Origin of the sequence: Duganella callida (assembly GCF_004614165.1) — a bacterium.
In the GTDB taxonomy this organism is placed as follows: domain Bacteria; phylum Pseudomonadota; class Gammaproteobacteria; order Burkholderiales; family Burkholderiaceae_D; genus Rugamonas; species Rugamonas callida.
Genome location: NZ_SPVG01000034.1, coordinates 1 through 50,308, shown reverse-complemented (window position 1 = coordinate 50,308; position 50,308 = coordinate 1). Strand labels below are relative to the sequence as shown.

Below are 50,308 nucleotides of genomic sequence, written 5' to 3'. Positions count from 1 at the left end.
AAACCCGGCCGCCCCGGGTCCGGTCCTTGTGGCCCCCACCCGGCACCTGCCGCGCGCGGTGGCCCCCCTTTTGGTGGCGTTTGGGGGGGCGCTGGGGCGCGCCGGCGCTGCCGCCGCAACTGCCGGCCGCCATCGCCCAACTGCTGAACGACAGCCTGACGGCAACTTATGACTTGCGCGTCACCGCGCCGCTGCCGGATCTGCAGACCGGCTACGCGCGCCTGCTGCGCCACCTGGAGCTGCTGGCCGCGTTCACCATGCCGCCGTTGCCGGCGCCGCTGGCGCTGACGCTGGCAGCGCGCAAGGCGGCCAATCCCGCCGCCTATCCGCCGCTGGACAGCGGCGTCAAACCGGCCGGCAGTGGCGCCGCGCCGCCCGGCGGCGCGCCTTCCAAGGCGGCCGACAGCGAGGAAACCAAGAGCAAAACCTGCTGGACGTTTTGCGTCATGGCGCTGGTCTTCGTGCTGGTGGTGCTGGCCTGCATCTTCAGCTTCGGCGCGATGTGCGGTGCGGACAAGCCGAAAAAGGACCCCAGCTTCCCCGATCCGCAGCCCGGCACCAACGGCCAGGCACTGGCCGCGTTCGCCGCCACCGGCGACGCGGTGCGCATCTGCGACGCGCTGGAGCAGTTGCAGCTATGTTTGTGGCAGGGCTTTTCCAATGCGGCCGATTACCTGGCCGTGTTCGGCATCATCTACCCGAACGCGCTGCAGCTGCTGCAACCGGTGCACGCGCAGTTCACCAGCGCGCCGCCGTTATCGGCGTTTCCGCACCGCGCCGCCGCGCAGCCCAACGCCGGCTACGAAACGGCGCCCGCCACCGCCATCGAACACAAGGCCGGCGGCCCGCCGCCCTATGCGGCGTTGACCACGCCCGCCGATTACGTCGCCCGCGCCGCGCGTCGTGCGCTGGGCCTGTGGGAGCAGATCGCCCGCGGCGAGACCGACAGCGCCAACCTGGATATGGACGCCGACCGCGATGCCGGCCACCATTGCTGGGACATCGCCGCCGGCTCGATCGACGACGATCCGGTGCCCGAAGTCGCGCTGGCCTATCCGCAAACCGCGTTGTGAGGGGCCGCCATGGACCAGGATGACGACATCGACACCGCCCATCCGTGGCTGGTGATCCCGTACTTCAAGGGCGACGAGGGGCGGACCGCACAGCGGCCGCTGACCAAGGTCACGCCGCCGGTGATCAGCTGGCTGTGTCCGGCGATCCAGGTGCAGGGCGTGAATTACAGCGCGACGCCCGGCACCTATCTGCCGGACCAGCCGCTGCAGATCACCGTCGACGTCGACAATCGCGGCGTGCCGAACGCGCTGGTGAAGCTGCAGGTGTACTGGTCCGACCCCGCCACCGGCTTTGCCAGCCAGCAGCTGATCCTGAGCGCCACGCAGCCCGTGGCGGGCCGGTCGGTCGCCGGACCGACGCGTTTTCCGCCCATGGTGTGGACGCCGCAGCAGGCCAGCATCCCGCCGCATTTCTGCCTGCTGGCGCGCGCCAGCTGCACGCCGCCGGAACCCGATCCGGGACCGGCCGCGCCGTCGCCGGTCGACAACCGCCACTGGGCGCAATACAACCTGCAATCGGCGTTGGTGAGCGCGGCCGGCGACAAGTCGCTGGTGTTCTGGGCCGGCAATCCGCTGCCGGCAGCGGGCGCCTTTCTGGTGACGGTCAGGCCGATGGCGGAGGACGGCCTGCGCCGGCTGGCGCGCCTGATACGCGCGGAGCCGGTGATGGCACGGCCGCATCAGTTGGCGCTGTACCGTGCCGCGGATGCCGATGCGGCGCGCCGCCGGCAGACCGAAACCAGCGTGGTGCTGGAATTGCAGCCCGGCGAGCGCCAGGCATTGGTGCTGACCGCGCAGCAGCTGCAACTGGCGCCGCAGCAGTTCACCGCGGTCGAGATGGTACAGACCCGCGTCGGCCGCGAACACGGTGACGGCGCCACCGGCAGCCTGGGGGTGGTGCTGTTCGGCCACGTGGCGCGATAAATTTTCTTGGCGGGAGGCAAGCTGTGCCAGAATGATTCCTCATTCAATCACTGACGCCGCTCCATGAAACTGTCACGCCCGCTTGCCTTGCTGTTGCTGTCCGCCGGCCTGCTGTCCACCGCCACCGCCGCCGCCGATGCTTACTACCGCTTCCCCGCTGTCCGTGGCGACAATGTGGTGTTCACCGCCGAAGGCGATCTGTGGCGTACCGGCCTGCACGGCGGCCAGGCCCAGCGCCTGACCACCCATCCGGCGGCCGAAACCAATGCGGCCATCTCGCGTGACGGCCAGTGGCTGGCGTTCTCCGCCTCGTACGAGGGCGCGCAGGAAGCGTATGTGATGCCGCTGGCCGGCGGTCTGCCCAAGCGCATCACGTTTGAAAACGGCGCCGTGTCGGTGCTGGGCTGGACCGCGCAGGGCGAGGTGCTGGTCAGCATGGCCGACAGCAAGGGGCCGGGCCGCAGCCTGGTGATCGCCGCCGTCAAACCGGATGATTTACAGCGCCGCATCTTCCCGGTGGCCGACGCCAACGACGCCGTGCTTGATGATGCCGGCAAGACGCTGTACTTCACACGCAACGGTCTGGCCATGACCAACGATAACGTCAAACATTACCGCGGCGGCGCGTACGCGCAGCTGTGGCGCTACGAGCTGGGCGGCGCGGCCGAAGCGGTGCAATTGCTGGCCGACGACAGCGGCAACAACAAGCGGCCGATGTGGTGGCAGAACCGTCTGTACTTCATCAGCGACCGCGGCGGCTCGGATAACCTGTGGAGCATGACGGCCGACGGCAGCGATGCGCGCCAGCTGACCAGTTACAGCGACTGGGATGTGCGCGGCGCCAGCATGGGCGACGGTCGCATCGCCTTCCAGCTCGGCGCCGACCTGCATGTGTTCGACCTGGCCGCCAACCGGGACGAACGGCTGGCGATCAGCCTGGTGTCCGACTTCGACCAGCAACGCACGCGCCAGATCCGCTCGCCGCTGGAAAACCTGACCAGCGTGCAAATTGCCGGCAAGAGCGAGCGCGTCGTGCTGACCGCGCGTGGCCGGGTCAGCGTGGCCGGCACCGGTGCCCAGCGCCGCGTCGAAATCGCGATCCCGGAAGGCGCGCGCGCCCGTGCCGCCGTGTTCAGCGCCGACGACCGCTCGGTCTACGCCATCGTCGATACCACCGGCGAAAACGAAATCTGGAAGTTCGCCGCCGACGGTTCCGGCAAGGGCGAGCAGTTGACCAGGGATGGCAGCAGCCACCGCTGGGCGTTGTACCCGTCGCCCGATGGCCGCTGGCTGGGCCACACCGACAAGAAGGGGCGCTTCTGGCTGCTGGACCTGGTCAGCAAAGCCAACACCGTGATCGACGACGCCGGCAAGTCCGGCCTCGGCGATTACGACGAAATCCTGTGGTCGCCGGACAGCCGCAACCTGGCGCTGGTACGTCCCGGCAGCACCGAGCAGCGCGAGCAGATCGGCCTGTACAACCTCGACAGCAAGCAGCTGAGCTTTGTCACCAGCGACCGTTACACCTCGCGATCGCCGGTGTTCTCGCCGGACGGCAAGTGGCTGTACTTCCTGTCGGCCCGCAACTTCCAGCTGGCCAACGGTTCGCCATGGGGCGATCGCAACATGGGGCCGGTGTTCGACAAGCGCACCGGCGTGTATGCGTTGGCGCTGCAGCCCGACAACCGCTTCCCGTTCAAGCCGGACGATGAGCTGAGCAAGCCGGGCGACAAGCCGGCCGAAGGCGCGACCGAGCAGGCGGCCGAGAAAGCCGCTGAAAAAGCCGTGGCCAAGGCCGCGCCGAAGAAGGTCGAGAAGTCGCTGCCGGCGATCGCCTTTGCCGGCCTGGCCGAGCGTCTGTACGAAGTGCCGCTGGCGCCCGGCAATTACCGCAGTCTGAGCATGGATGACAAGCGCCTGTACTTCCTGGAAGCCGACGGCAACGGCGGCAAGGCCAATCTGAAAACCCTGGCCATCGCCAGCAACGGCCCGCAGCCGGAGACTTTCGCCAGCGGCGTGCGCGAATACGATCTGTCGGCCGACAAGAAGCATGTCTACTACCGCACCTTCAGCGCCAGCGGTCCGGGCGAAATGCTGGTGTTGGAAGCGGGCGCCAAGGCACCCGCCGATGTCGGCAAGGCCAAGGTCAAGGTCGACGACTGGACCTTCACCGCCAATCCGCGCCTGGAATGGAAGCAGATGTTCAACGACGCCTGGCGCATGCACCGCGACTTCCTGTACGACGTCAAGATGCGCGGCGCCGACTGGCCGGCGGTGCGCGCCAAGTATGCGCCGCTGGTCGATCGCGTTACCGACCGCGCGGAGCTGGACGACGTGCTGGGCATGATGATCAGCGAGGTTGGCGCGCTGCACTCGCAGATCCGTCCCGGCGAGATCCGCAAGCCGGCGCCGGAAGGCACGCCGGCCGGGCTGGGCGCGCTGCTGTCGCGCACCGCCGACGGCTACCGCGTCGATCACATCTACGCCAGCGAGCCGGAACTGCCGGCCGAACGCGGCCCGCTGGCGCAGGCCGGCGTCGATGTGAAGGAAGGCGACATCATCACCGCCGTCAACGGCCGGCCGGTGACGGAAGCGCGCGACATCGCCGACCTGCTGCTGAACCAGGCCGACAAGCAGGTGCTGCTGCAGGTGAAGCGCAAGACCGAATCGCGCCAGGTGATCGTGCTGCCGGTGACCATGGCCAAACAGGCGACACTGCGCTACAGCGACTGGGAGCAGCGCCGCGCGCGCCAGGTGGAGGCGGCGTCCAAGGGCCGCATAGGCTACCTGCACCTGCGCGCCATGGGGCCGAACGATATCGCCTCGTTCGCGCGCGACTTCTACGCCAACGTCAACCGCGAGGGGCTGATCATCGACGTCCGCCGCAACAACGGCGGCAATATCGACAGCTGGATCATCGAGAAGCTGCTGCGCAAGGCATGGGCGTTCTGGGCGCCGCCGGGCGTGCAGCCGTCGCCGAACATGCAGCACACCTTCCGCGGCCAGCTGGTGGTGCTGGTCGACGAGTACACCTACTCGGATGGCGAGACCTTTGCCGCCGGCATCAAGGCGCTGGGGCTGGCGCCGCTGGTCGGCAAGCGCACCGCCGGCGCCGGGGTCTGGCTCAGCGATAACAACCGCCTGAGCGACAACGGCATGGCGCGCGTGGCGGAGATGGGCCAGTTCAACGCGCAGGACGGCCAGTGGCTGATCGAAGGCGTGGGCGTGACGCCGGACGTGGTGGTCGACAATCCGCCGCACGCCACCTATCAGGGCCAGGACCGCCAGCTGGAAGTGGCGCTGGAGCTGCTGGAAAAGAAGATGAAGGAACAGCCGCTCAAGCCCTACAATCCGCAGGCGATCCCCGGCCTGAATGTCCGGAACTGAACAGCAGCGGCGTTCATTTCCGCACAGCGCGCCCGCTGCGGCGCGCGCCGTGGGCATGGCATGGAGTTTGCAGTTTTGAGACCATCATCTCACTACGGACTTTGAGCATATGGACTTACGCATCGGCTGGCGCACCCTGATTCAGGAGCCGGCATACACGCTGGCGTCGATACTGAGCCTGAGCATCGGTTTGGCGGCGAGCCTGCTGCTGTTCGGTTTCGTGCGCTACTCGTTCAGCTATGACGCCCATCTGCCGCAGGTGGATCAGCTGTATGTCGTCACCCAGCACTACAACGTCGATCCCAGGCGGCCCAAGTACGAAGTGGGGCCGCTGTTCCTGCGCACGGTGGCGATAAACACCTCCGGCGTGACCGGCGCCACCAGCTATCTGCCGCTGCGTCCCGAGCTGCGGCCGCTGATCGCGCGGGTCGATGGCCGGCTGCTGACGCTGAGCGGGCTTGCGGTGCTGCCGGGCTTCGACACCATGCTGGGCCTGCAGGCATTGCAGGGCAACGTGCGTGCGGCGCTGGAGCATCCCGACAGCCTGGTGGTCACCGAGTCCGGCGCCCGGCGCCTGTTCGGCAGCGCCGATGTGCTGGGCCGCGCGTTGCAGGCGGATGGCAAGACGGTGCGCGTGGGCGCGGTGGTGCGCACGCCGCCCGGCAATTCGACCATCTCGTTCGAGATGTTGGCGGGCGTGAACTCGGCCTTGGTCGAGCCGATGATACGCAGCGAGATGCTGACCGGCGAGCAGGGGTGGATGGGCAAGCTGTTGATCCGCGTGGCGCCTGGCGCATCGCTGCCGACGATACGGCAAGCCTTGCAGCAGGCGGTGGACCGCACGCCCAGCCTGCAGCACTATCCGCCCGAGACGCGCGCGCTGCTGGGTGAGCGCAGGGCCATCGACATCGGCTTGTCGCCGCTGCGCGACGCCTACTTCGACGACGCGGTGGAAAACAGCCGCGTGGCGCTGGCCGGCCCGCGCGCCAGCCGCACGGTGGTGGTGGCGCTGGGCACGGTGGCACTGGCGATCCTGGCGCTGGCGGCCATCAATTACATCAACCTGGCCACAGTGCGCGTGCTGCGCCGCCAGCGCGAGATCGCCATGCGCAAGGTGCTGGGCGCCGATGCCGGCCGCGTCGCCGGCCAGTTTCTGGCCGAGTCGCTGCTGGTGGCGCTGGCGGCGACGGCGCTGGGCCTGATGCTGGCCTGGCTGGCGCTGCCGGTGTTCGCGCAGCTGGTGAACCGCGAGCTGGAAGGCTTGCTGACGCCATCCAACATCGCCGCCGCGCTGGCGCTGGGCGCCTCGCTCGGCGCGGTGACGGCGTTGTCGCCGATCTGGATCGCGCTGCACGTGCATCCAGGCCAGGTGCTGGCGGGACGCCCCGATACCGAATCGCTGCTCGCCATGCGCTGGCGCCGCGCGTTGACCGCGCTGCAGGCCGCCGTGGCAATGTGCCTGACCGGCTTCACCATCGCCATCGCCTGGCAGACCGAGTACGCGATGCGGGCCTCGCCGGGCTTCGATCCGGCGCCGCTGCTGGTGGTCGGCCTGCCGGAGCCGGTCAAGTTCAGCGACCGGGCGCGCGGCCTGATGACGGCGCTGGCGGCGCGGCCCGGCGTGGCGGGCGTGGCGATTTCGGAAGACCCGGTCGGCAAGCTCGATATGGCCTGGTCGCGCGAACTGAAACGACCCGGCGGCGCGGCGGCCGCGATGGACATGAAATCGGTGAGCGCCGCCTTCTTCGCGCTGTATCGCATCAAACCGCTGGCTGGCCGCCTGTTCGATCCGCGCATCGACAGGGAGGATGACGCCGAGCCGGTGATCCTGAACGCCATCGCCGCGCGCGCACTGGGCTTCGCCACGCCGCAGGCGGCGCTGGGCGAAACCGTGCTGTTCACCGGTTACGACGACAAGGTGATACGCAAGCGGGTGATCGGCATCGCGCCCGACCTGCGCTTCCGCACGTTGCGCGCGGCGCCGGTGGCGACGGCCTATGAACTGTGGACGGCGGGCGTCACGCTGAGCATACGCGTCAACGGTGATCCGGCACCGGTGGCAGACGCGGTACGCAAGCTATGGCCGCGCTACTTCCCCGACCATATTTTGAAGCTGGAGCGGGCCGACGCCATCCTCGCCGCCAACTATGCGGATGACGCGCGCATGGTGCGCCTGCTGGCCGCCGCCAGCCTGGTCGCAATGCTGATCGCGGCCTTCGGCACTTACAGCCTGTCCGCCAACACCGTGCAGCGCCGCGCCAGGGAAATCATCCTGCGCAAACTGCACGGCGCGCGCCGCACCGATATCGGCTTGTTGATACTGCGCGAAACCGGCATCCTGACATTGACGGCAGCGGCGATCGGACTGCCGATCGCCGCGCTGCTGATCGATCGCTACTTCGCCTCATTCGTCGAACATGCGCCTGTCGGATATTGGACGCTGCTGCTTGCGCTCGGGCTTAGCCTGTTCAGCGGTCTGGTCGCCGCCACACGGCATGCCCTGATCGCAATGCGTCTGATGCCGGAGGCGGTGCTGCGGGTCTGACGGCGCCGGCGCGAGAGCGCGCCGATGCGCGTCAGGCTACAGGCTCGCGATCGCCTTGAACTGGGCCGCGCGGCGGCGCGAGACTTCGACCTGCAGCCGGTCGCGCAGGGTGAGATCGAGGCCGCCGGCGTCGTTGGGCTCGACCTGTTCGACGTAATCGAGGTTGACGATGTGACGGCGGTTGGCGCGGAAAAACTGCTGCGGATCGAGCTTTTCTTCCAGCTGGTTCAGGGAGCGCAGCATCAGCGGTTGCTGGCGGTCGAAATACACGCGCGTGTAGTTGCCGTCCGATTCGAACAGGCGGATGTCCTGCAGGGCGACGAACCAGCAACGCTCGCCATCCTTGATGAACAGCTTGCGCGCGCCGGCCGCCGGTGCCGCCGCGCCGCGTTGATGCCGCGCCGTGCAGCGCTGCAGGGCCGCCGCCATGCGCGTGGCCTGGATCGGCTTCTGCAGATAGTCGAGCGCATTGACCTCGAACGCCTGCAGCGCATACTGGTCGAAGGCGGTGGTGAAGATCACTTCCGGCGCCTCCTCCAGCGCCGCCAGCATGTCGAAGCCGCTCCCGCCGGGCATCTGCACATCGAGGAACACCAGGTCCGGCTTGAGCGCCAGGATCTGCTGCACGCCGTCGGCCGCATTGGCCGCTTCGCCCACGATCTCCACATCGGGATGCGCCGCCAGCAGGCGCCGCAACTCGGCGCGCGCCAGGCGTTCGTCGTCTATCAGTAATGCCCGCATCAGGCGGCCTCCGGCAAGGTGAGTGTGGCGCGTACCCAACCACTGTTTTCCGACAAATCCAGTTGCGCGTTGGCGCCCAGGGCGAGCGCCAGCCGCTTGCGCGTGTTGACCAGGCCGACCTTGGTGGAATTCGCAAACGGCACGATCGCGCCCAGGTTGGCGATTTCGATATGCACAGTCCGGTCATCCAGGCGCTGCGCGCGGATATGGATTTCGCTGCCGCCGGCACTCGCTTCCACGCCGTATTTGACGGCGTTCTCCACCAGCGTCTGCAGCGCCATGGGCGGAATGCGCACCCGTTCCAGGCCGATGCCGATCTCCACGCTGACGCGCATGCGTTCTTCGAAGCGGATCTTTTCGATCGCCAGATAGGACTGCACGGCTTCCATCTCCGCCGCCAGCGGCACAGTGTCGTGGTGGCCCGACTGCAGGGCATAACGCATCACGCTGGCCAGTTGGTCGACCATCTGCGCGGCGGCGTCGGCATCTTCATAAATCAACGCGCGCACGCTGTTCATGCTGTTGAAGAAGAAGTGCGGATTGACCTGCGCCTGCAGCGCGCGCAATTCGGCTTCCTTGGCGGTGACCTCCAGCCGCAGCGCCTCGGCCTCCGCGCGGGTGGCGCGGCGCAGCGACAGCACCGCCATGTAGAACACATTCCACACGATGTACACTCCCCACCAGAACATCAGCGCGCCGGGCAGCCAGGAGATGTTGGTGAGTGAGGTGCCGAACGGCCGCACCACGACATAGCCCAGCGTCTGCACGGCGGTGTTGAGCGCGCCCAGCACCAGCACCGCGCTCAGCATGGTTTGCCAGCCGACCCGCACGCCCGCCTGGATGCGGCGCTTGAGCAAACGATGCCAGACATCGGAAATCAGCACGCCGCTGACCCCGGCCCAGATGGCGACCGAGGCCTGGGTGCCGCTGCGCAGCGGCGCCGGCAGCATGGCCCACATCAGTAGCGGCAGAAAGCCCCAGCCGGCCAGCTGGAATATCCAGTACCAGTTCAGCCGGGCGAGCAGGGGACGGTCGTTATGCATGGTCTCAGTCGAGGAAGTGATCGATGCGATCATACAGCCAGGCGGGATCGTCGTACATGATGAAGTGACGGGCGTTGTCGGCCAGTTCCACTTTTACCCCGGGCAACTGCCGATACTGGGCCTGGTACATCTGTTCGAACATCGGCTTGGCGCCGAACTGCCTGTAGGCGATCCAGCTGCCCAGCACCAGCGTCGGCGCCTTGATGCGGGAGACCTCGCCGCGCAGGTCTTCCGCGCTCATCTCGGTCATGGCATTGATGACGGTGGCGCGGTCCGACTGCTTCGACCAGTCCATGGCGCGGTCGATGTCTTCCTGCTTCGTTATCATGGTGCGCAGCGTGGCGAGCGTGTTGGCGCGCATCGTTTCCTCATCCTGGCTTTGCATGCGCTCCCGCATGCCGGCGGCGATTTCCTTCATCTGCGCCTGGGTCATGCTGGGCATCTGCACCGCCATCAGCGCGGGCAGGGTGTCGACGATGATCAGGCGTCCGACCTGGTCCGGATGGTCAATTGCCAGCTTCATGCCGAGGAAGCCGCCCAGGCTGTGACCGATCACGATCGGGTGATCGAATTTGTTGGCCGTGATGTAGTCGCTGATCTGCTGTTCGACAGCGGGCAGGAACGGCCCCTGGACCGCTGCCGGCACACCGGCGAAGCCGGCCAGCGTCAGCACGTGGCACTGGTATTTTTCGCCGCCGCAATAGCGGGCCACGGTGCCGTCCCATACCGCCCCGGACGAGCTGAGACCCGGAATCAGGACCACCGGCGTGCCTTTGCCGGTCACCTCCACCTTGAAGGCGGAATGCGCCGTGGCGGCGGATGCGGTGTGGGTCAGGGGGGAGGCCAAAACAAGACCGGTAGCGAAAGCAGCAAGGGTGTTGAGCAGCGAGCGTTTCATCATTTCCTCCGTTAGCGTTGTCAGTGAGATCATGCTAACGGCGGCCCCGCGGCGCCGCGACGGCAATGGGATGAGCGGTTTTTCCGGCTGGATGAACGGTAGTCAGCGCATACGCCGGCGCGTGCGCAGCGGCAGGGCGAACCAGAACCACAGCAGCAGGGCCAGCGTGAGCAGGGCGGCGGTGGCGCCGGCTGGCGTGGACACGCTGACCATGTGGATGCGGCGAATGTAGCCAGCGGCCGGGGCCAACGGCGCACGGATGCGCCGCCGCCAGCCTTAGCCGCGGTACAGCGGATTAGTGGCGATGTAGACCCGGACGCTGCCCGCCGTGACGCCGGCCGGCGCGATCCGCGCCAGGTCGAAGCTGCTGATTTGAGGGTAGGTGCTGAAGTGCCAGGTGAAGCTTTGGCCATTCACATCGAAGCGCACGGTTTCGCCGTCGGTGACGTTGACCCATTTGGTGTCGGCGTTGATGGTGATGGCCCGTTGCGCCGCCGCGGCCGGCACGGCCACGCCGTAGTCGGCCGCGGTGCCCGACGGCGGGGCGGCGTGGGCGGCGCCGGTCAGGGCAAGAGCCGACAAGGCGGCGATGGCGATGGTGTGTTTGATGTTCATGGAACTCTCCTTTGTGTGATGTTAAAACGCCTGGCGTATGCCCAGGTTGAACGCGGCGCCGCCGCGCTGAATGCGCACACGCTCTGTGCGGCGGCGGTAAGCGTCCTTGCCGTGGTTGAAAACGACTTTTAATTCTTCCGGCGGCGCAGGGTTATGGCGTCGAACACGCCGTCGCGCAGCAGCAACGCGTGCATCAGGCCCGCCATGATGTGGACGCAAACCAGCAGATAAAACAGTTCACCCAACCGCATATGCAGTGCGCGCAGCAGCGCGTAGTGGCTCACGTCCGGCGCCAGCAGCGGCGGCAGCGCGATGCCGGCGAACGACGGCAGCGGGAAGCCGCCGGCCGACAGCATGGCCCAGCCGATCAGCGGCATGGCCAGCATGCAGCCGTACAGCAGCCAGTGCGAACCATGTGCCGCCAGGCGCATCGGCGCCGGCACGGAGGCCGGCAGTGGCGGCGTGCGGCCACGCAGGCGCAGCAGCAGGCGCAGGACGGCGAGCACCAGCAGCGCCAGGCCGAGTGGTTTGTGCAGGTTGATCAGGGTGATGCGCCAGTGCGAAACGGTAGCGACCATGCCTGTGCCGATGAGCAGCATCGCCAGCAGCAGCGGCGCCATGATCCAGTGCAGCAGGCGCAGGGCGAGCGGAAAGCGCGACGGTGTCATGGTTGTTCTCCTTGCGCCGCGTGTCTGGCGGCTTGTTCGCTGGTGCGCAGCTGGTACGACCTGGCGTAGGCACCGGAGCGCGCCGCCAGCAGCGGGTCGTCGGATGGGCGTATGCCTTGCGGCAGAATGGTCGGGTCGAAGTTGATGTCGCGGCACGGGCCGTCGTCCTGGGTGACGGCGCGTTCCAGCGTCAGCGTGCCCGCGTCGATCACCGGGCGATCTTCGGGCCAGGCCTTGGTGGCGTCGTTGCCTGGATCGCCGGGCTGCGCCAGCTGGAGCTGCAGCCGCCAGCGCGCCGGCCCATGGCTCAGCTGATCGATCAGGTCATGCTGCAAGGAGTCCGGCGCCGCCTTGGCTTCCGGCGTGAGCGGCGCATAGGCGGCCTGCGGAATCACCGACCAGCGCGCGAGGTGGCTGTTGCCATTGCGGTCCACCAGTTCGAAGGCGTTGATGCTGTAAAAGCGCGTGTTGGTGAAGGACGACGAAGGCGGATGCGCCTTCACCCACTGGCGGAACGCGGCCGATTCGGGGTGCGCGTCGAAGAATGCCTGCAGCTTTGCGGGATCGGGCTTGCCGGTGCCAGGCAACGGCCGCGATGCCTGCAGGTTGTCGTAGAAGCCTTGCGGCGTGTTGACCACGAAGACGGGCGTGCTGTTCATGCCGGTGCGCCATTGCTCGCCGTTCGGCAGCGTGAACTGCAGCGCCAGACTGCGGACCGGATTTGCGGTGTCGGCGACGGACGGATTGCCGCCGGGGACGGCGAAGCGGCCGATCACCGGTGTGCGCAGATTGCCGAACACCAGCGCGCGAGAATACGGGCTGGCGTTGCCGTTGCCGTCGAAGTGACCGATGACGCACACGCCCTTGGCGTGGTTGCGGCGGTAGCCGTCGTGCCGGCCGAAGTCCGTCTGGAAGCTGGCGATGATGGCTTGCGGCGTCAGGCGGTCGGGCGTCAGCCAGCCGGTCGCGTAGGCATAGCCTGCCGCCAGAGCCGCCCCGGCGCAGGCAAGTGCGATTGCCGGCCGTGCGTAAGTGAGTAGATTGGGCATGTCTCGTTCCCGCGATGAATGGATGAACCCATTCTAGGCAGGCAGCGATGACATGAAGATGGCGCGAACATGACGTTGTTGTAATCTTCGCGCGGGCAGATCAGGCGGCGCCTTCGGCCTTCAGCCTGCGCCACAAGGTGGTGCGGCTGATGCCGAGGTAATCGGCCGCGGCGTCGCGCCGGCCGCCAAAGCGGGCCACCACGTCGCTGACGCGCTCGGACGGCGGCGGGGCGTGACGGCGGGCCGCGATGACCGTCCCGGTGCCGGCGCCGATGCCGGTGCCGATGCCGGTGCCATATCCGGCACCGGTGCGCTGGCTGTGCGACGCCAGCTCGGGTGCGACGCTCAGCACGAAGGCCGGCGTCAGCGCCTGCAGCGGCTCGGCCGCGAGAAACAGCGCCAGGCGTTCGGTCAGGTTGCGCAGTTCGCGCACATTGCCGGGCCAGTCGTAGCGTTGCAGCAGTGGCGCGCAGGCCGCCATCTCGGCGTGCAGATTGGGATGCGGACGCGCGCCCAGCGAGGCCAGGGCATTCTTCAGCGACCATTCGGCCAGTGTCATCACATCGTCGGGCCGCGCGCGTAACGGCGGCAACGTCAGACGCAGCACGGCCAGACGGTAGAACAGGTCCGCGCGGAAGCGGCCCTCGCGCACGCGTTGTTCGAGGTCGCAGTGTGTGGCGCTGATGATGCGCACATGCACGGGGACAGGCCGCGTGCCGCCCACCCGCACCACTTCGCGTTCTTCCAGCACGCGCAGCAGACGCGTTTGCAGCGCCAGCGGCATCTCGCCTATCTCGTCAAGGAACAGGGTGCCGTGGTTGGCCGCCTCGAACAGGCCGGCGTGGCCGCCGCGCCGCGCGCCGGTGAAAGCGCCTTCCTCGTGGCCAAACAGCTCCGACTCCAGCAGCGATTCGGCGATCGCGCCGCAGTTCACCGCGACGAAGGGACGGTTCTGTCCCAGGGTGCGCGGCGCTTCACGGTGGATGGCCTGCGCCACCAGTTCCTTGCCGCAGCCGGTTTCGCCCTGTATCAGCACGGTCGCCGGCGATTTCGCATACAACACCACGGACTGGCGCACCTGTTCCATCGCGGCGGAGTCGCCACGCAGGTCGTTGATGCCATGCTTGGCGCGCAGCGTGTCCGGGACCACCGCACCACGCGTCCGTGCGCGGCTGGATTCCAGTTGCGTCAGACGCGCCATCTCCAGTGCATCGTCGAACGCGTGCCGGATCGAAGCGGCCGAATACACGAACACACCGGTCAGTCCCGCTTCCTCCGCCAGATCGGTGATCAGGCCCGCACCGACGATGGCCTTGATGCCGGCAGCCTTCAGATCGTTGATCTGCGCGCGTGCGTCTTCTTCGGTCACGTAGGTGCGTTGCTCGACATGGAAGCCGAAGGTGCTGGAAAACTCGGCCAGTTCCGCCAACCGCTCCTGGTAGGTGACGATGCCGATACGGTCCGACACGCGCCGCGCGCGCGCCAGCGCCTGCATCACATCCAGCCCGCTGAATTTGGCGATCACCACCGGCACCGACAGCCGGCCCTTGAGGTAGGCGGCGTTGGAACCGGCCGCGATCACGGCGTCGCAGCGCTCGGTCGCCAGGCGTTCGCGGATGTGCTTTGCCGCCTCGTCGAAGCCCAGGTTGATCGGTTCGATGGTCGCCAGATTGTCGTATTCCAGCGTGATGTCGCGGAACAGGTCGGACAGGCGCGACACGGATACCGTCCAGATGACCGGCTTGTCGGTGGCGTCAACGGGCAAGGGGGTGGAATGTCGCATGTTTCAATTATAGTTCATTTCCGTTTCAGTGTTTCATCATGAAACGGTGTGGGTTACCTAAGTGCTTGACTTATATGGCTTGTCACGCTGGCACGCCCTTTGCACTAGAGAGCGCAACTACAACGCAACATGGAAAGGTCATAACATGAGTCATCACTCCGCCGGCGCCGCGTTCCGCCAAGCCGTCCAGGAAGAAACCCCGCTGCAGATCGTCGGCGCCATCAACGCCAACCATGCGCTGCTGGCCAAGCGCGCCGGCTTCAAGGCGATCTATCTGTCGGGCGGCGGTGTGGCCGCCGGTTCGCTCGGCCTGCCGGACCTGGGCATCTCGAATCTGGACGATGTGCTGACCGACGTGCGCCGCATCACCGACGTTTGCGACCTGCCGCTGCTGGTCGATGTGGACACCGGTTTTGGCGCATCGGCCTTCAATGTCGCGCGCACCGTCAAGTCGATGATCAAGTTCGGCGCCGCCGCCATGCACATCGAAGACCAGGTAGGCGCCAAGCGCTGCGGCCATCGTCCGGGCAAGGAAATCGTCAGCAAGGATGAGATGGTGGACCGCATCCGCGCCGCCGTCGATGCGCGTACCGACGACCAGTTCGTGATCATGGCGCGCACCGACGCGCTGGCCGTGGAAGGACTGGACGCCGCCATCGAACGCGCGGTCGCCTGCGTGGAAGCGGGTGCCGACATGATCTTCCCGGAGGCGATGATCAGTCTCGATATGTATAAAAAATTCGCCGCCGCCGTCAAGGTGCCTGTCCTGGCCAACATCACCGAATTCGGCGCCACGCCGATGTTCACCGTCGATGAGCTGCGCGGCGCCGACGTGGGCATGGTGCTGTATCCGCTGTCCGCCTTCCGCGCCATGAACAAGGCGGCGGAAAACGTCTACACCGCGATCCGCCGCGACGGCACGCAGCAGAATGTGCTGGACACCATGCAGACCCGCGCCGAACTGTATGACCGCATCAACTATCACGATTTCGAACAGAAGCTGGATGCCCTGTTCGCCGCACAGAAGAAATAAGAGGAGACACCAAATGACCGAAGCCACAACCTTCAAGCCGAAAAAATCCGTCGCCCTGTCCGGCGTCGCGGCAGGTAACACCGCGCTGTGCTCCGTCGGCAAAACCGGCAACGATCTGCACTACCGCGGCTACGACATCCTGGATGTCGCCACCACCTGCGAATTCGAGGAAATCGCCTACCTGCTGGTGCACGGCAAACTACCGACCGTGGCGGAACTGAAGGGCTACAAGGCCAAGCTGAAATCGCTGCGCGGCCTGCCGCAGGCGGTGAAGTCGGCACTGGAGGCGCTGCCGGCATCGGCGCATCCGATGGACGTGATGCGCACCGGCGTCTCGGTGCTCGGTTGCGTGCTGCCGGAAAAGGATGATCATAACGTTCCGGGCGCGCGCGATATCGCCGACCGCCTGATGGCATCGTTCGGCTCCATGCTGCTGTACTGGTACCACTACAGCCATAACGGCAAGCGCATCGACGTGGAAACCGACGACGACTCGATCGGCGGCCATTTCCTGCACCTGCTGCACGGCGAGAAGCCGCGCGAATCGTGGGTGCGCGCGATGCACACCTCGCTGATCCTGTACGCCGAGCATGAATTCAATGCCTCCACCTTTACCAGCCGCGTGATCTCCGGCACCGGTTCGGACATGCATTCGGCGATCACCGGCGCCATCGGCGCGCTGCGCGGTCCGAAACACGGCGGCGCCAACGAGGTCGCCTTCGAAATCCAGAAGCGCTACGAAAATCCGGACGAGGCGGAAGCCGATATCCGCAACCGCGTCGCCAACAAGGAAGTGGTAATCGGCTTCGGCCACCCGGTGTATACCGTATCCGACCCGCGCAACGTGGTGATCAAGGGAGTGGCGCGCCAGCTGTCCGAGGAAGCCGGTTCGACCAAGATGTTCGATATCGCCGAACGGCTGGAATCGGTGATGTGGGAGATCAAAAAGATGTTCCCCAACCTGGACTGGTTCTCGGCCGTGTCCTACCACATGATGGGCGTGCCGACGGCGATGTTCACGCCGCTGTTCGTCATTTCGCGCACCTCCGGCTGGTCGGCGCACATCATCGAACAACGCATCGACAACAAGATCATTCGTCCAAGCGCCAACTACGTCGGCCCTGAAGACCTCAAGTTCGTTCCGATCAAGGATCGCAAATAATCATGAACTCCGCATTTCGCAAGAACCTGCCGGGCACCCAGCTCGACTTCTTCGACGCGCGTGAAGCCGTCGACGCCATCCAGCCAGGCGCCTGGGACAAGCTGCCTTACACCTCGCGCGTGTTGGCGGAAAACCTGGTGCGACGCTGCGATCCGGCGACGCTGACTGCCTCGCTGTCGCAGCTGATCGAGCGCAAGCGCGATCTGGACTTTCCCTGGTTCCCGGCGCGCGTGGTCTGCCACGACATCCTGGGCCAGACCGCGCTGGTCGATCTGGCCGGCCTGCGCGACGCCATTGCACAGCAGGGCGGCGATCCGGCGCTGGTCAATCCCGTGGTTCCGACGCAACTGGTGGTGGATCACTCGCTGGCGGTCGAATGCGGCGGCTTCGATCCCGACGCATTCGACAAGAACCGCGCCATCGAAGACCGCCGCAACGAAGACCGCTTCCACTTCATCGACTGGACCAAAAAGGCGTTCCAGAACGTGGACGTGATCCCGCCGGGGAACGGCATCCTGCACCAGATCAACCTCGAGCGCATGTCGCCGGTGATCCAGGTCAGCGACGGCGTGGCCTATCCGGACACGCTGGTCGGCACCGACTCGCACACCCCCATGGTCGATGCGCTGGGCGTGATCGCCATCGGCGTCGGCGGACTGGAAGCGGAGACGGTGATGCTGGGCCGCGCATCGTGGATGCGACTGCCGGACATCGTCGGCGTGGAGCTGAGCGGCAAACCGCAGCCGGGCATCACCGCCACCGACATCGTGCTGGCGCTGACCGAATTCCTGCGCAAGGAAAAAGTGGTATCGGCCTATCTGGAGTTCTTCGGCGAGGGCGCCACCGCGCTGACGCTGGGCGACCGCGCCACCATCGCCAACATGGCGCCGGAATTCGGCGCCACGGCCGCCATGTTCTTGATCGACGAGCAGACCATCAAGTACCTGAAACTGACCGGCCGCGACGACGCACTGGTGGCGCTGGTGGAAACCTACGCCAGACACACCGGCCTGTGGTCGGACAGCCTGAAGACGGCTGAATATGAGCGCGTGCTCACCTTCGATCTGTCGACCGTGGTGCGCAATATCGCCGGTCCGTCCAACCCGCACAAGCGCGTGGCGACTACCGACCTGGCGGCGCGGGGTATCGCCGGTGTGGTGGAAAACGAACCGGGCAAGATGCCCGACGGCGCGGTGATCATCGCCGCCATCACCAGCTGCACCAACACCAACAACCCGCGCAACATGATCGCCGCGGGTCTGCTGGCGCGAAATGCCAATCGCGCCGGCCTGCTGCGCAAGCCATGGGTCAAGTCTTCGCTGGCGCCGGGCTCCAAGGCAGTGACGCTGTATCTGGAAGAAGCGGGTCTGCTGCCGGAGCTGGAAAAGCTCGGCTTTGGCGTGGTGGCGTATGCCTGCACCTCGTGCAACGGCATGTCCGGCGCGCTGGACCCGGTGATTCAGCAGGAAGTGGTGGACCGCGATCTGTACGCCACGGCCGTCCTGTCGGGCAACCGCAACTTCGATGGCCGCATCCACCCTTATGCCAAACAGGCTTTCCTGGCATCGCCGCCGCTGGTGGTGGCCTACGCCATCGCCGGCACCATCCGCTTCGACATCGAAAAGGATGTGCTGGGCCATGACGCCGACGGCAAGCCTGTGACACTGAAAGACCTGTGGCCGAGCGATGAGGAAATCGACGCCATCGTCGCCGCATCGGTCAAGCCGGAGCACTTCCGCAAGGTCTACATCCCCATGTTCGCGCGCGCGGAAGGCGCGATCGAGCGCGCCGCGCCGCTGTACGACTGGCGTCCGCAATCGACTTATATCCGCCGCCCGCCGTACTGGGAAGGTGCGCTGGCCGGCGCACGTACGCTGAAGGGCATGCGGCCGCTGGCGGTCCTGGGCGACAACATCACCACCGATCACCTGTCGCCGTCGAACGCAATCATGATGAATTCCGCCGCCGGCGAATACCTGCACAAAATGGGACTGCCGGAAGAGGACTTCAACTCCTACGCCACGCACCGCGGCGATCACCTGACCGCGCAGCGCGCCACTTTCGCCAATCCGACGCTGAAGAACGAGATGGTGCGCGATGCGGATGGTAACGTGAAAGCCGGCTCGCTGGCGCGTATCGAGCCGGAAGGCACGATCACCCGCATGTGGGAAGCCATCGAGACCTATATGGACCGCAAGCAGCCGCTGATCGTGATCGCCGGCGCCGATTACGGCCAGGGTTCGTCGCGCGACTGGGCGGCCAAGGGCGTGCGGCTGGCGGGCGTGGAAGCGATCGTGGCGGAAGGCTTCGAGCGTATCCACCGCACCAACCTGGTGGGTATGGGCGTGCTGCCGCTGGAATTCAAGCCGGGCGTGAACCGCCTGACGCTGGGCATCGACGGCAGCGAGACCTTCGACGTGATTGGCGAACGCGCGCCGCGCGCCACGCTGGCGCTGGTCATCCACCGCGCGAACGGCGAGCGCGTCGAAGTGCCGGTGACCTGCCGCCTGGACTCGTCGGAAGACGTATCGATCTACGAAGCGGGCGGCGTGCTGCAGCGCTTCGCGCAGGACTTCCTGGAATCGGCGAAGGCGGCATGATGAGCCATCAACCACAAATCAGAATCCCCGCCACCTACATGCGAGGCGGTACCAGCAAGGGCGTGTTCTTCCGGCTGCAGGATCTGCCGGAAGCCGCGCAGCGCCCTGGTCCTGAACGCGACAAGCTGCTGCTGCGCGTGATCGGCAGTCCCGACCCTTATGGCAAGCAGATCGACGGCATGGGCGGCGCCACCTCGAGCACCAGCAAGACGGTCATCCTGTCCAAAAGCAGCCGGCCGGATCACGATGTCGATTATCTGTTCGGCCAGGTCGCCATCGACAAGGCCTTCGTCGACTGGAGCGGCAATTGCGGCAACCTGTCGGCGGCGGTGGGCGCGTTCGCCATCAGCGGTGGCATGGTGGACCCGGCGCGCGTGCCGCGCGACGGCGTGGCGGTGATCCGCATCTGGCAGGCCAACATCGGCAAGACCATCATCGCCCACATCCCGATGACCAACGGCGCAGTGCAGGAAACCGGCGACTTCGAACTCGATGGCGTCACCTTTCCGGCCGCGGAAGTCCAGTTGGAGTTCATGGACCCGGCGGCGGAAGAAGAGGGCGCGGGCGGCGCCATGTTCCCGACCGGCCAGCTGGTCGATGAGCTGGAAGTGCCGGGCATCGGCACGCTGCAGGCGACCATGATCAATGCCGGCATCCCGACCATCTTCATCAACGCGGACGCCATCGGCTACACGGGCACTGAACTGCAGGACGTGATCAATGGCGACGCCAGGGCGCTGGCCATGTTCGAGACCATCCGCGCATACGGCGCCGTGCGCATGGGACTGATCAAGGACATCGGCGAGGCGGTCACGCGCCAGCACACGCCGAAAGTGGCGTTCGTTGCACCGCCGGCAGCGTACACGGCATCCAGCGGCAAGCGGGTTGCGGCGGAAGACATCGACCTGCTGGTGCGCGCCCTCTCGATGGGCAAGCTGCACCACGCCATGATGGGCACCGCCGCGGTGGCGATCGGCACGGCCGCCGCGATTCCGGGCACACTGGTCAACTTGGCGGCGGGTGGTGGCGAACGCAATGCGGTACGCTTCGGCCACCCATCCGGCACCCTGCGCGTCGGCGCCGAAGCGGTGCAGGAGCACGGTGAGTGGAGCGTCAAAAAAGCGGTCATGAGCCGCAGCGCCCGCGTGCTGATGGAAGGCTGGGTCCGCGTCCCGGCCTGAACTCTTGAGCTTGATACGGAGGAGACATGAAGTACGCTGAGGTTTATCGGCGCTCGGTCGTTACGCCGGAGCTGTTCTGGCGGGACGAGGCTGCGCTCATCGATTGGAACTCGCCCTGGACGCAGGTGCTGGATTATTCGTCTCCGCCGTTCGCCCGCTGGTTCGTCGGTGCGCAGACCAATCTGTGTTACAACGCGGTCGACCGCTGGTGTGCGACCCAGGGCGATCAGCCGGCGCTGATCGCCATTTCCACCGAAACCAACAGCGAACGTGTCTACACGTTCCAGGAGCTGCGCTGCGAGGTGGAACGCTGCGCGGCGATGATGCAGTCGCTCGGCGTGCGCAAGGGCGACCGGGTGCTGATCTATATGCCGATGATCGCGGAAGCCGCTTTCGCCATGCTGGCCTGCGCCCGTATCGGCGCGGTTCATTCGGTGGTGTTCGGCGGCTTCGCATCCCACAGTCTGGCCAGCCGCATCGATGACGCCAGGCCGGTGCTGATCGTCTCCGCCGATGCCGGTTCGCGCAATGGCAAGCCGATTCCGTACAAGCCCCTGCTGGATGAGGCAATCGGCCTGTCGTCCGCCAAGCCGGCCAAAGTGCTGCTGGTGGATCGTGGTCTGGCGCCGATGGTGCGCGTCGAGGACCGCGATGTCGATTACGCCCAGCTGCGTGCCTGTATCCACGAAGCGCGCGTGCCGGTGACCTGGCTGGAGTCGAACGAGCCGTCTTATATCCTCTATACGTCCGGTACCACCGGCAAGCCGAAGGGCGTGCAGCGCGATGTCGGCGGCTATGCGGTGGCGCTGGCGGCGTCGTTGAAGTACAACTTTTGCGCCAAGGCCGGCGAGACTTTTTTCGCCACTTCCGATATCGGCTGGGTGGTGGGGCATTCATATATCGTCTACGGCCCGCTGATCGCCGGCATGGCCACCATCATGTATGAGGGCTTGCCGGTCTGTCCGGATGCGGGCATCTGGTGGAGCATCGTCGAGAAATACAAGGTGACGCGCATGTTCTCGGCGCCGACCGCGATCCGTGTGCTGCGCAAGCAGCCGGCCGGGTTGATGCGCAAGTATGACAAGTCGTCGCTGAAGGCGTTGTACCTGGCCGGCGAGCCGCTCGACGAGACCACGTCCAGCTGGATCGCCGGCGAACTGGGTGTGCCCATCATCGACAACTACTGGCAGACCGAGACCGGCTGGCCGATCCTGTCGATCGCCAAGGGCATCGAGGATCTGCCGACGCGGCTCGGCAGTCCCGGTGTGCCAATGTTCGGTTACAAGGTCCGCTTGATCAATGAGTCCACCGGCGAGGAATGTGCGACCAACGAAAAAGGCGTGGTGATGATCGAAGGGCCGCTGCCGCCCGGCTGCATGCAGACCGTGTATGGCGACGACCGGCGCTTTGTCGATACCTACTGGTCCGATTTCAAGGGCCGGCAGGTCTATTCAACCTTCGACTGGGGCGTGCGCGACGAGGATGGCTATTACTTCATCCTGGGCCGCACCGATGATGTGATCAATTGCGCCGGTCATCGTCTCGGCACACGCGAGATCGAGGAGTCGATCACCAGCCATCCCGCCGTATCCGAAGTGGCGGTGGTGGGCGTCAAGGATGCGGTCAAGGGCCAGGTGGCGGTGGCGTTCGCGATCCTGAAAACCAACGCGGCCGACCATGCGGCGCTGGAGCGCGAGATTATGGCCACGGTGGATCGTCAGCTGGGCGCGGTGGCGCGGCCGTCGCGCGTGTATTTTGTCACGGCCTTGCCCAAGACCAGATCCGGCAAGCTGCTGCGCCGCTCCATACAGGCCATCTGCGAAGGCCGCAATCCGGGCGACCTGACCTCGATCGAAGATCCATCTTCATTGCAGCAGATCGAACGCGCACTTTTGTAAGATACAGGTAAGTCTCCGTCTATATGCTTGGATCAAGCTCGAACAAAAGAGTATCTAAACAGGAGACACACGCAATGCAAGAAGATTTGGTTCAAAAGATCAAGCGCGATCCGAATTATCACCAGCTGGTGAAGTCGCGTTCCCGCTTCGGCTGGGCGCTGACCGCGCTGATGATGGTGGTCTATTACGGCTACATTCTGCTGATCGCTTTCGATAAGGAGTTCATGGCGTCGAAAACCGGCCAGGGCGTCATGACCTGGGGTATGCCGCTCGGTCTGTTCGTGATCGTGTTTACGGTGGTGATCACCGGTATCTACGTCCGCCGCGCCAACAGCCGGTACGACCAGCTGACGCAGGCCATCCACGACAAGGTGCAGGCATGAGCGCGCTGAAACGCAGCCTGGCAGCACTGACGCTGCTCGCCGCCGCCGGCGCCGCCTTCGCCGCCGGTCCCGATATCGGTCAGGCCGAGCGCCAGCCGATCAACTGGACCGCGATCATCATGTTCACGGTGTTCGTGCTGTTTACGCTGTACGTAACCAAGTGGGCGGCGGCCAAGACCCGCTCCGCCGCCGATTTCTACACGGCCGGCGGCGGCATCACCGGTTTCCAGAACGGCCTGGCGATTGCCGGCGACTTCATGTCGGCCGCTTCCTTCCTGGGCATTTCCGCTTCCGTGTTCCTGAATGGCTACGATGGCCTGATCTACGCCATCGGCTTCCTGGTCGGCTGGCCGGTGATCACTTTCCTGATGGCGGAGCGCCTGCGTAATCTGGGCCGCTATACTTTCGCCGACGTCGCCGCCTACCGCTTCAAGCAGGCGCCGGTGCGCGTGTTCGCGGCGTCCGGTACGCTGGTCACCGTGGCGTTCTACCTGATCGCGCAGATGGTCGGCGCCGGTCAGCTGATCAAGCTGCTGTTCGGTCTCGAATACTGGGTGGCCGTGGTGCTGGTCGGCGTGCTGATGATGGTCTATGTGCTGTTCGGCGGCATGACCGCCACCACCTGGGTGCAGATCATCAAGGCGGTGATGCTGCTGGGCGGCGCCAGCTTCATGGCGATAATGGTGATGGCGCAGTTTAACTTCAGCCCCGAGGCGCTGTTCGCCAAATCGGTAGAGGTCCACGCCAAGAAAGAGGCCATCATGGGCCCCGGCACCTTTATCAAGGATCCGATTTCCGCGCTGTCCTTCGGCATGGCGCTGATGTTCGGCACCGCCGGCCTGCCGCACATCCTGATGCGCTTCTTCACCGTGCCTAGCGCGAAAGAGGCGCGCAAGTCGGTGTTCTGGGCCACCACCTGGATCGGCTACTTCTACATCCTGACCTTCATCATCGGTTTCGGCGCCATCGTCCTGGTGGGCACCAATCCCGAGTTCAAGGACGGCGCCGGCAAGCTGCTGGGCGGTACCAACATGGCGGCGGTGCACCTGGCGAAAGCCGTGGGCGGCAACGTGTTCCTGGGCTTTATCTCGGCGGTGGCTTTCGCTACCATCCTGGCGGTGGTGGCTGGCCTGACGCTGTCCGGCGCCTCGGCGGTGTCGCACGACCTGTACGCCACCGTGATCAAGAAGGGCAAGGCGACCGGCGCGGAAGAACTGAAAGTGTCGAAGATGACCACCATCGCGCTGGGTATCGTCGCGGTGCTGCTGGGGATTCTGTTCGAAAAGCAGAACGTCGCCTTCATGGTGTCGCTGGCCTTCGCGATCGCCGCTTCGGCCAACTTCCCGGTGCTGTTCATGTCCGTACTGTGGAAGGATTGCACCACCCGCGGCGCCACCGTCGGCGGCTTCATTGGCCTGATCACGGCGCTGGTGATGACGGTGCTTTCCAAATCGGTGTGGGTCGATGTCTTCGGCTATGCCGACGCGATCTTCCCTTACGCGTCGCCGGCGATCTTCTCGATGCCGCTGGCCTTCGTCTGCATCTGGGTGATTTCGCTGGTGGACAACAGCGCGCGCGCCCGCATCGACCGCGCCGGTTTCGAGGCGCAGGAATTGCGTTCGGAGACCGGCATCGGCGCCGCTGCCGCCAGCGCGCACTGATAAAAATAGCAATACTGCCAACAATGCCCGGGGGTGTCACAGCCCCCGGGCATTGTCGTTTTTCAGGGAAGCCCTGATGGCGGAAGGGGGGATTGTGGTTTATCATCGGCCAACTATGCACCCTGGCTATCGTGAGTCGACCAACCCGGATTTCGTAGCCGACGCGCTGGCGCTGGTCGGCGTGCCTGCCTGCGCCTGCGGCGTCGGTGATGTAGTGCTGGCGGCGAACGCCGAATTGCGCGCCGCATTGGGTTTCGACCCGGCCGGCCGTCCGGTGGGGGATCTCTTTGCGCGCCACGTGCGCGGCGCCGCCATCGCCAACCTGCGCACGGCGGGACGCTGGGACAGTTGCCTGACCTGCGCCGGTGGCAGTTACCTGTCGGTACAGGTGTGGTCCAAGCCGCTGGCCGAAAGCGCCGGCATCGAAGGCGTGACCCTGGTCTTCAACGACATCACCGAAGTTCAGCGCGATCAGCGCGCGCTGCGCAAGACGCTGCTCGAACAGAAGGCCATCCTGGAAAATGCCGCCGTCGGCATCGCGTTCACCAAGTCCGGCGTCATCCAGGAGTGCAATATCCGCTGGGCCGAGATGCTGGGCTACGGCCGCCATGAGCTGGAGGGACATTCGAGCGTGGCCCTGTATCCGAGGAGCGAGGACCTGGCGGCACTGACGGCGGCGGCGACGCCGGTGCTGGCGCGCGGCGAGGCCTACATCACCGACCAGCAGCTGCGCCGCAAGGACGGTTCGCTGTTCTGGGCGCGCCTGTATGGACGCGCGGTCGATCCGTTGCATCCGGAAGAAGGCAACGTCTGGATTGCCGAAGACATCAACGAGCACCGGCTGGACGAGGAAAAGCTGCGCCGCATGCTGCTGGAGCAGAAGGCGATTCTGGACAATGCCTCGGTCGGGATTCTGTTCAGCCAGTCGCAGATCATGATGCGCTGTAACGCGCGCATGGCGGAAATGTTCGGCTTCGCACCGGGCGAGATGGAAGGGCAGCCGTCGGCGGTGGTATTCCCTTCGGCCGAGGCGTACGAAGCATTCGGCCGCGAGGCGGCGCCGCTGCTGAGCACCGGCCAGTCGTTCGAAAAGAAGGCTTATCAGTTCCGCCGCAAGGACGGCAGTCTTTTCTGGTGCCGCGTGCGCGCCCGCGCGGTAGATGCGGCCAGCCGCGCCGGCACCATCTGGATCCTCGAGGACGTGACCCACTCGCTGCAGACGCAGATGGAAGTCGAGGCCATCATGACCAACGCCTCGATGAGCATCCTGTTCACCAAGAACCGCCTGATCACGCGCTACAACCGCGGCTTCGCCGAGATGTTCGGCTACGACGAGACCTCCGGCCTGGGCCTGCCCGGCCGTGCGTTGTACACCTCGCAGGAGTCCTACGACAAGCTGGGCGCCGAGGCATTTCCATTCCTCTCCATCGGCAAGCCGTTCCAGACCGAGATCGAAATGGCGCGCAGCGATGGCAGCCGCCTGTGGGCACAGCTGATCGGCTACGTGGTCAATCCGGACGACCCGACCCAGGGCACGATCTGGGTGATCGAGGACCGCACCGAACAAAAGCGCGCCGAGGAAGCGCTGCGCAACGCGCTGCTGGAAAACCAGGCCATCCTGGACAGCGCGGTGCTGGGCATCTCGGTGGTGGAGAACGGCCGCAACCTGCGCTGCAACCGCAAAATGGAAGAACTGTTCGGTTACGGCCCCGGCGAGATGAATCAACTGAGCGTGCAGGCCTTCTACGCCGACAAGGATGCCTGGGAAAGCGCGCGCGCCAACACCCTGCGCGATTTCGCCGCGGGGCAGGTCAACGTTTCCGAGTATGAGCTGGTGCGCAAGGACGGCACGACCTTCTGGGCGCGGCTGTCGGGGCGCCTGTTCGATCTGGCCCAGGCCAACGGTCGCTCGGTGTGGCTGGTGGACGACATCACGCTGCGGCGGGAAGCCACCGAGGCGCTGGCCCGCTCGCGCGACGAGCTGGAACTGCGGGTGCAGGAGCGCACCGCCGAACTGGCCGGCGCCAATGCGCAGCTGCAGGGCGAGATCATCGAACGGCGCCAGGCCGAGGCGCGCGTGCATCACATGGCCTACCATGACAGCCTGACCGGTTTGCCCAACCGCGCGCTGCTGTCGGACCGGCTGGACCGCGCCATGCTGGCGGCCCAGCGCACCGAGCGCAAGCTGGCGGTGATGTTCATCGACCTCGATCGCTTCAAGACCATCAACGATTCGCTGGGCCACATGACCGGCGACCAGCTGCTGAAGGAGGTCGCCAGCCGCTTGTGCCGCGCGGTGCGCGCCAGCGACACGGTGGCGCGCCTGGGCGGCGACGAATTCGTGGTGCTGGTGCCGGGCATCCGCGGCAACGAGGAGGCCAGCCAGGTGGCCGAGAAGATCATCGAGGCGCTGTCCGACAGCTTTCCACTGGAGGGCCGCAACTTGCATATCACGCCGTCGATCGGCATCAGCGTGTATCCCGACGATGGCGCCAATGTGGAGACGCTGATGCGCAACGCCGACGGCGCCATGTACCACGCAAAAGCCAGCGGCAGGAACAACTACCAGTTCTTCAAGGAAGTGATGAACCAGACGGCGGCGCGTCACTTCGAACTGGAATCCAGTCTGCGCGGCGCGCTGGCGGCCAATGAATTCGAGCTGCATTTCCAGCCCATCATGGACATCGGCACGCGCCGCCTGCACGCGATGGAAGTGCTGCTGCGCTGGCGCCGCGGCGGCGGCGAACTGGTGACGCCGGACCAATTCATCCCCATCATCGAGGAAAACGGCATGATCGTGCCGATCGGCGAATGGGTGATACGCGCGGCCTGCCGGCAGATCATGCGCTGGCAGGGCCAGGGCCTGACGCCGGTGCCGCTGGCGGTCAACCTGTCGCCGCGCCAGTTCATGCACCGCGGCCTGCTGGAGGCGATCCGCGCCATCCTCGACGATACCGGAGTCGATCCGTCACTGATCGAATTCGAGATCACGGAAACCGCGCTGATGCAGCACGGCGAGCAGACGCTGGAAATCCTCGGCCACATCAACGCCATGGGCATCCGGCTGTCGATCGACGATTTCGGCACCGGCTATTCCTCGCTGGCCTATCTGAAGCGCTTCCCGGTCAAGAAGATCAAGATCGACCGCGCCTTCATCAAGGATCTGGAGCAGAGCGCGGAAGACCGCGCCATCGTGGCGGCGATCATCGCGCTGTCGGACAGCCTGCAGCTATCGGTAGTGGCGGAGGGCGTGGAGACGGAAGGGCAGTACGCCCTGCTGCAGCGCCATGGCTGCCAGTACGCGCAAGGCTATCTGTTCTCGCAGCCGGTGCCGCATTCCACGGCCCAGCTGCTGCTGCCGCGCTGCTAGGAGAACGTGGCGATCACGGGGGCGTGATCGGACGGCTGTTCCCATTTGCGCGGCGCGCGGTCGATCACGCAGCCGGTGCAGCGCTGGCGCAGCGCGTCGGACAGCAGGATGTGGTCGATGCGCAGGCCTTTGTTCAGGCGGAAGCCGAGATTGCGGTAATCCCACCAGCTGTACGACTTTTCCGGCTGCTCGAACAGGCGGAAGGAATCGACCAGACCGATTTCCAGCAAGCGCTGCAGCGCTTCCCGTTCCTTGGGGGAGACATGGACCATGCCGACCCAGGCGGCCGGATCGTGCACGTCGCGGTCTTCGGGCGCGATGTTGTAGTCGCCGACCACGGCCAGTTGCGGGTGCAGCGCGGCTTCCTCGCTGATCCATTCATGGAAGGCCGCCAGCCACGCCATCTTGTATTGATACTTGTCCGAGTCCACCGCCTGGCCGTTCGGCACGTAGGCGCAGACCACGCGCACGCCGTCGATGGTGGCGGCCAGGATGCGCTGTTGGGCGTCCTCGAATTTCGGATTGTTCTTGACGACGTCCGTAATTGGCAATTTTGATATAATGGCAACACCATTATAGGTTTTTTGGCCGGTGTAGGCGACCTGGTAACCGGCAGTTTCCAGCGCTGTAACTGGAAACTTGTCATCGGTTAATTTTGTTTCTTGGATGCATAGCACATCGGTGGGGTTTTCCTCTAGCCACTTCATAACGTGCGGCAGTCTTACGTTCAAAGAGTTAACATTCCAGGTGGCTAATTTCATAATCGCGTGCTTTCTTGACCCGACAAACTTGCATCTTACCGTATCCCGGTTGAACACATGCAATTAGCAAGTTGCAAAGTTGTATGAATGGACATGAAAAAGCCTTTCGCGGGAGGGCGGCAGCCTCTAAAATGTCGCAAAATGTGTGAAATCAAAAAAAGATTGCCAAGGTTGTCTCGTTGTTGTCAAAATAGAACGGAAAGGCAAGACAAAGTAAGCAAAATAGAAATATACTAGTGCAAATTAAGCGTATAACTTGTATTACCGCTTAGCAAGGTTAAACAGTGAGAACGTTTGTAGATTTATCTGTTGTGCATGCGCAATAAATGATACTATACGGAAATTACTCGTGGTTTTGATAGTGAATAGCGCGATAGCGCATTTGCAAAGGATGAAAAATGCGATCTGCATTTGAGGCATGGGCACAGCGTGATGGACATATCGTACGTCGCCGGGAAGATAAACCAGATGAGTATCTGGTTTTTGAAACGCAACGCCGCTGGGTAATCTGGCAGGCGGCGCTCGAGCACGGCAAGCCGCCGGGCGGGCGCAAGACCGCTGCACAGAAGGAAGCCGAGAAGAAGGCCGCCGCTGCCGTGCAGCGTCCGCCGGAAGTGACTGCCAGTGAAGCGGCCGTGCGCAACCAGGTACTGAATGAAGTGCTGGACGCCTTCTCGACGCTGGGCGGCGAGCGCGGCATGGAAGATATCCTGAAGGTCGTACAAGATCTGAAGCGCAAGCAGGGCGAAATGCCCGTCGAGGCGCCGGTTGTCGCCAAGACCCTGGACCGTCACAACGCCTGACCCGACCATAAGGCGTAAAGTGCAAGGCTTTATGCCACTTGATTGAGCGACTCAGTGCGCTCATGGGCTGTTACACTGGTCTGTATCTTGATCCTAGAGGCAGACCATGTATCTCCGCCCCGCTGCAGCGGCAGCCGCGCTGCTGGCCACGCTGGCCGGCTGCGCATCCCTGACTGAATCCACCGAACAAAGCGTGCTGGTGCAGACCGTGCTCGATCACCGCGAGATCGCCGGTGTCGGCTGCGTGCTGTACAACGATGTCGGCAAGTGGTTTGTGACCACGCCGGGCCGCGTCACGCTGCGCAAGAGCGCGGGGCCGCTGCGCATCGATTGCGCGCGCGAGGAAAAGGGCTGGGCTTACGAGAAGGTCGATTCCAAGGTCAACGCCAACCTGTGGGGCAATCTGGCGCTGACGGCCGGCGTGGGCTATTTCGTCGACAAGAATACCGGCGCCGGCTACGACTATCCGTCCACCTTGACGGTGGTGATGCATGCGGCGCAGGACAAGGAAGACGGGCCGCCGCCGCCGGCGGGCGTGACCCTGTTTTGAGTCGGCATGGTTTCCCGCGCGGGCGGGAAACCATGCCGGTTGCGCGCTTAGCCGGCGCGCTTGATCAGGAAGTTCGACAGCAGCGGCACCGGACGGCCGGTCGCGCCCTTGGCTGCGCCCGATTTCCAGGCGGTGCCGGCGATGTCCAGATGGGCCCAGGTGTACTTGCGGGTGAAGTTTTCCAGGAACGCCGCGGCGGTGCACGAGGCGCCGCCCGGGCTGCCGATGTTGGCCAGGTCGGCGAAGTTGGACTTCAGCTGCTCGTTGTATTCCTCGCCGATCGGCAGGCGCCACGCGGTGTCGCCGGCGGTTTTGCCGGCGGCCATGATCTCGTCGGCCAGCGCGTTGTGGACGTCGTCGTCGCGGGTGAACAGGCCGCTCTTGTGGTGGCCCAGGGCGACGATGCAGGCGCCGGTCAGGGTGGCGATGTCGATCACCGCAGCCGGGTTGAAGCGCTCGGCATAGGTCAGCGCGTCGCACAGGATCAAGCGGCCTTCGGCGTCGGTGTTCAGGATCTCGATGGTCAGGCCGTTCATCGAGGTGACGATGTCGCCCGGCTTGGTGGCGCGGCCCGACGGCATGTTCTCGCACGAGGCGATGATGCCGATCACGTTCAGCTTAAGGTTCATTTCGCCGATGGCGCGGAAGGTGCCCAGCACCGAAGCGGCGCCGCCCATGTCGTACTTCATCTCGTCCATGCCCGGACCCGGCTTCAGCGAAATGCCGCCGGTGTCGAAGGTGATGCCTTTACCGACCAGTACCACCGGCGCGTCCTTCGCCTTGCCGCCCATGTGCTTGATGACGATGAACTTCGGCGGCTGTTCGCTGCCGTTGGTGACCGACAGGAAGCTGTTCATTTTCAGCGCTTCCAGCTGCTTGCGGTCCAGTACTTCGACGTCGAACTTGAAGTCCTTGCCCAGCTGCTTGGCGACGTTGGCCAGGTGGGTAGGGGTGCAGACGTTGGCCGAGGTGTTGCCCAGTTCCTTGGTCAGGTCCATGCCGTTGGCGATCGCCACGGCCTGCGCCAGCGCCAGCTTGGTGGCGGCGTTGTTCGGCACGGCCAGGGCGATTTTCTTGACGCCGGCGGCGGCCGGGTCCTTCTTGCTCTTCTGCGCGTCGGTACGGAACACGGATTCGTGCGCGCCCTGCACCACGCAGCGGATCGCCCAGTTAACGTCGCGCTCTTTCACTTCGGTCAGCGGCAATGCGATAATAGCGTCGCTCGCGCCGATGGCGGTGAAGGCTTTCAGGGTGGCGGACACGCCGCTGGCGAAGCTTTTCTCGGACACGGTTTCGTCGCTGCCCAAGCCGACCAGCAGTACGCGTTCGGCGCTCGCGCCCTTCAGGCCGCGCAGCAGCAGGGTGGTGCCGGCCTTGCCAGTGATGTCGCCGGACTTGAGCGCAGCAGTGATTTCACCGGCGCCATCCAGCGCCTTGGCAGCTTGCGACAGCTTTTTGTTCTCGAAGACCGCGACGGCGATGACGCCGGCTTTGGCCGAGGTGATGGTGTTTTTTGTGTCGAATGCTTTTATGCTAAAGTCCATTTGATTCTCCGTGTCGTGTACGTACTTAAAACTTGTGGTCCCGCGTAGTGTATATGCGGGCCGAACTACCGAATTATAATCGTCAATGATCTTCCAACGCGCCCTACGACGGGAAATGGCCAGTGCCGCCGGGGCCACCTTTACCGTGTTGTTCAGCATCTGCGTGACCTGGACCCTGATCGCGGTCCTCGGCAAGGCCGCGGGTGGCAAGGTTGCCTCCAGTGACGTGATCGCGCTGATCGTCTTCGCGACGCTGAATTATCTGCCAACTATCCTGATCCTCACCAGCTTTATTTCGGTGCTGATGGTGGTCACGCGGACCTACCGCGATTCCGAGATGGTGGTGTGGTTTGCCTCCGGTCTGAGTCTGACCAGGTGGATAGGACCGGTTCTGACTTTCGGCCTGCCGATGGTGTTCCTGACCGCGGCGCTGAGCTTCATCGCCACCCCGTGGGCCAAGCTGAAAAGCTCGGAATACGTGGAGCGCTTTGAAAAGCGCGAGGACCTGCAGAAGGTCTCGCCCGGCCAGTTCAAGGAATCGGCCGCGGCCAACCGCATCTTCTTCGTCGAAGGCGTGGCCGGCAAGACCGCCGTGGTGCAGAACGTGTTCGTGAATTCGAACGATGAACATGGCACCGCCGTCATCGTCGCGCGCGAGGGCGTGATCAGCACCGGCCCCAAAGGCGAAAAATACCTGACGCTCAAGAATGGCCGCCGCTACCAGGGCATGCCCGGCCAGTCTGACTTCCAGACCATGGAGTTCGAAAGCTACAGCATGCGCGTCACCAACCACAATCAGGACCTGGAATCGGATCGCAATACCGACGCCATTCCGACCATGGACCTGCTGGGCGATGCCAGCGCGCTGGCGCGGGCCGAGCTGCTGTGGCGGATCGCATCGCCGCTGACCTGCCTGGTGCTGGTGCTGCTGGCGGTGCCGCTGGGCTTCGTCAATCCGCGCGCGGGCAGCTCGGCCAATCTGATCATCGCGCTGCTGATCTTCTTCAGCTATTCCAACTTCGTCAAACTGGTCGAGGCCAGCGTCAAGCAGGGCAAGTCGACGTTTGCGCTGTCGTGGTGGCCGCTGCACCTGGCCGCGGCGCTGCTGGTGTTCGGGCTGTTCGCCTGGCGCCTGAACCTGAACCACCGCTACCATCCGCTGGCCTTGATGGCGGCGTTTAAACGTACGCGCAACAAGAAAGACTGATCGCAATGAGAATCCTGCAACGCTATTTCGCAGTATCGATCCTGCAGGCGGTGGCTTTCGTGCTGGTGGCCTTCCTGGCGCTGCAAGCCTTCATGGACCTGACCGGCGAACTGCCGCAGGTGGGCAAGAACGGCTATGCGATCCAGTATGCTTTCCTCTACGTGCTGGTGCAACTGCCCGGCCACGTGTATGAGGTGATGCCGCTGGCGGCGCTGATCGGCACCATTTATACGATGGCGCAGTTCGCGGCGACGTCGGAATTCACCATCATGCGCGCTTCCAGCATGTCGACCGGCATGGTGGCGTGGATGCTGGCCAAGATCGGCATGGTGCTGGTGATTATCACCTTCATCTTCGGCGAACTGATTGCGCCGCGCACGGCGCCGATCGCCGAGAAGATCAAGCTGAGCGCGCGCGGCGCGGCGATTTCTTCGGAGTTCCGTTCCGGCCTGTGGACCAAGGATATCGTCAAGTCGGAAGGCATGACCGGCACGCCGGTGGGTTCGCGCTTCTTCAACGTGCGCGAGGTGCGCCCGGACGGCAAACTGATCGACGTCAAGCTGTACGAGTTCGATAACAGCTTCCGCATGCGCTCCATCACGCTGGCCAAGAGCGGCAGCTTCCAGGGCAATAACAAGTGGCAGCTGCAGGATGTGACCGAAAATATTTTCACCAATCCCGAGCTGCTGAAACCGGGCGCCGAAGCCAACCTGGCCAACAACTTCGCGCAGGCCACCAGCGCGATCGAGACCCGTCACAGCGCCACCAAGGAGCTGCTGTCGGAGATTACGCCGAAGATCCTGGCGGTGGCCGGCTCCGATCCGGAACGCATGTCGGCCAACGAACTGGCGGTGTACACCCGTCACCTCCAGGAGAACAAGCAGGAGACCGAGCGTTTCAAGATCGCCTTCTGGAAAAAGCTGTTCGATCCACTGGCGGTGTTCGTGCTGATGGCGATGGCGCTGCCGTTCGGTTATCTGCACACGCGCAGCGGTGGCGTGAGTCTGAAGATATTCGTCGGCATCATGATCGGCGTGAGTTTCCTGCTGGTGAATACGCTGTTCTCGCACCTTGGCATGCTGAGTACCTGGCCGGCCGTGCTGACCGCGATCGCGCCTAGTCTGCTGTTCCTGGCGCTGGCGCTATGGGCCTTGTGGTATGTGGAGAGACATTAGATGAGCAAGCAACGCGCCCTGATCCTGTTCGCCCACGGCGCCCGCGCCGCATCGTGGGCGGCGCCATTCGAACGGCTGCGCGATCTGACGCGGGCACGCGAGCCGTCGGTGCGCGTGGAACTGGCGTTTTTGGAGCTGATGTCGCCGCGCCTGCCGGAACTCATGGCGGCGCTGACCGCCGACGGCATCGATGACGTCACCGTGGTGCCGGTATTTCTGGGGCAGGGCGGCCACGTGCTGCGCGACCTGCCGCTGATGCTCGACGAGCTGCGCGCCACGTATCCGCAAACCAGCATCAAGGTGGTGGAGGCGGCCGGCGAAAACGCCGCCGTGCTCAACGCGCTGTCCGACTACTGCGTCAGCGCGCTGTCCTGATTCAGACCGGTTTTTTCTTCAGATAGCGGGATCTGGCCGCCACCGCGCCGTGACCGCGATTGGCTTTCTTGCGCCGCACGCCACGCAGCGCGCGCATCAAGCCGCGCGTGGCGGAAGTGAACAGCGGTGTGAGACATCTACCCGCGTGCAGCGCCTTGGCCGTCAGGGCCGAGAAATCCGGCAACACCGTCCGGCGCCCGCATTGCGGACAGCCGAAACACCAACGCTCGCGCACCCGTTCCGGGACGACATACAGGCGGTTGACCCGATAACCACAATATTTGCAAAGGCATTTATACATGGCTGCTGGACAGTGATGCGGCGAGAAGAAAAGCTTAGCAGCCCGGTGTGACAAGCGTTTGACATGTCAGGCCTTGTCTGAAGACCTTATCTGGGGCGTTCGGAGGGCAGCGCCTGGGTGGTGGACGATGCCTCTGTTATGGGCAGCGGCATTTGCAGGAAGATTTGGTTCTCCTTGGTCGTATCGTAGTCGAGGCCCAGCGCGTTCACCAGCGCCTTGGCGGCGGACAGCTCGTTGGCGAATTTCCAGTTGTTGTCGCGCTGCTTGCGATTTTCTATTTCGAGGCCGACATTTTCAAAGACGTTTTTTTCGGTTTTAAACCGTCGCACCATGTCTTTGGCGTTGCCGAACACCACCGGCACGGCGGGCGAGTTGTCGCCCATATTCGCAAAGAAGGCGGTGACGCCGGCTTTCAGGCGGGCCTCCGTTGCCGGGTCGATGGACGACGCCCGCGCCGGATCGCGCCACATCGACACCAGCAAAAACAGGGATATCGACATCAGCACCAGGCTGAGCGCCAGTTTCGGGTAGAAGTCCAGCGATGGGAGATCTACCAGCAGGATCTTCTTGATGGCCTCGTACATGACGTCCTCGCGGTCAGCTGCCGATACTTGAAGTGTAGCGCAAGAGCGGCAATCAGGAAGCAGCCGCATGGCCTAATGATCTACTGACGGAGCGATGTCGATCACGGCTGATCTTATTTGCGCGGCACAATCTTTACTTCATAAATCTTCGGCCACAGCTTGCCGGTCACGAACAGGCGCTTCTTCTCGGCGTCGTAGGCGATGCCGTTCATGACGTTTTCGCCGTTGGGACCTTTGCCGGCGTCGGGATAGAGCTTGCCGAAATCGATCCAGCCGACGATTTTGCCGCTGGCCGGGTCGATGCGGGCGATGGTGTTGGTGTGCCAGATGTTGGCGTAGATTTCGCCTTCCACCATCTCCAGCTCGTTCAACTGGTCGACGGCGATGCCGTCGGCAGTCACCTTGATGCGGCGCACTTCAAGAAAGGTCTTGGGATCGAGGAAGCGCAGGGTGGCGGTGCCGTCGCTCATGATCAGTTCCTTGCCGGTATGCGTCATGCCCCAGCCTTCGCCCGGATAGGCGAACTGGCTTTTCATCTCGAAGGTCTTGAGGTCGAACACGAAGCCGGTCTGGGTTTGCCAGGTCAGTCCGACCAGGGTGTCGCCCCAGTCGGTGATCCCTTCGCCAAAGTATTGCGGCGGGATGTCCTTGGTCTGCAGGACTTTGCCGCTGGCCAGGTCCACCTTGCGGATCGATGACTTGCCGTTCAAGCCGGTGCTCTCGTACAGCACGCCGTCGCGGTACAGCAGGCCCTCGGTGAAGGCCTGGGTGTCGTGCGGATAGCTGCGCACCACCTTGAAATCGTAAGTGGGAACGGCAGCCGGGGCGGCGAGGGGAAGCAGGGCGAGGAGGAGGGCTGGAGCGTAAGTCTTGTTCACTATGCGGGTACCGAATTTTGTAGTTCAACCATGGCGTCGAGCGTGGCGCCAGGGGCGTCCATCTCGGCCTGCACGCAGGCGCGCGCTTCCGGCGCCTGAACCAGCGAGACGGCCAGTTGGCGCGCGTTCGCTGCCGCAGCAGTATCGCCGCAGCCGTTCAGCAAGTCCAGTACCAAGGCGACTTCGGTGATGTAATTGAAGACGTCGGCCAGCAGTTCCGCCATGCCGTCGTGGGTTAGCACGTTGATGTGGCTCTTCAGCTCATTCAGTTCGGCGGCGGCATCGCGCAGGTGCTGCATGGGATCGGGCAGGTGGCGGCGCGCCAGGCTGAAGTCGCCGCAGGCCATCAGCGCCGGCAGGGCGATGCGCGCGCATTTCTGCGCCAGCGCATCCGGCAGGCGCTCGAACAGGTGATAAGTGTTCTGCAAGTCACCCAGCTTGTCGTTGATGACGCTGATGTCGTTGAACAGGTTGGCGTCGTCCGGCTTGGCCAGCAGCTGGGTGCTCAGGCGCTCGCGCAGCTCGACCAGGGCATGGCGCGCGGGCAGGTATTCTTCCGCCAGCCGCGCCCAGGCGGCCAGGATGTAGGAGAGGCGCAGCGGGGCGGTTTCAACGTGTTTGCCGGCCTCGTCGAACAGCCAGCTGTATTCCTTGAGCGCGGTCTCAAAATTGCCTTCGGCGTGGGTGCTCCAGGCCGCTTCCAGTCTTTGAACGATGTCCATTACAGCCTCTTATGGTCGGAATGGACATTCTAATACCGAAAAACGGAACTCAGGCGCGGAGTTGGGTGGCTATCGTGCCGCTAATCTCGGTATCGAAGCGCTGGTGCTCGCGCGAGCGCATCGCTTCGCCGATCATGACCAGCACCGGGCCGTGCGGCGTGCCCAGCCCCTGCGACAGCTGGGCAATGGTCATGCGGTGCACCATCTGGTCGGCGCGGCTGACGTTTTCGATCACCACCACCGGGGTGTCCGGCTGGTGGCCATGCCTGAGCAGGCGCTCGGCGGTGGCGATGGCCTCGCGCCCGCCCATGTACTGGATCAGGGTGTCGGTTTCGGGGATGGCGTCGTGGTCGGAGTGTTCCGGCGCGGTCGAGGAAGTGAAGAAGGCGACGCTGCGGGCGATGCCGCGCTTGGTCAGCGGCTGCTTGGTGGCAGCCGACGCCGCCAGGGCGGTGGTGACGCCGGGGACGACTTCGACCTCGATGCCCGCTTCTTCGAGCGCGCGCAGTTCTTCATCGGCGCGGCCGAAGATCATCGGGTCGCCGCCTTTCAGCCGCACCACCAGCGCTGCGCGCTGCGCGGCGTCGACCAGTTGCTGGTTGATGACCTGCTGGGCGACGGAGCGCTGGCCGCTGCGTTTGCCGACCGGGATTTTTTCGGCCTGCGGACAGAGTTCCAGCATCTCGGGCGTGACCAGGGCATCGTGCAGCACGATGTCGGCCTGCGCCAGCAGGCGTGCGCCGCGCAGGGTGATCAGGTCCTGGGCACCGGGACCGGCGCCGATCAGATAGACTTTGCCGAGGACTGGCATGGTGACTCTTCGGTTGGCTGCACCCTGTCATTCCGGCCCGCGCGGGAATGACAGGGTGGGGTTACTGGCTCAGACGGATCATACCAGCTGCCACGGTCTGGTGCGTCACTTCGTCGATCAGGATGAAGGCGCCGGTGGCGCGGATGTCGCTGTAGGCGTCGGCCGCCAGCGGCTGCTGCACCGTCAGCGCCACGGTGGCGATGTCGTTCAGCTTCAGACCTTCAGCGCTGTGACGCTGCTGCGTGTTGATGTCCAGCAGCGACTCGATGGCGGTGATCTTGGCCGCGGTCTGCCGGGTGCCGTGCTTGATCCAGTACTTGCGGCGCTGGTCCAGCGGCTCGTCCGACATCCAGCACACGTCCGCCTTCAGTTGCTTGAGTTGGGCGGCCGGCTGGTCCGCGCCGGACAACAGGTCGCCGCGCGAGATGTCCAGGTACTCGTTCAGCAGCAGCGTCACCGACTGGCCGGCTTCGGCCGACCGGTGCGAGCCCTCGAACGTCAGGATGTCTTTCACCGTGGCGCTCTGGCCCGATGGCTGCACCACCAGCTTGTCGCCCACCGATACCTTGCCGGCCTCGATACGGCCCATGTAGCCGCGGAAGTCGTTGGCTTCGTGACCGTTGTGGCGCGCCACCAGCTGCACCGGGAAGCGGAACGGCGCGTTGTGCGATTCGTCGTACACCGACAGGGATTCCAGCAGCTCGATCAGGGTCGGACCCTGATACCAGGCCAGCTTGTCGCTCTTTGCCACCACGTTGTCGCCGGTCAGGGCGGACAGCGGAATCGGCGTGATGTCCTTCAGGCCCAGGGTCGCGGCGAACTCGCCGTAGGCCTTGACGATGCGGTCGTAGATCTCCTGGCTGTAGTCCACCAGGTCCATCTTGTTGACGGCCACGATCACGTGTTCGATCTGCAGCAGATGGGCGATGGTCGAGTGGCGTTTGGTCTGGATCAGCAGGTCCACGCCGCCGTCTTCGCGCAACTTCACTTTCGAGACGTCGATCAGGATGATCACGGCATCGGCGGTCGAGGCGCCGGTCACCATGTTGCGGGTGTACTGCTCGTGGCCCGGCGTATCGGCGATGATGAACTTGCGCTTCGGTGTGGCGAAGTAGCGGTAGGCCACGTCGATGGTGATGCCCTGTTCGCGTTCGGCTTCCAGGCCGTCGGTCAGCAGCGACAGGTCGACGGTATCGCCGACGGTGCGCTTGTGCTTGGAGCGCGACATGGCGGCCAGCTGGTCGGCGAAGATACCCTTGCTGTCATACAGCAGGCGGCCGATCAGGGTGGACTTGCCGTCGTCGACGGAACCGGCGGTGATGAAGCGCAGCAGGCTGTGCTCAGTCAGATTGGTGTTCAGGGGTGCGTTCATCAGAAGTATCCTGCTTTTTTACGTTTTTCCATCGAGGCTTCGGAAGTCTGGTCGTCCATGCGGGTGGCGCCGCGCTCGGTCACTTCGGTGACGGCGGTTTCGGCGATGATCTGTTCCACCGTGTCGGCGTCCGAGGACACCGGGCAAGTGCACGAAATGTCGCCGACGGTACGGAAGCGCACCACCTGGGTTTCCACGGTTTCGCCCTCGCGTGCCGGGGTCAGGTCGGTCAGCGGCACCAGCAGGCCGTTGCGCGGGATGACCTGGCGCTCATGCGCGAAGTAGATCGACGGCAGTTCCAGCTTTTCGCGGGCGATGTATTGCCACACATCGAGCTCGGTCCAGTTCGAGATCGGGAACACGCGCATGTTTTCGCCGGGGTGGACGCGGGTGTTATACAGGTCCCACAATTCCGGGCGCTGCGACTTCGGGTCCCACTGGCCGAATTCGTCGCGGAACGAGAAGATGCGTTCCTTGGCGCGGGCTTTTTCCTCGTCGCGGCGGGCGCCGCCGATGCAGGCGTCGAAACCGTGTTCGGCGATGGTTTCCAGCAGCGTCACAGCCTGCGCGGCGTTGCGCGAGTCGGTCTGCGGATTACGCAGGCGCACCGTGCCTTTTTTGATCGAGTCTTCGACCGAGCCGACGATCAGGCGCTCGCCCAGTTCCGCCACGCGCTTGTCGCGGAAGGCGATCACTTCCGGGAAGTTGTGGCCGGTGTCCACGTGCACCAGCGGGAACGGGAATTTGCCGGGGCGGAAAGCCTTTTCGGCGATGCGCAGCAGGACCACCGAGTCCTTGCCGCCCGAGAACAGCAGGGCAGGGTTGCTGCATTCGGCCGCGACTTCGCGCATGATGTGGATCGCTTCCGATTCCAGAGCGTCGAGGTGGCGCGAGTTGACGTGCGCGTTTTGTTCAACTAAAGCGTTCATTGGACTATGCCTATCTTCTTGCGTGGCTCAAGCGGCCACGGATTTAATGCGTATCAGTTTGCCGTCGACCACGTGCAGGCCGCACTCTTTCGACTCCGGGTTCTCCCACCACCAGCGGCCGGCGCGGACGTCTTCGCCCGGCTGGATGGCACGGGTGCACGGTTCGCAGCCGATCGACGGATAACCCTGATCGTGCAGCGCGTTGTACGGCACGCCGTTTTCGCGGATGTAGGTCCAGACGTCCTCCTCCGACCAGTCGGCCAGCGGATTAAACTTGGTCATGAAGTGCGCCGGATCGTCTTCCTCCACCATCAGCGAGGTGCGGGTCGCCGCCTGCGCGCGGCGCTGGCCGGTGATCCAGGCCTTCTTGCCCAGCAGGGCGCGGCCCAGCGGCTCCACCTTGCGGATGCGGCAGCATTCCTTGCGCATCTCGACGCTGTCGTAGAAGGCATTCAGGCCGTTCTGCGCGACGTAGGCGTCCACCGCTTCGGCCTGCGGCTTGTAGACCGCGATCTCGTAGCCGTAGTGCTGCTTCACCTTGTCCAGCATGGCCAGCGTTTCCTTGTGCAGGCGGCCGGTCTCCAGCGAGAAGATGCCGATGTCCAGACCGGACTTCAGGATCATGTCGGTCAACACCATGTCTTCCGCCGCCAGTGACGAGGCGAAGACGGCCGGAGAAAATTCGCTGGCGATGCGGGACAGCGTGGCGCGCGTGTCCGCAATCAGCTTGCTCTGATCACTCATGGCTGCTCCCGTCAGATGCCGGCGCCGTCGTTGTTGACCACCGCCGGCGCGGGACGCGGATGGCGGCGGAACAGCGGCACTTTCTGATCGACCGATGCCTGGTAGGTTTCGGAGAAGTCGGACAAGCCTTTCAGCGCGTCGTGCACATCGCGGTCGGAACGCACGGCGAAGGCATCGAAGCCCACGCGCTGCATGGAGAACAGCTGATCGCGCAGCACGTCGCCGACGGCGCGCAGTTCGCCGGTCCAGCCCAGGCGGGTGCGCAGGTTGTAGGCGATCGAGTAGCCGCGGCCATCGGTGAACTTGGGGAAGTCGACGGCGATCAGCGGGAACTGGCCGAGCAGGTCTTTCAGCGTTTCCGGGCGTTCGTCGCTGGCGATCCAGACGGCGATCTCGCCGGCGGCGGTGCGCGCGGCCAGCAACTCGCGCTGCACCAGCCACAGGCTCAGTGGCACAATGAATTTGCCTTCGGGGACGGTCACGGTGGCCGGATCATGCGCCGGCGCGCCTTCGATTGGCTCGGCCAGGCGCAGCACCTGCCAATCGTCTTCCACCACTTGACGGCCCTTGATGATCAGGTTCTTCACTGCTTCAGACATATTCATCCTCTCCAACCAGGCGGCCACCCTTTTCGGCGATCGGCGTGGCGTACACAAATTCCTTGAACGGGGCGATACCGATGCGTGCCACGCATTCGGCAAACGATTCGCCCTCAAAGCGGTCGCGTAGGTAGACCTGCAACAGGCGGTCGATCACTTCCGGCATTTGCAGCGCGGAGAACGACGGGCCGATGATCTTGCCGATGGCCGCGTGGTTGCCCTGCGCGCCGCCGATCGACACCTGATACCATTCGCTGCCATCCTTGTCCACGCCCAGCACGCCGATGTTGCCGACGTGGTGGTGGCCGCAGGCGTTGATGCAGCCGGAGATATTCAGTTCGATCTCGCCGATGTCGTGCTGGTAGTCCAGGTTGTCGAAACGCTCGGCGATGGCGGCCGCGATCGGGATCGACTTGGCGTTGGCCAGCGAGCAGAAGTCGCCGCCCGGGCAGCAGATGATGTCGGTCAGCAGGCCGATGTTCGGCGTCGCCAGGCCGTGCGCCTTGGCTTCCTGCCATAGCGCGAACAGCTGCGATTGTTCGACGTCGGCCAGAATGATGTTCTGTTCGTGGGTGACGCGCAGTTCGCCGAAGCTGTAGCGGTCGGCCAGGTCGGCCATGAAGTCCATCTGCTCGGCGGTGGCGTCGCCCGGCGGCACGCCGGTCTTCTTCAGCGACAGGACCACGGCCGCGTAGCCCGGCACCTTGTGCGGCTTGACGTTGCGATTGACCCAGTTGGCGAAGGCCTTGTTGCCTGGCTGCGCTGCAACCACGTCGCTGTCATCCAGTTGCTTGTAGGCCGGCGGCTGGAAGAAGTCGATAATGCGCTGCATCTCTTGGGTGGTCAGGGTTTCCGGGCCATCTTTCAGGTCGGCCCATTCCGCTTCCACCTGGCGGGTGAATTCTTCCACGCCGATGGCTTTCAGCAGGATCTTGATGCGGGCCTTGTACTTGTTGTCGCGGCGGCCGTACTGGTTATACACGCGCATCACGGCTTCGGTATAGGTCAGCAGGTGCTGCCACGGCAGGAATTCGCGGATCACGCTGCCGATGATCGGCGTGCGGCCCATGCCGCCGCCGGCCATGAACTTGAAGCCGATTTCGCCGGCCTCGTTGCGCACCACGGTCAGGCCGATGTCGTGGATGGCGATGGCGGCGCGGTCCTCGACGGCGCCGTTGATGGCGACCTTGAACTTGCGCGGCAGGGCGATGAATTCGGGGTGAAAGGTCGACCACTGGCGCAGCACTTCGGCGTACGGGCGGGGGTCGATGATCTCGTCGGCGGCGACGCCGGCAAACGGGTCCGAGGTGGTGTTACGGATGCAGTTGCCCGAGGTCTGAATGGCGTGCATCTCCACCGAGGCCAGATCGGTCAGAATATCCGGTGTCTGTTCCAGCTCAACCCAGTTAAACTGGATGTTTTGGCGGGTGGTGAAGTGGCCATAGCCGCGGTCGTACTTGCGGGCGATATGGGCAAACATGCGCATTTGCTTGCTTGCTAACAGACCGTACGGGACGGCAATACGCAACATGTAGGCGTGGCGCTGCAGGTACAGGCCGTTTTGCAGGCGCAGCGGCAGAAATTCGGCTTCCGTCAGCTCATCGGCGAGGCGGCGACGTACCTGATCGCGGTACTGGGCAATGCGCTCGCGGACGATGAGATGGTCGTATTGGTCGTACTGATACATAGATATATTCTTCCTGGATAGTCGCTGAGTCCCCAAACTAGCGCTAATAGTAATAAACTTCGTCTTTATTCCATACGACTTAGTCTTTATTTGCTTATATAAGGATTGGGCATAAGCTAGGACGCTAATAATTTTAAGATGGGCCAGACCTGCAATGAACCTTCATCAACTGCGCTTTGTGCGCGAAGCAGTACGCCAGAACTACAATCTGACCGACGCCGCCAAGGCCCTGTTCACGTCCCAGCCAGGCGTGTCCAAGGCCATCATCGAGCTGGAGGAGGAGTTGGGCGTCGACATCTTCACCCGTCACGGCAAGCGCATCCGTGGTCTGACCGAGCCGGGACGGTTGGTGCTGCAGTCAGTGGAACTGATCATGCAGGAGATCGACAGTCTGAAACGCATCGGCAAGGAATACGCGGCCCAGGACAGCGGCAGCTTCACCATCGCTACCACCCACACCCAGGCGCGCTACACGCTGCCGAAAGTGGTGCAGGCGTTCATGCAGAAGTTTCCCAAGGTGAGATTGTCCTTATTGCAAGGTAATCCGCAGCAGATCGCCGAGATGGTGCAGCGCGACCAGGCCGACCTGGCGATCGCCACCGAATCGATCGCCGGCGTCTCCGGCCTGATCACCTTGCCATGTTATCAATGGGAGCACGTGGTGGTGGTGCCGCCCGACCACGCGCTGCTGCGCGCCAAACAGCCGACGCTGGAAGAAATTGCCGCGTTCCCCATCATCACGTACGATGGCGCCTTCGCCGGCCGCAGCAAGATCGATCACGCGTTTTCGCTGCGCGGCCTGAAGCTGGACGTGCTGCTGGAAGCCATCGATGCCGACGTGATCAAGACTTATGTCGAACTGGGCATGGGGATTGGTATCATAGCGGGCATGGCCTTCGACGCCGAGCGCGACAAGAACCTGCGCGCCATTCCTGTGGGCCACCTGTTCGGCATGAACGTGTCACGGGTGGCGGTCAAGCAGGGCGCCTATCTGCGCAGCTATATCTACACGTTCATGGAACTGCTGGCCCCCACGCTCAACCGCAAGTTGATCGAGCAGGCCATGAGCGGCGGAAAAGACAACTACGAACTATAAAGAAAGCATCAGCATGAATACCAATCAGTTGACTAAATATTACGCCGTCAACGCCGACAACTATGACCAGGTCTATGCGCGGGAAGAGCGCTTCGACGACCTGGACGATCTGCAGGAAATGGTCGCCGAGCTGTTCGACGGCCACAAGGTCTTGGAGCTGGGCTGCGGCACCGCCTACTGGACCGACCTGATTTCGGAAACCGCGGCATCGGTGTACGCCACCGACATCCTGCCGGAAATGATCGCACTGGCGGAAACCCGTGGCCTGGACGAGGACATCGTCACTTTCGGCGTGATGGACGCCTTCGCTCTGCCGGATGGCATGCAGGGCGAATACACGGCCGTCTTCATCGGCAACCTGTGGCGCCATGTGCGCCGCGAACAGCAGGAAAAATACCTGAAGAGCCTGCGCGCCAAACTGGGCAAGGACGTGCTGCTGGTGGTGCTGGACGAATCGGCCATCGAAGGCGAGACCGTGATCGCGCGGACCGATGCGGACGGCAACACCTATCAGTTCCTGACCGCCGATGACGGCGAGCGTTATGAAATCATGAACAATTATCTGACCGACAGCACGCTGCGCAAGCGCTTCGCCGATCATGCCAAACAGATCCGCATCGAGCGCCTGCAGCATTACTTCCTGCTCAGTTGCAGGCTGAAATAAGCCGTACTTTCATTAAAAGCCGCTTAATGCGGCTTTTTTTTCATTCTTGATGTTGATTTACAACAAATGATGTTTGTCACATTGTTGAAGTAATTGATAGGCATGATCTCGGCCGTGGAATAGAACAAGCCTTTCTTTCAACCTTAAGTAGAGAACATCAAGTGAAAAAACTTACTCTGGCAGCACTGATCATCGGCGGCTTCGCCGCACAAGCTCAAGCGCAATCGAACGTCACCATCTACGGTCTGGTGGATGCCGGTATCGTCAGCGAGCGCGGCGGTGCCGCCGGCAACATCACCAAAGTCACTAGCGGTATCGGCGGCCAGTCGCGTATCGGCTTCCGCGGCACCGAAGATCTGGGCAACGGCCTGTCGGCCATCTTCCAGCTGGAAACCGGCTTCAAGGCCGACGACGGTACCCTGGACAGCACCAACACCCTGTTCAACCGTCAGGCTTTCGTCGGTCTGAAAAGCAAGGACGCCGGTCAGCTGACCATCGGCCGTCAGTACACCCCGCTGTACCTGGCACAAAGCCAGGTGGCTGACCCGTTCGGCGCCGGCTACGCTGGCACCATCAAGAACCTGTTCCCGTCGGCTGGCGCCAACACCCGCGTGAGCAACGCCCTGGTGTACTCGACCCCGGTCATCGAAGGCTTCAGCGGCGACGCCCTGTACGCCCTGGGCGAGCAGGCCGGCAGCACCACCGCCGGCCGTCAATTCGGTCTGGGCCTGAACTATGCCCAGGGCCCGCTGAACGCGCGCCTGGTCTACAACAACAAGAACAATGACACCGCCGCCGTCGGCACCACCCCGGCCAAGATCCAGGACACCGGCCGCAACACCATGCTGGCGGTGAACTACGACTTCCAGGTGGTGAAGGCCTACTTCGCTTACAGCGCAGATAAAGGCGTGAACAGCGCCCAGCTGCCAAGCGCCAATGCCTTCGGCTACACCGTGGCGCCGAAGCCCAGCCTGGACAGCAACGACGTGCTGGTCGGCGCGCAGATCCCGGTCGGCGCCGGCACCATCATGGCGTCGTACATTCGCAAGAACGACAAGACCGTCAACAACCAGGATGCCGATCAGTGGGCCCTGGGCTACCTGTACAACCTGTCGAAGCGCACCGGCGTGTACCTGGCCTACGCCAAGATCAAGAACAAGAATGGCGCCGGCTACACCGTTGGTAACAACAACGAAGCTGGTAGCGGCGACAAGGCCTTCAACGCCGGTATCCGTCATTCGTTCTAATCGGTCTGCGGCAGCGGCAGGCGTATGACGATGCGCGTGCCGCCGTCGCTGACGATGGCGATATCGCCATGTAGCCCCCAGACGCGTTCGCGCATCCCGATCAGGCCGAAGGACGATGCCTTGTCCATGTCCTTTTCGGCGATGCCGCGGCCGTCATCATGTATGCGGACATGCAACACGTGGTCCTTGCGCCGCAGCGACAGCGCCACCTTGCGCGCCTCGGCGTGGCGGGCAATGTTGGTCAGCGCTTCCTGCACGATGCGGAAGATCGCTGTGCTGTAGGCATCGTCCAGTATCAATTCCTCTTCATTCGCATCCAGCGTGCAGGCGATGTTGTTGCGCGCGGTGAATTCATGACGCAGGCTCTGCAGCGCAAAATACAAGCCGCCCTCATCCAGCGCGCGCGGTCGCAGGTTGCTGGCGATGCGCCGCAGCGACGTAATGGCCGACATCAGTAAATCATCCATGCCGGCCTGTAGCTTGCGCGCGGCCGGGTCTTTGGCGGCATGCCGTTGCAGCAGCGCCAGGTCGCCGCGCAGGGTGGCCAGCAACTGGCCCAGGTCGTCGTGCAGCTCGCGCGCGATGTGCTTGCGTTCTTCCTCGCGGATGGTCTGCAGCGCGGCCGACAGCTCGCGCAGCTGCGAATACGATTGCTCCAGCTGTTCCTGCACTTGCTTGCGCTCGGTGATGTCGCGCAGGATGATGGTGTAGATGCGCCGTCCATCCTCGTCCAGCGTGGAGATCGAGCCTTCCAGCGGAAAATGCTGGCCCCCGGCCTTCAATCCCGTGACCGCGTAATCGCTGGTGCGCCGCCCCTTCATGCGCAGGCGGATGCCGGTGTCGCCGAAATAGTGGAACGTGTTGTGATTGTTCTGGCGCTGTTCGCGTGGAATATATTGCTGCAGCGGCGCGCCCTGCATCGCCTGCACGGTGGTGCCGAACATGGCGGCGGCGGCCGGATTGGCCTGCAGGATGATCTGGCGCTCGTTGGTGGAAATGATGGCGTCGCTCGCGTGGCGGATGATGCCGCCGCTGCGCTTGCTGGCGGCGGCCGAACGTGCGCAGTGCCAGCCCAGGCGCCAGGCCAGGCGCGCGGTCAGGGCCATGGCGGCCAGGGTCAGCAGGGAGGTAGTGCGGCTCATTGAGCCACACTAAATCAGCCGTATGGAAGGGCGTTGATGTGCCGCAGGCTTACATCTGCTTGAACAGATGCAGGAAGCTGCGGCTGACTTCCAGCTTTTCCGGACGGCCCTTGATCATTACCAGGTGGCGGCCGCGGATGTCGCGCGTCACGCCTTCGATGGCGTTGACGTTGACCAGCGTCGCGCGGTGGATCTGCCAGAACAGCGAGGGATCGAGTTCCTCGGCCAGGTCGCGCACCGGTTTGCGGATCAGCGCCTCATATTTTTCGGTCTGCACGCAGGTGTATTTTTCGTCCGAACGGAAGAACAGGATTTCCTCGACCGGAATCATGCGCAGGTCCTGGCCGATGCTGGCCTGGATCCATTGCAGGTGGGCCGGCTTGGGCGCGGCGATCTTCTCGGTCAGCTGTGCCAGCATGGTGGCGACGCTGGCGTTGATGTCGGCGCCGACGGCAGGCTTGTTCAGGCGGCCTTTGAGGCGCTCGACCGTGATCTGCAGGCGTTCCGGCTCGGGCGGTTTCAACACGTAGTCGATGGCGCCGCGCTCGAACGCCTCGATGGCGTAGGCGTCATAGGCGGTCACGAACACGATCTGGCTCTTGTTGCCGATGATGGCGGCCGCTTCCATGCCGGTCTTGCCAGGCATGCGGATGTCGAGGAAGGTGAAATCGGGCTTGAGCTCGTCGACCAGGTCGACGGCTTCGTCGCCATTCTTGGCCTCGCCGATAATCTCCAGCTCGGGCCAGACTTGTTCCAGGCGCATGCGCAATTGGTCGCGCATCAAACGTTCGTCATCGGCAATGATTGCAGTAGGCATCGTCTTGGGTGTGAAAATATTGGCTATTCAATCAATTATTCATCGAATCGCGGTAATAATCAATTGCTGTTGTTATTGGTGGTCTTGGCCAGCTGATACGGCACCTCGATGGTGACGATCACGCCACTGGGGCTGTTGGCGGCGATCAGCAGCTGGGCCTGGTCGCCGTGCAGTAGTTTCAGGCGTTCGCGGATGTTGGTCAGGCCCAGGCCGGTGCCGTCGCTTGGCTTGGCGCCGAAGCCGAGGCCGGTGTCGGCCACGGTGACGCGCAGCTTGTTGTGGGCAACGTCGGCGTGCACTTTCAAGGTGCCGCCCTCCGGCTTGCCTTCCAGGCCGTGCTTGATGGCGTTTTCCACCATCGATTGCAGCATCATGGGCGGGAAGGCGGCGGTGCGCAGGCCGTCGGGTACATCGAAAATCACCGTCAAACGCTCTTCCATGCGCATTTTCAGCAGATTCAGATAGGCCAGCACCATGTCGGCTTCGCGGCCGAGGTTGGTGGTCAGCGAGCTGTCGCGCATCTGCGGCAGCACCGCGCGCAGGTATTTGATCAGGCTGCGCTGCATGGCGGAGGCGCGCGGCGGGTCGGTCTCGATCAGGTGCTCGACCGAGGCCAGCGTGTTGAACAGGAAGTGTGGCTCGACCTGGGCTTGCATCATCTGCATCTTGGCTTCGCTGAGCTGGCGCTGCATGGATTCGCGCTCGGCGGCGGCGTTGGCGGTCTGCATTTCCGCTTCGGCGCGCGTTTTTTTGCTCATCAATACCTTGGTGCCGAACAGGGCCAATACCAGCAGCGTAATAAAGCTCTTGAACCAGGTGGATGCCTGGCCGTGATAGCGCGCGACTTTCTGCTCGGCGCGGTCGTCAACCGCCTCTTCAATGGCATTGGACAGTTCTTCGCCGATTTGCGGCGGCAGGTCGATGTGGACTTCCTCGCCCGGCAGCGAGGGCAGGGCCGGCACCGAGGCGGCGCCGGATTTGCCGGACTTGGATGGGGTTGCCGGGGTGGCTGGCGTCGCGGGAGTAGCCGGGTTAGCTGGGGTAGCTGGGGTAGCCGGAGTGGCCGGGGTTTCTGGCGCCTCTGCTGCTTCCGCCGGCTCGGCAGGCGCTTGCGTGTTGTCGTCCGTGCTCTTGCTGCGCGTTTTGCGCGGATTGAAGTGGATGCCGCTGTCGTCGATCAGGATGTTGGTGTCGCCTTTGCGCTTGTGCATACGGTCGCCGCGGTCGGCGTCTTCCTGTACCGGGCTGGAGGAGAACAACTCGTCCTGCAGGATAGAGCCGGCGATCAGCATCAGCACCGCAAACACCAGGAACTTCCACCACGAGAGCTGGGTCACCCAGATAGCGACCGTGTCGAATCCGCGGTGCAGCATGCCGCCGGCAGCTTTCAGGGTGTCTTGTGTTTTTGGCGTAGGGAACATGCGAGGCTTTCACTCATACTTAATTTGAGGCAAGTGTAACGAATCCATGCCTGCACGCGCCATGCGATTGCGACAGTCTGCACAAATTGGGGAGTGGGCGGCGAAGTTCAGGGAACTGCTTGCCAAACCTGGTTCGAGTTTGCTATAGTTCGGTCCCTCGCGAAACAACGCAGACGCTGAAAAGCGAAACGATGAAAAACGAGGGGTTGACGAGATAAATCAAGTGCTTCATAATCTCGCTTCTGTGCTGATGAACAAAACGCTTCTCAGCAAGCAACACGGATCTTTAAAAACATACAGTCGATAAATGTGGGCGTTTGATGCTGCAACAAAAAGCATTAAATGCTCAACAAGAAATACTGTCAGTATTTTGAGTAAGAGCGAACCTGGTCAGAAATGACCAAAAACAGAGATTAAACTAAAGAGTTTGATCCTGGCTCAGATTGAACGCTGGCGGCATGCCTTACACATGCAAGTCGAACGGCAGCGCGGACTTCGGTCTGGCGGCGAGTGGCGAACGGGTGAGTAATATATCGGAACGTACCCAGGAGTGGGGGATAACGTAGCGAAAGTTACGCTAATACCGCATACGTCCCAAGGGAGAAAGTGGGGGATCGCAAGACCTCATGCTCATGGAGCGGCCGATATCTGATTAGCTAGTTGGTGGGGTAAAAGCCTACCAAGGCGACGATCAGTAGCTGGTCTGAGAGGACGACCAGCCACACTGGAACTGAGACACGGTCCAGACTCCTACGGGAGGCAGCAGTGGGGAATTTTGGACAATGGGGGCAACCCTGATCCAGCAATGCCGCGTGAGTGAAGAAGGCCTTCGGGTTGTAAAGCTCTTTTGTCAGGGAAGAAAAGG

The 50,308-nt window shown here is 63.8% G+C and carries 42 protein-coding genes and 1 rRNA gene; 21 read left to right on the top strand and 22 right to left on the bottom strand.

What is annotated here, in order from left to right:
* Window positions 1–80 precede the first annotated feature (80 nt).
* The 4 genes from E4L98_RS03860 to E4L98_RS03845 all read left to right on the top strand — a co-directional run bounded on the left by E4L98_RS03860 (window position 81) and on the right by E4L98_RS03845 (window position 7,929).
* Window positions 81–1,073, top strand: coding sequence for a hypothetical protein (locus E4L98_RS03860; RefSeq protein ID WP_135200253.1), 993 nt, complete (start codon window positions 81–83; stop codon window positions 1,071–1,073).
* 9 nt (window positions 1,074–1,082) lie between these two features.
* Window positions 1,083–1,997, top strand: coding sequence for a hypothetical protein (locus E4L98_RS03855; RefSeq protein ID WP_135200252.1), 915 nt, complete (start codon window positions 1,083–1,085; stop codon window positions 1,995–1,997).
* A 63-nt stretch (window positions 1,998–2,060) separates the two neighbouring features.
* Entirely contained in the window at window positions 2,061–5,384 is a 3,324-nt protein-coding gene (locus E4L98_RS03850; protein WP_135200251.1) for a S41 family peptidase, read from the top strand.
* A 109-nt stretch (window positions 5,385–5,493) separates the two neighbouring features.
* Entirely contained in the window at window positions 5,494–7,929 is a 2,436-nt protein-coding gene (locus tag E4L98_RS03845) for an FtsX-like permease family protein (RefSeq protein ID WP_135200250.1), read from the top strand.
* A gap of 36 nt (window positions 7,930–7,965) precedes the next feature.
* On the opposite strand, the gene E4L98_RS03840 is transcribed toward E4L98_RS03845, so the two are convergent.
* The 7 genes from E4L98_RS03840 to prpR all read right to left on the bottom strand — a co-directional run bounded on the left by E4L98_RS03840 (window position 7,966) and on the right by prpR (window position 14,726).
* A complete protein-coding gene (locus E4L98_RS03840) occupies window positions 7,966–8,670 on the bottom strand; it encodes a LytR/AlgR family response regulator transcription factor (protein ID WP_135200249.1) in 705 nt (234 codons plus the stop codon).
* A complete protein-coding gene (locus E4L98_RS03835; protein WP_229257232.1) occupies window positions 8,670–9,746 on the bottom strand; it encodes a sensor histidine kinase in 1,077 nt (358 codons plus the stop codon). The genes E4L98_RS03840 and E4L98_RS03835 overlap by 1 nt, the downstream gene beginning before the upstream one ends.
* The gene (locus E4L98_RS03830) at window positions 9,718–10,611 is read right to left on the bottom strand and encodes an alpha/beta fold hydrolase (protein WP_135200248.1); all 894 of its coding nucleotides are present in this window, start codon (window positions 10,609–10,611) and stop codon (window positions 9,718–9,720) included. The genes E4L98_RS03835 and E4L98_RS03830 overlap by 29 nt, the downstream gene beginning before the upstream one ends.
* A 276-nt stretch (window positions 10,612–10,887) precedes the next feature.
* Window positions 10,888–11,226 (bottom strand): CzcE family metal-binding protein, encoded by a 339-nt coding sequence (locus E4L98_RS03825; RefSeq protein ID WP_135200247.1) that lies wholly within the window; start codon window positions 11,224–11,226, stop codon window positions 10,888–10,890.
* A gap of 128 nt (window positions 11,227–11,354) precedes the next feature.
* The gene (locus tag E4L98_RS03820; protein ID WP_135200246.1) at window positions 11,355–11,894 is read right to left on the bottom strand and encodes a cytochrome b; all 540 of its coding nucleotides are present in this window, start codon (window positions 11,892–11,894) and stop codon (window positions 11,355–11,357) included.
* Window positions 11,891–12,943: a catalase family peroxidase gene (locus tag E4L98_RS03815; RefSeq protein ID WP_135200245.1), complete on the bottom strand. Its 1,053-nt coding sequence runs from the start codon at window positions 12,941–12,943 to the stop codon at window positions 11,891–11,893. Before E4L98_RS03815 ends, E4L98_RS03820 begins: the two co-directional genes overlap by 4 nt.
* A gap of 100 nt (window positions 12,944–13,043) precedes the next feature.
* Window positions 13,044–14,726 (bottom strand): propionate catabolism operon regulatory protein PrpR, encoded by a 1,683-nt coding sequence (gene prpR / locus E4L98_RS03810; protein ID WP_135200244.1) that lies wholly within the window; start codon window positions 14,724–14,726, stop codon window positions 13,044–13,046.
* A gap of 145 nt (window positions 14,727–14,871) precedes the next feature.
* Between prpR and prpB the strand changes: the two genes are divergently transcribed.
* The 8 genes from prpB (at window position 14,872) to E4L98_RS03770 (ending at window position 28,014) form a co-directional block, all read left to right on the top strand.
* A complete protein-coding gene (prpB, locus tag E4L98_RS03805; protein ID WP_135200243.1) occupies window positions 14,872–15,759 on the top strand; it encodes a methylisocitrate lyase in 888 nt (295 codons plus the stop codon).
* A 13-nt stretch (window positions 15,760–15,772) separates the two neighbouring features.
* A complete protein-coding gene (gene prpC / locus E4L98_RS03800) occupies window positions 15,773–16,921 on the top strand; it encodes a bifunctional 2-methylcitrate synthase/citrate synthase (protein ID WP_135200242.1) in 1,149 nt (382 codons plus the stop codon).
* Window positions 16,922–16,923: 2 nt separating this feature from the next.
* Window positions 16,924–19,521: a Fe/S-dependent 2-methylisocitrate dehydratase AcnD gene (gene acnD / locus E4L98_RS03795; RefSeq protein WP_135200241.1), complete on the top strand. Its 2,598-nt coding sequence runs from the start codon at window positions 16,924–16,926 to the stop codon at window positions 19,519–19,521.
* Window positions 19,521–20,702 (top strand): 2-methylaconitate cis-trans isomerase PrpF, encoded by a 1,182-nt coding sequence (gene prpF, locus E4L98_RS03790; protein WP_135200240.1) that lies wholly within the window; start codon window positions 19,521–19,523, stop codon window positions 20,700–20,702. Before acnD ends, prpF begins: the two co-directional genes overlap by 1 nt.
* 26 nt (window positions 20,703–20,728) lie before the next feature.
* A complete protein-coding gene (locus tag E4L98_RS03785; protein WP_135200239.1) occupies window positions 20,729–22,600 on the top strand; it encodes a propionate--CoA ligase in 1,872 nt (623 codons plus the stop codon).
* Window positions 22,601–22,674: 74 nt separating this feature from the next.
* Window positions 22,675–22,983, top strand: a complete 309-nt coding sequence (locus tag E4L98_RS03780) for a DUF485 domain-containing protein (protein WP_135200238.1) — start codon at window positions 22,675–22,677, stop codon at window positions 22,981–22,983.
* A complete protein-coding gene (locus E4L98_RS03775; protein ID WP_135200237.1) occupies window positions 22,980–24,644 on the top strand; it encodes a cation acetate symporter in 1,665 nt (554 codons plus the stop codon). The genes E4L98_RS03780 and E4L98_RS03775 overlap by 4 nt, the downstream gene beginning before the upstream one ends.
* A gap of 115 nt (window positions 24,645–24,759) precedes the next feature.
* A complete protein-coding gene (locus tag E4L98_RS03770; protein ID WP_135200236.1) occupies window positions 24,760–28,014 on the top strand; it encodes a bifunctional diguanylate cyclase/phosphodiesterase in 3,255 nt (1,084 codons plus the stop codon).
* On the opposite strand, the gene xth is transcribed toward E4L98_RS03770, so the two are convergent.
* Window positions 28,011–28,775, bottom strand: coding sequence for an exodeoxyribonuclease III (xth, locus tag E4L98_RS03765; RefSeq protein WP_135200235.1), 765 nt, complete (start codon window positions 28,773–28,775; stop codon window positions 28,011–28,013). The two genes, E4L98_RS03770 and xth, sit on opposite strands and share 4 nt — an antisense overlap.
* A 398-nt stretch (window positions 28,776–29,173) precedes the next feature.
* On the opposite strand from xth, the gene E4L98_RS03760 reads away from it, so the two are divergent.
* Together E4L98_RS03760 and E4L98_RS03755 are read left to right on the top strand one after the other, a co-directional pair.
* Window positions 29,174–29,578: a phiTE_015 family protein gene (locus tag E4L98_RS03760; RefSeq protein ID WP_135200234.1), complete on the top strand. Its 405-nt coding sequence runs from the start codon at window positions 29,174–29,176 to the stop codon at window positions 29,576–29,578.
* A gap of 106 nt (window positions 29,579–29,684) precedes the next feature.
* Window positions 29,685–30,128, top strand: a complete 444-nt coding sequence (locus E4L98_RS03755) for a hypothetical protein (protein WP_135200233.1) — start codon at window positions 29,685–29,687, stop codon at window positions 30,126–30,128.
* Between the two features lie 47 nt (window positions 30,129–30,175).
* Here E4L98_RS03755 and E4L98_RS03750 read toward each other — a convergent pair whose 3' ends face one another.
* Entirely contained in the window at window positions 30,176–31,672 is a 1,497-nt protein-coding gene (locus E4L98_RS03750) for a leucyl aminopeptidase (RefSeq protein WP_135200232.1), read from the bottom strand.
* 85 nt (window positions 31,673–31,757) lie between these two features.
* Here E4L98_RS03750 and lptF point away from each other — a divergent pair, with 85 nt between their 5' ends.
* From lptF to E4L98_RS03735, 3 genes are read left to right on the top strand one after another with little or no spacing between them, the layout of a single operon-like run.
* Window positions 31,758–32,879 (top strand): LPS export ABC transporter permease LptF, encoded by a 1,122-nt coding sequence (lptF, locus tag E4L98_RS03745; RefSeq protein WP_135200231.1) that lies wholly within the window; start codon window positions 31,758–31,760, stop codon window positions 32,877–32,879.
* Window positions 32,880–32,884: 5 nt separating this feature from the next.
* On the top strand, window positions 32,885–34,054 hold the full coding sequence (lptG, locus tag E4L98_RS03740; RefSeq protein ID WP_135200230.1) for an LPS export ABC transporter permease LptG: 1,170 nt from the start codon (window positions 32,885–32,887) through the stop codon (window positions 34,052–34,054).
* Window positions 34,055–34,429: a sirohydrochlorin chelatase gene (locus E4L98_RS03735; protein ID WP_135200229.1), complete on the top strand. Its 375-nt coding sequence runs from the start codon at window positions 34,055–34,057 to the stop codon at window positions 34,427–34,429.
* 1 nt (window position 34,430) lies between these two features.
* On the opposite strand, the gene E4L98_RS03730 is transcribed toward E4L98_RS03735, so the two are convergent.
* The 10 genes from E4L98_RS03730 to E4L98_RS03685 form a co-directional block, all read right to left on the bottom strand.
* Window positions 34,431–34,616 carry a hypothetical protein gene (locus E4L98_RS03730; protein ID WP_135200228.1) on the bottom strand — a complete coding sequence of 62 codons (186 nt, stop codon included), beginning with the start codon at window positions 34,614–34,616 and terminating at the stop codon, window positions 34,431–34,433.
* A 200-nt stretch (window positions 34,617–34,816) separates the two neighbouring features.
* On the bottom strand, window positions 34,817–35,314 hold the full coding sequence (locus E4L98_RS03725) for a hypothetical protein (protein WP_135200227.1): 498 nt from the start codon (window positions 35,312–35,314) through the stop codon (window positions 34,817–34,819).
* 113 nt (window positions 35,315–35,427) lie between these two features.
* Window positions 35,428–36,192 carry a glutaminyl-peptide cyclotransferase gene (locus tag E4L98_RS03720; RefSeq protein WP_135200226.1) on the bottom strand — a complete coding sequence of 255 codons (765 nt, stop codon included), beginning with the start codon at window positions 36,190–36,192 and terminating at the stop codon, window positions 35,428–35,430.
* Window positions 36,192–36,914, bottom strand: coding sequence for a hypothetical protein (locus E4L98_RS03715; protein WP_135200225.1), 723 nt, complete (start codon window positions 36,912–36,914; stop codon window positions 36,192–36,194). The genes E4L98_RS03720 and E4L98_RS03715 overlap by 1 nt, the downstream gene beginning before the upstream one ends.
* A gap of 49 nt (window positions 36,915–36,963) precedes the next feature.
* Complete coding sequence (cobA, locus tag E4L98_RS03710; protein ID WP_135200224.1) at window positions 36,964–37,725, bottom strand: uroporphyrinogen-III C-methyltransferase; 762 nt, start codon at window positions 37,723–37,725, stop codon at window positions 36,964–36,966.
* 61 nt (window positions 37,726–37,786) lie between these two features.
* On the bottom strand, window positions 37,787–39,097 hold the full coding sequence (locus E4L98_RS03705) for a sulfate adenylyltransferase subunit 1 (RefSeq protein ID WP_135200223.1): 1,311 nt from the start codon (window positions 39,095–39,097) through the stop codon (window positions 37,787–37,789).
* A complete protein-coding gene (gene cysD, locus E4L98_RS03700; protein WP_135200222.1) occupies window positions 39,097–40,026 on the bottom strand; it encodes a sulfate adenylyltransferase subunit CysD in 930 nt (309 codons plus the stop codon). Before cysD ends, E4L98_RS03705 begins: the two co-directional genes overlap by 1 nt.
* A gap of 27 nt (window positions 40,027–40,053) precedes the next feature.
* Complete coding sequence (locus E4L98_RS03695; protein ID WP_135200221.1) at window positions 40,054–40,770, bottom strand: phosphoadenylyl-sulfate reductase; 717 nt, start codon at window positions 40,768–40,770, stop codon at window positions 40,054–40,056.
* A gap of 11 nt (window positions 40,771–40,781) precedes the next feature.
* Window positions 40,782–41,369 carry a DUF934 domain-containing protein gene (locus E4L98_RS03690; RefSeq protein WP_135200220.1) on the bottom strand — a complete coding sequence of 196 codons (588 nt, stop codon included), beginning with the start codon at window positions 41,367–41,369 and terminating at the stop codon, window positions 40,782–40,784.
* Window positions 41,362–43,056 carry a nitrite/sulfite reductase gene (locus E4L98_RS03685; RefSeq protein WP_135200219.1) on the bottom strand — a complete coding sequence of 565 codons (1,695 nt, stop codon included), beginning with the start codon at window positions 43,054–43,056 and terminating at the stop codon, window positions 41,362–41,364. Before E4L98_RS03685 ends, E4L98_RS03690 begins: the two co-directional genes overlap by 8 nt.
* A 154-nt stretch (window positions 43,057–43,210) precedes the next feature.
* Here E4L98_RS03685 and E4L98_RS03680 point away from each other — a divergent pair, with 154 nt between their 5' ends.
* From E4L98_RS03680 to E4L98_RS03670, 3 genes are all read left to right on the top strand, one after another.
* Window positions 43,211–44,152 carry a CysB family HTH-type transcriptional regulator gene (locus E4L98_RS03680; RefSeq protein ID WP_135200218.1) on the top strand — a complete coding sequence of 314 codons (942 nt, stop codon included), beginning with the start codon at window positions 43,211–43,213 and terminating at the stop codon, window positions 44,150–44,152.
* Window positions 44,153–44,165: 13 nt separating this feature from the next.
* The gene (locus E4L98_RS03675) at window positions 44,166–44,816 is read left to right on the top strand and encodes a class I SAM-dependent methyltransferase (protein ID WP_135200217.1); all 651 of its coding nucleotides are present in this window, start codon (window positions 44,166–44,168) and stop codon (window positions 44,814–44,816) included.
* Between the two features lie 161 nt (window positions 44,817–44,977).
* A complete protein-coding gene (locus tag E4L98_RS03670) occupies window positions 44,978–46,063 on the top strand; it encodes a porin (protein WP_371857190.1) in 1,086 nt (361 codons plus the stop codon).
* Here E4L98_RS03670 and E4L98_RS03665 read toward each other — a convergent pair.
* From E4L98_RS03665 to E4L98_RS03655, 3 genes are read right to left on the bottom strand one after another with little or no spacing between them, the layout of a single operon-like run.
* Window positions 46,060–47,205 carry a PAS domain-containing sensor histidine kinase gene (locus E4L98_RS03665; RefSeq protein ID WP_135200216.1) on the bottom strand — a complete coding sequence of 382 codons (1,146 nt, stop codon included), beginning with the start codon at window positions 47,203–47,205 and terminating at the stop codon, window positions 46,060–46,062. The genes E4L98_RS03670 and E4L98_RS03665 overlap by 4 nt on opposite strands.
* 49 nt (window positions 47,206–47,254) lie before the next feature.
* Window positions 47,255–48,022, bottom strand: coding sequence for a LytR/AlgR family response regulator transcription factor (locus E4L98_RS03660; protein ID WP_135200215.1), 768 nt, complete (start codon window positions 48,020–48,022; stop codon window positions 47,255–47,257).
* A gap of 59 nt (window positions 48,023–48,081) precedes the next feature.
* Window positions 48,082–49,443, bottom strand: coding sequence for a sensor histidine kinase (locus tag E4L98_RS03655; RefSeq protein WP_135200214.1), 1,362 nt, complete (start codon window positions 49,441–49,443; stop codon window positions 48,082–48,084).
* A 415-nt stretch (window positions 49,444–49,858) separates the two neighbouring features.
* On the opposite strand from E4L98_RS03655, the gene E4L98_RS03650 reads away from it, so the two are divergent.
* Window positions 49,859–50,308 (top strand): 16S ribosomal RNA (locus E4L98_RS03650); the annotation flags it as partial.

Coding starts and splice junctions, on each gene's coding strand:
- prpF (WP_135200240.1), top strand. CDS start 19,521: ATGAGCCATCAACCACAAATCAGAATCCCCGCCACCTACATGCGAGGC.
- E4L98_RS03775 (WP_135200237.1), top strand. CDS start 22,980: ATGAGCGCGCTGAAACGCAGCCTGGCAGCACTGACGCTGCTCGCCGCC.
- lptF (WP_135200231.1), top strand. CDS start 31,758: ATGATCTTCCAACGCGCCCTACGACGGGAAATGGCCAGTGCCGCCGGG.
- prpC (WP_135200242.1), top strand. CDS start 15,773: ATGACCGAAGCCACAACCTTCAAGCCGAAAAAATCCGTCGCCCTGTCC.
- E4L98_RS03770 (WP_135200236.1), top strand. CDS start 24,760: ATGCACCCTGGCTATCGTGAGTCGACCAACCCGGATTTCGTAGCCGAC.
- E4L98_RS03785 (WP_135200239.1), top strand. CDS start 20,729: ATGAAGTACGCTGAGGTTTATCGGCGCTCGGTCGTTACGCCGGAGCTG.
- E4L98_RS03815 (WP_135200245.1), bottom strand. CDS start 12,943: ATGCCCAATCTACTCACTTACGCACGGCCGGCAATCGCACTTGCCTGC.
- lptG (WP_135200230.1), top strand. CDS start 32,885: ATGAGAATCCTGCAACGCTATTTCGCAGTATCGATCCTGCAGGCGGTG.
- E4L98_RS03660 (WP_135200215.1), bottom strand. CDS start 48,022: ATGCCTACTGCAATCATTGCCGATGACGAACGTTTGATGCGCGACCAA.
- E4L98_RS03690 (WP_135200220.1), bottom strand. CDS start 41,369: ATGTCTGAAGCAGTGAAGAACCTGATCATCAAGGGCCGTCAAGTGGTG.
- E4L98_RS03655 (WP_135200214.1), bottom strand. CDS start 49,443: ATGTTCCCTACGCCAAAAACACAAGACACCCTGAAAGCTGCCGGCGGC.
- E4L98_RS03830 (WP_135200248.1), bottom strand. CDS start 10,611: ATGAAACGCTCGCTGCTCAACACCCTTGCTGCTTTCGCTACCGGTCTT.
- E4L98_RS03725 (WP_135200227.1), bottom strand. CDS start 35,314: ATGTACGAGGCCATCAAGAAGATCCTGCTGGTAGATCTCCCATCGCTG.
- E4L98_RS03675 (WP_135200217.1), top strand. CDS start 44,166: ATGAATACCAATCAGTTGACTAAATATTACGCCGTCAACGCCGACAAC.
- acnD (WP_135200241.1), top strand. CDS start 16,924: ATGAACTCCGCATTTCGCAAGAACCTGCCGGGCACCCAGCTCGACTTC.
- E4L98_RS03760 (WP_135200234.1), top strand. CDS start 29,174: ATGCGATCTGCATTTGAGGCATGGGCACAGCGTGATGGACATATCGTA.
- E4L98_RS03735 (WP_135200229.1), top strand. CDS start 34,055: ATGAGCAAGCAACGCGCCCTGATCCTGTTCGCCCACGGCGCCCGCGCC.
- prpB (WP_135200243.1), top strand. CDS start 14,872: ATGAGTCATCACTCCGCCGGCGCCGCGTTCCGCCAAGCCGTCCAGGAA.
- E4L98_RS03665 (WP_135200216.1), bottom strand. CDS start 47,205: ATGAGCCGCACTACCTCCCTGCTGACCCTGGCCGCCATGGCCCTGACC.
- E4L98_RS03840 (WP_135200249.1), bottom strand. CDS start 8,670: ATGCGGGCATTACTGATAGACGACGAACGCCTGGCGCGCGCCGAGTTG.
- E4L98_RS03750 (WP_135200232.1), bottom strand. CDS start 31,672: ATGGACTTTAGCATAAAAGCATTCGACACAAAAAACACCATCACCTCG.
- E4L98_RS03820 (WP_135200246.1), bottom strand. CDS start 11,894: ATGACACCGTCGCGCTTTCCGCTCGCCCTGCGCCTGCTGCACTGGATC.
- E4L98_RS03705 (WP_135200223.1), bottom strand. CDS start 39,097: ATGAACGCACCCCTGAACACCAATCTGACTGAGCACAGCCTGCTGCGC.
- E4L98_RS03680 (WP_135200218.1), top strand. CDS start 43,211: ATGAACCTTCATCAACTGCGCTTTGTGCGCGAAGCAGTACGCCAGAAC.
- prpR (WP_135200244.1), bottom strand. CDS start 14,726: ATGCGACATTCCACCCCCTTGCCCGTTGACGCCACCGACAAGCCGGTC.
- E4L98_RS03755 (WP_135200233.1), top strand. CDS start 29,685: ATGTATCTCCGCCCCGCTGCAGCGGCAGCCGCGCTGCTGGCCACGCTG.
- xth (WP_135200235.1), bottom strand. CDS start 28,775: ATGAAATTAGCCACCTGGAATGTTAACTCTTTGAACGTAAGACTGCCG.
- E4L98_RS03845 (WP_135200250.1), top strand. CDS start 5,494: ATGGACTTACGCATCGGCTGGCGCACCCTGATTCAGGAGCCGGCATAC.
- cobA (WP_135200224.1), bottom strand. CDS start 37,725: ATGCCAGTCCTCGGCAAAGTCTATCTGATCGGCGCCGGTCCCGGTGCC.
- cysD (WP_135200222.1), bottom strand. CDS start 40,026: ATGAACGCTTTAGTTGAACAAAACGCGCACGTCAACTCGCGCCACCTC.
- E4L98_RS03850 (WP_135200251.1), top strand. CDS start 2,061: ATGAAACTGTCACGCCCGCTTGCCTTGCTGTTGCTGTCCGCCGGCCTG.
- E4L98_RS03855 (WP_135200252.1), top strand. CDS start 1,083: ATGGACCAGGATGACGACATCGACACCGCCCATCCGTGGCTGGTGATC.
- E4L98_RS03695 (WP_135200221.1), bottom strand. CDS start 40,770: ATGAGTGATCAGAGCAAGCTGATTGCGGACACGCGCGCCACGCTGTCC.
- E4L98_RS03835 (WP_229257232.1), bottom strand. CDS start 9,746: ATGATCGCATCGATCACTTCCTCGACTGAGACCATGCATAACGACCGT.
- E4L98_RS03780 (WP_135200238.1), top strand. CDS start 22,675: ATGCAAGAAGATTTGGTTCAAAAGATCAAGCGCGATCCGAATTATCAC.
- E4L98_RS03715 (WP_135200225.1), bottom strand. CDS start 36,914: ATGGACATCGTTCAAAGACTGGAAGCGGCCTGGAGCACCCACGCCGAA.
- E4L98_RS03685 (WP_135200219.1), bottom strand. CDS start 43,056: ATGTATCAGTACGACCAATACGACCATCTCATCGTCCGCGAGCGCATT.
- E4L98_RS03825 (WP_135200247.1), bottom strand. CDS start 11,226: ATGAACATCAAACACACCATCGCCATCGCCGCCTTGTCGGCTCTTGCC.